The organism is Patulibacter sp. NPDC049589 (assembly GCF_040675535.1).
GTDB lineage: Bacteria > Actinomycetota > Thermoleophilia > Solirubrobacterales > Solirubrobacteraceae > Patulibacter.
This window is the reverse complement of record NZ_JBFAPC010000019.1, coordinates 1-51,019: the sequence shown is the minus strand read 5'-3', so window position 1 is coordinate 51,019 and position 51,019 is coordinate 1. Positions and strand designations below refer to the sequence as shown.

Below are 51,019 nucleotides of genomic sequence, written 5' to 3'. Positions count from 1 at the left end.
CGCTCCTTCAGCGTGTGCGTCTGGTGGTGCGGACGACGGAAGGTCTTGCGGACGCCATCTACCACGATCGCTGGAGACGACACGCGGGTCATGGTTGCAGGATGCGAGGAAGGCTGCGGAACCGCGGACTTGGCCCGCGACGCTTCACCGAGTCTCACGTTTCGCGAGCCACCCCCACCGCGTTAGCCCGTCGGAGCTCGCCAGTCATCATCTGCTCCAGCACTGCGACGGTAGGCCTGCGACCGATGTGGCGGATCACCGGTGCCACAGCGGCGGAGGCGTTCTCGGTGCTGTTCCACTCGAGGCCGATGAGTTTGACGCGGTCCATCCACGCCGTCGGCACCCCTGGAATGGGCGGTGTTCCATCGTCAGGGATCTGGTATCCGAAGAGATCGAGCATCGCCGTGTTCTCCCACCAAGGGTGGTCGATGAACTCTTCTCGATGCCAGATCGCCTCGATGAGGGACGTCGTCCAATCCGACCGCCTGAAAAGCACAACCCCGCTGTTGACTGCGCGCCGCCCGCTCGGTTCGTCCCAACGATGCTCGACGATGTAGAGGTCCTTATCCACGTCGATCAAAGATGCGATATCAGGAGCTGTGTCGACGATCACTGCATCGGCGTCGACCCACCAAACCTCCTCGTACTGCTCGAGGAGACGCGAGACGAACAGCAACTTGCTCCACGCGATGGGCCGCGCCAGATCGAGCGAACCGACATGGATCGCGACGTCCCAACCATGACGTGTCGCGTATTGCTCAAGACCCACCGAACAGATCGAGAGCGGGCCAAGGTAGTTCTCGTCGGCGAGGGAGCAGATCACCCGTCGAACCGAAGAATCCTTTGCGTGCCTGTGGAGGGAGACGGGCAGCCCAGACGAGAGCCGGTCCGTCTGCGAGCGCAAACGCTCTGCGCGAGACGCGAGTGCGTCCCTCGAAAGCGGATCCCGTTCGACCGTCATTTCTCGTTGCGGGAGGCCACGTCGCACGAAGGAGACGACGGCGAACAGGCGCATCAGACGCAGCCGCAACCGCCACCACCCACCAGACACGATGCGATCGAGCGTCTCGGATCGCTCGGCAAGGAGCACGAGGTCATCCTCCATACGAGCAACCCGAGCTTCCCGAACTCGAAGTGCCTCGAGCAGCCGCTCATTTTCGAGCTTGTACCACTCGACGGTCCTGTGCTCGCAGGGCACGTCTGCTCTTTGCGTACGATCCACCGACGCGTCATCCATCGTTCGCACCCTACGCGGACAGGGACCCAAGACCACGGTCCGCCTCTACGCTGTGTCTCGTGCGTTCCGTCTCCGTGGCGATCCCGGTGCTGGACGGCGGAAGCCGCTTCCGCGCGGTCCTCGAGGCCCTCGCGGCGCAGGGCGGCCCCGGGTACGAGCTGGTCATCTGCGACTCGGGCTCGAGCGACGGTTCCGACCGCGCGGCCGCGGCCGCCGGAGCCCGCGTGATCCGCATCGACCGCTCGCAGTTCGGGCACGGCCGGACCCGGAACCTCCTGATGGAGGAGTGCACCGGCGACGTCGTGGTGTTCCTGACGCAGGACGCGGTCCCTGCGGGGCGGACCTGGTTGCGGTCGATGCTCGCCGCGTTCGACCTGGCTCCCGATGTCGCGCTCGCCTGCGGTCCGTACCTCCCCATCCCAGGCGCGAGCGTCGCCACGTCGCGCGAGCTGCTCGAGATGTTCGCCGGCATGTCCGGACCCGCCGGCACCCCGGTGGTCTACCGCGCGGACGACGTGCCCAGGCCCCTCCAGCCGTCCGCCGCGACGTTCCACACCGACGCCAACGGCGCGCTGCTGCGGAGCGCGTGGACCACGACCCCGTTCCGGGACGTCGCGTACGCCGAGGACCAGCTCCTCGCGATCGACCTGCTGCGTGCCGGGCACGCGCGGGCCTTCGTGCCGGCCGCGGCCGTCGTGCACTCCCACGACTATCCGTTCGGGGAGCGCTTCCGGCGCCTGTTCGACGAGTTCCGCGCCCTCCACGAGGTGTACGGGCTCCGGACCAGCGCCGCGCCGCGAGCGGTGCTCGGGACGATCCGGCGCCAGACCGCCGACGACCGTGCGTGGTCCCGGGCGCACGGCGCGTCGCGCGGCGCCACCGACCGGGCGACGCTAGCGTCCTTCGTCCACCACACCGAGCGCGCCGCGGCCTCCGTGGCGGGCACCCGCGCCGACCGGCTCCCGCCGAGCGTCCGGCGGCGGTGCTCGCGTGACGGCATCGCCGGCGTCGCCCCGCTGAACCTGGACGCCTGACCCGATGGATCCCTCGCTGTACCTCCGCCACCTCCGACGGCTCCTCTCCGGTCTCCCGCGCCGTGCGGTGATGACCGTCCGCTACCTCGGCTGGCGCGAGCTCCTGCGGCGCTTGACGGCCGCCCCCATGCGGCTGCTGCCGGGCAGCGCCGTCGGCGTCGGCCCCGACCATGGACCCGCGCAGACGTGGTACCGCAAGCACGGTCGCCCGGTCGTGATCGTCATCCCCTCGTACGGCTCACCGGACCTCGTCGCGGCGGCGGTCCGCAGCATCCGGAAGACGACCGATGCCGCGAGAGTGCGGATCGTCGTGCCAGACGACGGGTCCGCGCCCGAGCACGTCGCCGCCCTGCAGGCGCTCGGTGCACGGGAGGGGCTGGAGGTCTTGACCGGCAACGAGCAGCGCGGGTTCGCCGCAAACTGCAATCGCGGCCTCGCCCTGGTCGGTCCTGACGAGGACGCGGTCCTCCTGAACTCCGACGTCGTCACCCAGCGTGGATGGCTCGCCGCGCTCCAGTTCGCATCGCACCAGCGCGACTGGGACGTCGTCGGCGCGCGGCTGCTCTACCCCGACACGTCGATCCAGTACGGCGGGATCGTCCGCAACCGCGACCAGCCGCAGTGGTTCGACCACCGGTTCCGCTTCAAGGCCGCGGACTTCGCACCGGCCAACGTCGAGGGTCCGACGATCGCCGCCACCGGTGCTTGCCTCTACATCACGCGCGAGACCCTCGACGACATCGGCGAGCTCGACGAGGGCTTCGGGATGGCGTACGAGGACGTCGACTACGCCCTCCGGGCCTGGGCGCACGGCCGGCGGGTCGGATACGTCCCCCAGTCCGTCGTGATCCATCACGAGAGCAAGACCCGCGGCACCGTTCAAGGTGACCGCGAGCTCGCGTCGCAGCGCCGCTTCTGGGGCCGCTGGGGCGACCAGCTCGACCGGCGGGACGTGCGCGCCGAGGACGGCGGGTTGCGCGTGATCTACGTGACCCAGGACACCGGCATCGGCGGCGGGCACCGCGTCATCTTCACGCATCTCAACGGGCTGCTCGAGAAGGGCCATCACCCCGAGCTCTGGACGCTGGACGAGGACGGGGCACCGGACTGGTTCGACCTCGAGGTCCCGGTCCGGCGGTTCGACTCGTACGCCGAGCTCGCCCATGAGCTCGGACCGATCGACGCGATCAAGGTCGCCACGTGGTGGGAGACCTCGTCCTGGGTGTGGGAGGCGTCCGTGCTGCACGGCGTCCCCGTGTACCTCGTCCAGGACGTCGAGAGCTCGTACTACGCGTCCCCGAAGGACCACGCCGCGGTGCACGCGAGCTACCGGCCGGAGTTCGCGTACCTCGCCGGCTCGGTCTGGGTCGCGGACGAGCTGAAGAAGCTCGGCGTGGTGGACCCGACCGTCTTCACACCTGGGCTCGACACCGACACCTACCGGCGGCTCGACGGCGTCGACCGGCGCGACGGGACGATCCTGTCGACCGCCCGGTCGAACCCGTTGAAGGACTTCCCGCTCACCCGGGCCGCCTACGGCCGCCTCGCGGCCCCGAAGCCCGAGCTCACCCTGTTCGGGTCCGAGCCCGAGCTCGCCGAGGGCCTCGGCGAGCGCGTCACGTTCCGGCGGTTCCCCTCCGACGAGGAGGTCAACGTCCTGCTGAACGAGACGTCGGTGCTCGTCCAGACGTCGAAGCACGAGGGCTTCTGCCTGCCGCCCCTCGAGGCGATGGCCGCCGGTGCCGCCGTCGTCTGCACGGACTCCAACGGCAACCGCGACTTCTGCGTCGACGGCGTGAACTGCCTGATGCCCGGCCGCGACCCCCAGCAGGTCGCGGACGCGCTGCGCCGCCTGCTCGACGACCCGGCGCTGCGGGAGCGGCTGGTCGCCGCCGGGCGCGAGACGGCGGCGAGCTACGCGTGGCCGCGGAAGATCGACGCCCTCGAGCGGTTCTACCTCGATCTCGCCGACGAGCGCGCGGACACCTCCGCGGCGCGGACGCCCGCGCCCGCTCAGACGTAGTAGCGGCCCACCGTCGCGAGGATCGACGCGACGGTGTGGAGCGCGGCGACGCCGACCAGCGTCACCGCGACGTACGGCCGCGCCCGGACCGGCGTGCCGCGGATCGCCACGACGACGAGCGCGATCGCAGCGGGGACGGCGAGCATCAGGTACCGCGCCTGCTGGAACCGGGCGTTGCCGGTGATGTAGGCGGTGTAGTCGGCGCGGGCGACGGTCACGAGGACGCCCGCCAGCAGCAGCACGAATGCGACGCCGACCACCGTCCGCTTGACCTGGCGGAGGCGCGGCAGCTCGCGCTGGCGCCGTCGGATCAGGATCCACAGCCCGCGGATCCCGAGGACGACGAGGCCCAGCCAGAAGAGCGGGAGCACGTCTCCGACCCAGCCCGGAAGACCGTAGTCGAGCCACCCGTACCGGCCGACGAAGCCGTCGATCCAGATGTCGCGGAGCCCGAACCCCTGCACCAGGTCGTCCATCCAGGGCATGCGAGGCAGGTACAGCTGCCAGGTGAGGCTCAGGAACTCCATCGGGCCGCTCGTCGTGGTTCCCGGCGCCGTCTCGGCACGGGCGATCGACACGAGGCTTCCCGGGATCATCGAGCGATCGCTGACGGCGCACCAGACGGCGTAGACGACCAGCGGCCCGACGAACCCGGCCGCCAGCCCGAGCATGCCGCCGGTCGACCCCGCGGGCCAGCCCCGGCTGATGGCGATCCCGATGGCGAGCAAGACCAGGAGCACCAACCCGGGCGCGAGTGCAAGCGCTGTCAGCTTGACGAGCACCAGCGCAACACCGAGGAGCCCGAGCACGAGCCCCCGTCGCCAGACCGGCGATTCGACGAACCCCAAGGCGGCGCTCGTCGTCCATGTTGCGAGGGCCAACATCGGGATGTCAGGTGTGACTCCTCCCGCCATGAATGCGACGAGTGGCACGAGGCCTGCGAGCAGGCCTGCGGTCACGGCCCATTCCGGCCGGCCGGGAACGAGTCTGCGCGCCAGCGCCATCGCGCCGAGCGCCAGGGCCGCTAGCGCCAGGACGCCGACGAGTCGCACCTGGGCGATCCGGTCTAGGACGTTGCCGGGCGCGATTGCGTCCACGGCCCCCGCAACGGCGAAGTACAGCGGGGGCTGGCCGGTGGAGCTCGTCGATCCGTCGGGCACTGGGGACCGGGGTGCGTCCGCGAGCGCAGAGCGGATGGCGGTCGAGGATCTGCCGCTCCACGGAGGACGGAACGAAGGATGACCCGGGATACCGTTCGCCCCGAGGGCCTGCATCGCCAGAGCCTGGTCCGGCGCGACGAGCGCGGTGCGGTCGCGACCATTCGGCAACTCGCCGTGGTCGGCGACGTAGTCGGCGTATTGGAAGTGGGTCCACTCGTCAGGAACCTCGAACGGGGGTGTCAGCACGGACCAGGCCGCGCCGTGCATCGCCGCCACCGCCGCGACCGCAACCCAGGTCCCTCGGGACGGTCGCCACCCGTCCTTCCCCCAGGCGCGCGTCGTCAGGACGAGCGCCAAGCCGATGGAACCCGTGAGGAGCACTACGACCCCCGGCAGTCCGATCCATCGGGCCGGCGCACCGTTGGCGCGCATCGTGCGCTGCACGATCGCTCCGAGAACGCTCCAGCCGGATTCCTGGTGCGCTCCGGTGATCCGCAGAGCGGGCACGCCGCCGCTGCCCAGCACCTCGACCGGACCGTCTCCGACGTTCAGGAGGCAGAGCTGGTGTGCCTGCGACGACGCGCGGACCGGAGCGAGCGGCACGCGTGCGACGCCGTTCCGCACGTCCCGAAGGATCGGCCCATCGACCGACGTTCCCAAAGCCGTGATGCGCGTTCGCAGCGCCGCGTTACCCGTCGCCGCGCCAGCCAGACGGACACGGAACGATGCGCGCCCAGAACCGCTCGGGAACGCCTCCAGCTGGACGCACGCCCCAGGCGCGCCGTGGGCCGGCAACGTCGCGACCGGCCCGTCGGGCAGGACGTTCATCACCAGCCGGTCGCGCCAGGAACTCTGCGAGGCGACGACGAGCACCAGCAGCACAGCGGCGACACCGAAGGCCGCCGCGAGCTTCGCCACTGGGTGGCGAGGACGGAGCGCTGAGACCTTGAGGAGGACCCGACCTGCGGCCGGGGACGACGGCCGCCAGAAGCGGCCGAGCCGCGTCAGCCCGCGCTCCGGCGGAGTCCGATGATCGAGAGCAGGAAGCTCGAGAAGAAGATCTGCACGCCGATGACGATGGCCGTCACGGCGGTGATCGCGAGGTTCACCTGGCTCAGGGCACCGAAATCGTCGGCCGCCCAGCGGATGACGATGATCGCGGCGGCGATGAAGCCGACGAGGATCACGACGCCGCCGATGGCCAGGCCGTGCTCCAGGCGGAACCGGGACCGCATGCGGTCGAACCAGGGGTCCACGTCGCCCATGAAGTACATCCCGTAGGCGTGCGCGCACAGCCCGAGCGACACGATCTGCGTCCCGATGATGGTGAGCAGCGACCCGGCCATCAGCGAGTGGATGCTCCAGTCACGGCCGAGGAAGTCGATGCCGGAGATCACCGTGCCCATGACGAGGAGACCGACGATCGCCAGGAAGATGCCCGGGAAGAGGAAGAGGTGCGTCGGGCTGTGGGCCAGCAGGAACCGCAGGTGGCGCCAGCCGTCGCGCCAGGTCGAGAGCTTCGACTCGCCACCGCGCGGGTGGTACTGGATGTCGAACTCGCGGATGTCGAGGTTCGCCTTGCTCGCCCGGATGACCATCTCCGACGCGAACTCCATGCCCGGGGTGCGCAGGTCCATCGCCGGCAGGGCGCTGCGACGCACGGCGCGCATGCCGCAGTGCGCGTCGCGCACGCCGGTCTTGAAGAGCATGTTCAGGAACCCGGAGAGCAGCGGGTTGCCGACGTACTGGTGCAGCCAGGGCATCGCGCCGGGCTGGATGTTCTTCATCCGGTTGCCCATGACGAGGTCCGCGCCGTCGTCGAGCTCGCGGACGAAGTTCGGGATCTCGTGGAAGTCGTACGTCAGGTCCGCGTCGCCCATGACGATGTACTTGCCCTGGGCGGCGGAGAAGCCACCCATGTAGGCGGCGCCGTAGCCGCGCGTCGGAACGTGCACGACGCGGGCGCCGGCCTGCTCGGCCAGCTCGGCTGAGCGGTCCGTCGAGTTGTTGTTCGCGACGACGACCTCGCCCGTGATGCCGGAGTCCGCGATCGCCTCGCGGGCCTGCGTCACGACCGCGACGATGTTCTCCTCCTCGTTGAGGCAGGGGATCACGACGGACACGAGGTACGCGTGGTCTGGGTCCGTCGAGGGAGAGTGCGGAGTCTGAGGGGAGATCGTGGCGCTCATCGTGGGGCCTACGAAGAGGGGAACGGGACGGGCCGCACGAGCGATCGACTTGACCGCGGGGCCTCGTACAGGCTAACCGACCGTCCCGCAACCACGCGCCGGGCCTGCACCGACCCCGGCTGCGCCCCACGGCGCGACGCGGCGTACGATCGGCCGCATGCCCCTCGCGTCCACGGGATCCGATCTCGTCACCACCGTCTGCATGGCGCTCGTGATCGGGATGGCCGGGCTGCTCGTCTACCGCGCGACCCGCTCGCGCTCCGAGGACCGCGAACCGGACGAGAAGTAGGCGGCGGGCCCGGCCCGCAGTGCGAGCGTCAGCGGGGCTCCGGAGCCCGCGGCGATCTCGACGACGCCGCCTCGGGCCCGAAGACACGTCCGGAGGCGCCCGGGCAGGACGTGCTCGTCGACCCGGACCACGCGACCGTCGCCCCCGAGCCAGACGAGGTCGAGCGCGAACCGCATCCCGATCGTGTGGATCGAGCGGACGGGCAGCCACAGACCCTCGCGTGCCGACAACGCACGGCGGCCTAGCAGGCCGCGCCCACGAGCTCGTCGCGACGTCGCCTCGTGGATCGCCCATCCGACGGGCCACGAGGCGGCGCGGGTCGCCGTCATGCGACCGGGATGACGACGACCTGCACGGACCCGATCGACCGGACGGTCCTGCCGAATCGCGCGTCGGTGGTCACGAGCGTCGCCGGCCGGCCGTCCCGCCCGGGACGCTCCGCCGTGGCGAGGTAGGCGGCGTCGTAGGACGTCAGCCGGCCCCGGAGGTCCCATATGCGCGCCGCGAGCGCCCGATGCGCGACTCGCTGGATGGGCACCCGCCGCATCGTCCGGACCGCGCGGCTCGCGTCGTCCTGCGAGATCACGTCGTGGCCGCTCAGGCGCCGGAAGACGCTCAGCACCTCGACATCGAGGAGCTCGGGGCTGCGGACCTCGTGGGACGCGCGCTCGATCTCGCGCCGAACGGGCCCGTCGAACCCGCGCCGGAGCAGCAGCTCGACGACGGCTCCCGCATCGAGGACGGCGCTCATCTCCCGTCACGCTCCTCGCGGATCATCTCGGTCGGCGACGGCGCCCCGGACGGCCACGCGATCGGCTCCAGCGCATCGAGGTCGGACAGCCAGGTCGCCATCGACGGCGTCGCAGCGATCCGCGGCAACTCACGCCGGATCAGTTCCGAAAGGCTGACCCCTTCGCTCTTGGCCCGTGCCTTGAGCGCGTGGTGCAGGTCGTCGGGGACGTCGCGCACCTGGATCATGACCATCCTCCGATCATCGCATGTGAATCGCATGCGATTGCGAGACTCGGGCGACGCGACGGCATGCCGCCTACCCTGCCGAGGACGGGACAGGACTCCGAGAACCCGCGGCTTGGGTGCATTTCCGCTTCAAAAAGGTCGCACTCCGCCTCCATTCGTCCGCAATCCTGCCCGATTTCGGGCACAACGGTTGATTCCTGGGCCCTCGTACGTCACCATGCCCTCCCGTGACCGCCGCTCGGCCGTCGGGGTCGTTCGTCGAGCTCCGCACGCACCTCTCGCACACCACGTCGCTCAGCCCGTCCGAGGCCGAGCGCGTGATCGCCGAGGTGCTGGCGTACTTCGACGAGGACGTCCCCTCGTTCGTGCGGCGGCGTCATTCCGAGCTGCAGGCCCGGGGCATCCGCAACGACGAGGCGTTCCAGCGCATCGCCGCGGAGCTCGGGACCCGGCGGTTCAGTCCCCCGGGACTGTCCGTCCGGCAGTTGCGCAGGATCGTCTACACGTAGGAGGAACTCCCAGTCATGTGCGGCATCGTTGGCTACGTCGGCTCCCGCAACGGGGTCCCCATCGTCCTCGAGGGACTCCAGCGCCTGGAGTACCGCGGCTACGACTCCGGCGGCATCGCCGTGGCCGGGGCCAGTGGCCTCAAGGTCCACAAGGCGAAGGGCCGGATCGCGGACCTCAAGGCGAGCCTGCCCAAGCGGATCAAGGGCTCCCCCACGATCGGCCACACCCGCTGGGCGACCCACGGCGCCCCGACGGACCAGAACGCGCACCCGCACGTCGACTTCAGCGAGCGCTTCGCCGTCGTCCACAACGGCATCATCGAGAACGCGCCCCAGATCAAGGCCCGCCTGCAGGCCGACGGGATCGAGCCGGTCTCGGAGACCGACACCGAGCTCGTCGCCCACCTGATCGGCCAGGCCGCACGGGACCACGACGACCCCGTCGAGGCCCTGCGCGCCGCGCTGCGACACGTCGAGGGCGCCTACGGCCTCGCCGTGCTCGACGCCAAGCACCCCGACCGCGTGATCGTCGCCCGCCTGGGCAGCCCGATCGTCCTCGGCCTCGGCGACCGCGAGATGTACGTCGCCTCCGACGTCGGCGCCATCGTCCGCCACACCAAGCAGGTCGTCCACCTCGAGGACGGCGAGATCGCGCTGCTGGAGGCCGACGGCTTCACGACCTCGACGCTCGACGCGCGCCCCGTCCAGAAGATCTCCGAGAGCGTCGACTTCGACGCCGAGGACTTCGACATGGGCGAGCACCAGCACTTCCTCCGCAAGGAGATCGGCGAGCAGCCCGAGGCCGTCCAGCGCGCGATCTCCGGCCGCCTCGACGAGCGGTTCTCGACGATCAAGCTCGGCGGCCTGAACCTGCACCCCAACGAGCTGCGCTCGTTCAAGCGGGTCTACATCCTCGGCTGCGGCTCGGCGTACTACTCGGGCGAGGTCGGCGCCCAGCTGATCGAGGAGCTCGCCCGCATCCCCGCCACGGCCGAGGCCGCGTCCGAGTTCCGCTACCGCAACCCCGTGATCGATCCCGACGGGCTCTACATCGCGGTCAGCCAGTCCGGCGAGACGGCGGACACGCTGGCCGCCGTCGAGGAGCTGACCCGCAAGGGCGCCCGCGTACTCGGCGTCGTCAACCAGGTCGGCTCGGCCATCGCCCGCGCGACCAACGGCGGCATCTACATCCACGCCGGCCCCGAGGTCTCCGTCGCCTCGAGCAAGAGCTTCACGTCGACCTGCGTCGCGTTCGCGATGCTCGCCGTGCACCTGGGGCGCATCCGCGACCTCTCGCCCGCCGACGGCGACCGCCTGATCACCGCGCTGCGCGAGCTCCCCGCCAAGATCTCGGCGGTCCTCGAGCAGGAGGAGAAGATCATCGAGGCCGCCGGCTGGCTCTCGCAGTTCGACAACGCCATGTTCATCGGCCGCGTGCGCGGCTGGCCGATCGCCCGCGAGGCCGCGCAGAAGATCAAGGAGGTCGCGTACATGCACGCCGAGGCGTACCAGGCGGCCGAGCTCAAGCACGGCCCGCTGGCCCTGATCGACGAGCAGATGCCCGTCGTCGCCGTCGTGCCGGACGACGAGCTCTTCGAGAAGCAGCGCTCGACGCTCCACGAGATCAAGGCCCGCAGCGGCCCGATCCTCGCGATCTCGCACCAGGAGTTGCCGACCGAGCTGGCCGAGCGCACGATCCTCGTCCCGCGCACGGAGCCCGAGCTCGAGCCGATCCTGCTCAACATCCCGCTGCAGCTGCTCGCCTACCACGCCGCCAAGGCGCTGGACCGCGACATCGACAAGCCGCGCAACCTCGCCAAGAGCGTCACGGTCGAGTAGCACCCCGATCGCATCGATACGGGACGGACACCGTCCCGCCACAGCGCCGATCCCGTGCCGGTGCATGCTCCGTCGGTGAGCACCGCGATCCCTCCCGTCCGCGCCCCGCGCGTGCCGGCGCCGGCCCGGCCCGACGTCGCAGCGGCCCGCGAGCCCGCCACCGGCCGGCGCCCCGGCCCGGCACCGCGGACCGGGCCGGCGGCGCCCTCCTCGCGACGCCCCGCCGCGCCGATCCGCTCCCACACCGCCGAGCGCCACGGACGGGCCTCGGCGCAGCACCGGATCCTCCTCACCGACCTGGCCGCCGGCATCGCCGGTGCCGCCGCGGTCTTCGCCGTCCTGTCGCTCGCCGCCCTGCCGGGAGCGCCCGTCGGCGTCGCGCTGGCCGTCGCGGCCGCCGTGTCCTTGGCGCTCGGCGCGGCGTCGCTCGCCGCGTGGGCCCGGTCGGCCGTCCGGGCCGGAACCGGCGCGTCCGTCGCCCGGCGGCAGGCGTCCGTCGCGCTGCTCGCGGCGCACGCGATCGCGGCCGTGCCCGTCGGCCTCGCGGTGCTGCTCGCGGGCTGAGCCCGCCGCCGAAGTGCCGCCGGCGCCTCAGGCCGGGACGGCGTCCAGGTGCTCGCGGTACCAGTCCAGCGTGCGGGCGATGCCGTCGTCGAGGCCGACGAGCGGCTCCCAACCCGTGCGCTCGCGGAGCTTGGTCGAGTCGACGTACTGGCGGTCGATCTCCCCCGACGGGGTGCCCGAGCCGCGGACGTCCGGGACGAGGTCGTGCCCGGACACGCGCACGACCGCGTCGATGACCGATCGCACGCTGTGCGGCCGGCCGCCGCCGGCGTTGAAGGCCTCGCCGCGCGCGCGGGTGGTTCCCGGCGCCGCATCCTCGTCGGCGTCGAGCGCGTCACAGATGGCGAGGTACGCCTCGGCCGCGTCCTCGACGTAGAGGAAGTCCCGCTCGGGCGAACCGTCGGAGCGGATCACCGGGGCGCGTCCGCGGAGGACCGCCGCGGCCGCCTCGGGCAGCAGGCGGGAGCGGTTGAGGTCGCCGCCGCCGTAGATGTTCGCCAGGCGCGTGGTCGCGACCGGGACGCCGTAGGTGTGCCAGTAGGAGCGGGCGATCAGGTCGGTCGCAGCCTTCGAGACGTCGTACGGGAAGCGCGGCTGCAGCGCGAACTCCTCGCGGTAGGGCAGCTCCTCGTGCGCGCCGTAGGCCTTGTCGGAGGCCGCGACGACGACCCGCCGGACGTCCTGCGTGCGGCAGGCGTCCATCAAGAGCCACGTGCCCCGGATGTTCGCCTCGAACGTCGGGACCGGCGAGCGGTTGGCGGTGCCGACGATCGTCTGCGCCGCGAGGTGGAACACGGTGTCGCACTCGTGCTCGCCGATCGCGCGCTCCAGCAGGCCCGGAGTGAGGAGATCGCCCCGCACGACGGTGCAGCGGGGCTCGAGTCCGTCCAGCGCCAGCATCGACGCCGGGACCTCGTCGCGGCGCAGCACCGTGACCGATGCTCCGCGGTCCAGGAGCGCCCGCACCAGCCACGCGCCGAGCATGCCGTAGGCGCCGGTGACGAACACGGACCGGCCGCGCATGGACTTCCCGAAGCTGCTCATCGCGGGCCATCCTTCCAGACCGGCCGGGCGCGGCTCCGCGCGGTCCCGGGCGCCACGCGTGGTCGTCGGGGCGCAGCAGGACGGGGCCGCGGCCGCCTCAGCGTGCGGCCTGCGGGGCCACGGCCCAGGGGGCCGTGCCGGCCTCCCACAGCTCGTTCAGCGCGCGGGCGTCCTTGTACGTGTCCATGCACGCCCAGAATCCCTCGTGCCGGTGGCTGTGGAGTCGCCCCTCGGCCGCGAGCCGCTGGAGCGGCTCGCGCTCCAACGTGCAGTCGGCGTCGAGGACCTCGAAGACGTCGGGCTCCATCCGCATGAACCCCCCGTTGATCCAGTGCGTGCTCCGGGGCTTCTCGCGGAAACCGGTGATGGCGTCGTCCTCCGCCAGCTCGACGATGCCGAACTGCAGCTCGGGACGGACGACCGTGAGCGTGACCGTGCGCCCGCCGGCCCGGTGCGTGGCCTCGAGGTCCGCCAGCCGGACGTCGGCGACACCGTCCCCGTAGGTGAGGTGGAACGGCGAGCGTCCGAGGTGCTCGCGGAGGCGGTGCAGCCGGCCACCCGTCTCGGTGTCGACGCCCGTGTCGACGCACTCGACGGTGACGCCCTCGGGCCACGCGATCGCGTTCACGGCGGACCCGAGGAGGTCGGCCCGCCATCCGGCCGCGAGCAGGAACCGCCGGGCGCCCTGCGCGGCGTAGAGCTCGACGATGTGTTGCACGATCGGCCGCCCGCCGATCTCGACCAGCGGCTTGGGCACCGTCTGACCGGCACCGAGCCGCGTGCCGCGTCCGCCGCAGAGGACGACGACGGGAAGGTTCTCGGGGAGCGCCTCGACCACAGCGCCCAGTGTAGGGCGCACCCCGTCGACGGCCGCTCCCGGCGTCGACGGCCCAGGGCGGAGCGTCGTACCGGGCGTCGTGCGCGGCCGAATGTCTCGCAACGGGCGAGTCCGGGCCTGCCGCGCCGCCCGCAGGTCAGTCCGCGGGGACCGCCGACGCGGCCGTCTTGACCGGCAGGTGCCGCTTGACGGGCCCGGCGATCAACCACGACCACACGACCGCGGTCCAGGTGAGGGTCGCGAGCGTCACGTGGATCCACACGAGCCCGCCCGGCAGTTCCAGCCCGTACTGGATCAGGCCGAGCATCCCCTGGACCGCGACGAGCATCCCGGCGACCGTCAGCGCGAGCGTCAGCCGCTCGCCGGCCTTGCGCCACTTCGCGACCCCCCACGCCACGATGATCGAGATCCCGAAGATCGCCGCGATCGCGCCGTGGCGCTGGACGATCCACTCGAGCGTGCCGGTGCCGTGGATGTCGAACCGCTTGACGACGTCGTTCGTCGCGGACCCGCCCGAGTTGGGCCCGGCCGCGGTCGCGAGCGTCCCGGCCCACAGGGCGATCGCGCCGATCGGCAGCAGCGCGAAGACGACCCTGGCCGTCAGGGCGTCCTTCGCGAGGTTCTTCCTCGGGGCCTTCGTGCCCTTGCCGGCGCGCCAGACGAGGATCGCGGACGGCACGACGAGGAGCAGCAGCGACACCATGTAGTGCGCGCTGATCCAGACCCAGTCGAGCTTGTAGGCGATGCTCCCGGCACCGATCGCGGCCTGGGCGGCGACGCCGCCGAGGATCCACACCGACAGCCGCAGGAGGTCGCCGCGGTAGTGGAAGAGGGTCAGCGCGCTGAAGATCGCGAAGATCGCGGTGGCGCTGACGGCGAACGTCAGGAGCCGGTTGCCGAACTCGATGAGCGCCGGCGCGTGAGCCTCGCTCGGGAGCGCCCGGGTGTCGCACTTCGGCCAGTTGTGGCAGCCGAGCCCGGAGCCGGTGACCCGGACCAGCGCGCCGGTGAGCATGATCAGGACGTTGGCGATCAGCGCCAGCCGGGCGGCGAGGAGCATCCTCTGCGGGCTGGTCGTGAAGCGGCGCCGGAGGAACTGCGCGCGACGCGGTCCGGGGTCGGGCGCGGGAGCGACGGTGGCCATCGCCCCACAGGATGGCGGATCGCGCGCGAGGACGGACCGCTCGGACGGGACGACGCCCGTCCGAGCGCCGCGCCCTCAGACCCTATGGGGGTCGGTCGTCGTAGAAGGTGGCCGGTGAGCCTGCGCATCGAAGTGCGTGGGCTTGACTGCGCCGCAGCAGCGGGCTGCGGCGTGACCACAACGATGGAGGTCACCGGCCATGAGCAACGGTACGCGCTGGGTGGGACTCGATGTGCACGCCAAGAGGACCGCGATCGCGGTCGTCGACGACGCCACGGGCGAGATCCAGAAGAACACGATCTACGGGCGGCCGCACGAGGTGCTGCCGTACCTCGCCGGTCTCGAGGGGCCGGTGCGGGCGGTCTACGAGGCCGGACCGACCGGCTACGGCCTCGTTCGTCGGGGCCGCGACAGCGGCATCGACGTGCGGGTCTGCGCACCGGGCCTGATCCCGACCTCCGGGCCGGGCTCGCGGATCAAGACCGACGCCAGGGACGCGATGAAGCTCGCCAGGTTGCTGGCCGCAGGTCAGCTGACCGAGGTCACGGTCCCGACCGTTCAGCAGGAGAACGTGCGCGACCTGATCCGCGCGAGGGAGGATGTCCGTGGTGATCTGATGCGCGCCCGCCACCGGATCGGGAAGCTGCTGTTGCGCAGGGAGATCTACTGGACCGGACCGGCGCAGGCGTGGACGATGGCGCATCGCGACTGGCTCAACACGCTGCGCTTCTCCGACCCCGCCAGCGAAGCGACGTTCCAGGACTACCTCCACGCCCACGACACACTGCTCGGTCGCCGCGACGAGCTGGACCGAACGATCGAGACGGTCGCCGCGAACTGCGTCTTCACCGACCAAGTGACCCGCCTGCGGTGCATGCGTGGCATCTCGACGCTGACCGCGCTGGGCTTGTGCGCCGAGGTTCGCGACTTCGAACGGTTCAAGAAGCCGACCCTGCTCTCCGCGTTTCTCGGGATCGTGCCGTCGGAGAACACCTCCGGCGAGAAGCGTCGCCAGGGCTCGATCACCAAGGCCGGATCCGTGCACGCCCGCCGACTGCTGGTCGAGGCGGCCTGGCACTACCGCAAGCCGCCGAGGATGAGCAGCACCCTGAAGCGCCGCCAACAGGACGCGCCCGCCGCGGCGATCGACTGTGCGTGGCGCGCGCAACGACGGCTCTACGGTCGCTGGCAGCGGCTCGAGGTCGAGCGTGGGAAGCGGCCCGCGATCGTCGCGATCGCGGTCGCGCGGGAGCTCTCGCACTTCTGCTGGGAGACCGCCACCACCGCCTGAACCTCGACCTGACATCCCGGCTGGGCTGTCTCGGTGCCAGCGCACCGTCGCGCACCCCAGGGACTCCGATTGCGCTGTGAGCACCCGCCCCCGGGTGGGCGCGCTCGATCTCAGACTGGAGCCCCGCGACGCACAACGGTCATGCGGTACCCAGCCCGCGAATATCAGCCCGATCCGGTCGTCGCGCACACCGCGCTGACACCGAGAGAACCCAGCCCACACCCACCCGACCACGACCGCCACGCGGACGCGACCACCCACGACCTGCTTGACAAACCGACCCCCATATCAGCGCACCCGGATGCTGCGGACGGGCGAGGAGCCCGTCGCGTACGGGTAGTCGCCGGTCTTCCGGGCCCGGGCGCGCATCTGGAACCGGGCGGGCCCGGGGTTGCGGAAGCGGTAGCTCGAGGCGAACTTGCCGCTCTTCTTCGCGCGGACCGTCCGGAACGTGATCCACTTGCCGCCGGGGTTGCGAGCCTGCAGCTCGACGACCTTCCCGCCGCTGGGGACGGGCCGCCCCGAGAGCAGCCCGGTGAGCCGCACCGACTGCCCACGGCGCGCGGTCTTCCGGCTCAGGCTGAGCCGCACCCCGGCGGTCACCCGCAGGCGGACGTCCTTGCTCACCACGGGCTGGGGATCGCGGACCCGGCGGCGATAGCTGAGGGTGATCTTCCGGGAGCTGCTGCCCTTGGGCATCTTCCAGCGGAACCGGCCCTCCGAGTTCGTCTGCAGCGACTCCCGCTCGAACGGCGGCGAGTTGCGCGCGTCCCGCGTGATGGTCACCCGGACGGCCGCGTCCTTGATCGGCTGCCCGGCCTTCGTCGTGAGCTGCCCGCGCAGCACCGGCTGCTGGTCGAACCGGATGCTCCGCGTCGAGGACTCGCGCCCCTCCCAGCTGACCTTCAGAGCCGCGTCGCTCACCGCAGGCGACCCGTTCTCGGGCCCGGGGTCCGCCGGCCCGGGAGGCGCCGTCCGGCTCAGCGTCTTCGACACGGGCCCGTACGCGGTCGTCTGGTTGCCGGCGGCGTCCTCGACGACGACCCGCACGGTGTGGCTGCCCTCGGGCAGGTCGGCGGTGGAGATCTGCTGCACCCCGCCCGTGGTGCTCGGGCACGGCTTGGGCGACACGAACGTCCGCTCCGTCCCCGGCCACGCCCGGCAGGGCGCGCCGGCGACGTTGATCCAGCTGCGGATCTGCCCGTCGACCTCGACCCCGAGTCGGTACACGCCGCCGCCCTGGTCGGTGGCCCCGACGGAGATCCCGGCCGATCCGGCCCACATGTCCCCGGTGACGGCGTCGCCGGAGACGGACGTCACGGCGGGGGCGTCGCGGTCCTCGAGGGTGAAGGTGGCGCGGTAGATGCTGAAGCGGGCCGGCGAACCGTCGGTGCCCGGGGAGCAGAGGGCGCCGGAGCCGGTGTTGTCGCCGCATGACGTCTGAGCAATCAACATTTTTGCCGACCCCGCGTCGTGGCTGACAGTGCGACGCGAGACGGCACCCTTCCCGTAGAAGCGCTCATGATAATCGGGATCAGTTTGGGCATCGGTCAACACGTGGAAGTCGCCATAGATATGGCTGACAGAGTCCGCTGCTCGACCGTAAGCCTCGAAATCCAGGGCGTAACTCCGAATCGTCGTCGCCTGCGGCGCATCGAACCTCCAAGACGCGAACGACGGAGTCGGCTGCGCCCGAGTGTCCGCGAGACGAACCTCGAGCGCCCCGCCGGCTGAACAGCCGTCCGTAACCCAGTTGCCGCCAGCGGCATCGGTGTTGGCGACAGACCATTGCCACCCCGTCGCGTCGTCATGGGTGGCGCTCGGGGTCCCGTCGGGTGCCCGGCAAGTCCAAGCGTCGTACGTGCCAGCAGAAGCGGAACCTGACGTCAATGACACCACAGCAACAAGGGCGAACGGAATGACGCGAGCCGCAACGGCCCACTGGGATCTGGATCGGGATCGGTTCTTAGCCATCGTGCTCAAGTGACCTCATGGGGGAGCGCGATTCACCCCCCAAGTTCGGACTGCCGCGTAGGCATCTAGTACACGAACGGCAACTTCGCCGCTACTTCCGACAGGCTTGGGCCGGCGGCGTCCCGCTCGGACACCCGAATGTCGCCTGCGGCGAGCGGCCAGACGACGGCGACCTCGGGATCGTCGTAGGCGATTCCACGCTCAACATCGCCGCTGTAATAACGCGTCTGCTTGTACAGGACGTCTGCCACGCCGCTCATGACCGCGAACCCGTGGGCGAACCCGACCGGAACGTAGAGCGCGTGCATGTTCTCGTCCGTGAGGTCGAACCCCTCCCACTTGCCGAAAGTCGGGGAGCCCTCGCGGAGATCAACGATGACGTCCCAGATATGGCCCCGCCCGCATCGGACGAGCTTGGCGCACCCATCCCCGATCTGAAAATGAAGCCCGCGGACGACTCCGAACGACGAACGTGAGTGGTTGTCCTGGATCCAGCGATCGTGGATGCCGGCTTCCGCTAGAGCGCTCTCGCGGAAGGTCTCGCAGAAAAACCCGCGGTCATCCGGGAATACCCGCGGTACGACGAGCTTGGCTCCGGGGAGGGTGGTGTCGCGGACGTCCATCGGCGGAACGGTAACCGCCAACGCTCGGGGCGCCGTGTGCGGTTCGGTGGATACCGTGGCCGGATGTCCGCCCCCGACGCGCCGTCCCCCGCCCTTCCCACCCACATCCGCCTGGTGGCGTCCGTTGTTCGTCGGCTGCCGTCTAGTTGGCGTCAGACCTACATCCGCGAACGCCGCGCCATCCGGCGCCGCCAGCGCACCAAGGCCGAAGCGGCGGGGAGCCGGCACCTCTCGCGGCCGGCCCTCTACGAGATGGACGTCCAGCTCGCAGCGCTCTTGCCCGACGGGGGGACGTTTTTCGAAGCAGGCGGCAACGACGGCTTCGAACAGAGCAACACGTACTTGCTCGAGCGATTCCACGGGTGGAAGGGCGTGTTGGTCGAGCCAATTCCCCACCTGGCCGCTGAGGCCCGCCGCAACCGTCCTCGCGCCCAGGTGGTCGAGGCCGCGCTGGTGCCGATCGATCACGACGGCAGTGCGATCGCCATGCGGTACGGAGGTCTCATGTCTGCGGTCGCAGGCACGCTCATCGCGAACGAGGACGATGAATCCTGGGCGAAGCAGGTCTCGGCACTCGGACTCGAAGAGCCGTACGACGTCGAGGTCCCGGCCCGGACTCTGTCGTCCATCCTGGACGAGGCGGGAATCGTCGATCTCGACCTGCTCTCGCTCGACATCGAGGGTTTCGAGGTCGCTGCGATCGCCGGTCTCGACCTTGAACGTCACGCGCCCCGCTGGGCGCTGGTGGAGGTCCGAGACGCGGATGCCGTGACAGCCGTGACAGCCGCGCTAGGCGACCGCTATGTCGTTGACCGCCACCTCAGCCCGTTCGACGTCCTCTACCGCCGTACCGACGTTCCGCCCCGTACTTCGTAGGTCAGGCTGCGGGGCGACCCAGCCGGGCACGGACCAACCCGATGATCTCGGGCGGGACGCCCCCCGTCGACAGGGCCACCAGGGTGAAGACGGCACAGGCGGCCAGAGACCAGGCGACGCTCCAGGCGATACCGCCCGCCAACGCCGACAAGAGGGCCGCCACGATCACCGCTGCGGCGACGGCCGTGAGCAGCGAGAGCAACGGACGCAGCCCAAAGCCGATGCCGCTGCTCTGGCGCCGGATGGCGACGAAAAAGGCGAAGGCGAGCGTGTATTCCGTCACGACCATCGCCGCCGCCGAGCCGGTCGCGCCCCAGGTCGAGGCCGCTACAGCCGTTAGCGCGATGCTCACCAACAGGATGCTCACATTGATCCACAAGAGCGTCTTGTGCTGGCGTGTTGCCAGAAGCAGGAACGAGCCCGCGGCGACGGCAAACGACCCAGGGATCGCGGCAGCGTGCAGCCGGGCAACGTCGACGGCGTCTCGGAACGCCGGGCCGCCGAGAACCTCGATGATGGCCGGAGACGCGACGCCGACGCCGACGCCAGCCAAAACGCCAATCAGAACGATGCCCTCGTAGAGCCGCGTTCCTGCGTAGCCGAAACGGGAAGCGTCATTGCCGGCCGCGCGAGTGAGAACCGGATAGGCACTGCCGACGGCGATGATCGCCACTGCAATGATCACCGAGAAGACGCGAAAGGAGAGCGCGAACAACCCGCTCTCGTACTCTGTTGTCGCCAGGTGCGTGACAATTTGGGCCACATAGGCGTAGATCGCGCCGATGCTGGTCCCGATTGCGTAACTCAGGGCCATGCGTAGCAGGCGGCCCATCTCGCGCCAATCCCAGCGCGGCCAGAGTGGTGCCAGGCTTCGAGCCACCGCCGCCGCGACGATCAGCGAGACGACCCCTGCCGGAACCAACGAGCCGAGCAGCGGAACCGTCCCCGCGCCGACGAGAACGAGCGCCATGAGCACGAGGGCCTGCACCGCCTGTCGGATGAAATCGATGGCGCCGACCCAGCCGAGGCGCAGCGTCGCCGCCAATGGGAGGCTGTACGTCGCCGGAACCGCTTGCACGATCAGCCCGACGCCTGCCACGACAGTGCCGACCAGCAGCGTGCTCGAAAACCCGCTGAGCAGGGCGAACACGACCATCGCGAGCGTAGCGACAACCATCAGGGACAGCCGGAGCGCAACGAGGACGCCCATCACATGATCGCGGTCCTCCCCCGACCGAGCGACGTACTCCCGTACCCCTAGGGCCGCAAGCCCGAAGTCGGTGACCAACAGGGCCACGGCGGTCAGCGAGAGGACCGTGACGAATCCGTCGAATGCCTGGATTCCAAGGTGCCGAGAGACGAAGGCCGTGGAGCCGACCGCGAACAGCGACCCCAGCGCGTAGAAGAGAATCCGCAACGTCCCGCCAGCGATGACGCGATCGCCCGCGCCGGTGGCATCAAGGACGTCGGTGACGTCGGGGGTCGGGGTGGCGTCGGACACGACGAGCGAGGGTACTGCGCGCCGAATGACGGAGAGACTGAGAGCGCATTGACGCCGCAAGTAGCGAGCCCACACACAACGCGGGACGGGCTCCGCGCCCGGCGCTCAGGCCTCGAGCGTGTACGAGCCCGGCCGCTCACCCGCGTACAGGTTCTTGAGTCGGTCTACGACAACCGCGGGATCCGCCTCGAGCAGTTCGTCGTACTCCGCGTTGTAGGCAAACCGCGACGTCCGGTCGGGTTGTTCGACGTAGCCCTCGCGGAAAGCGGTTTCGTCGTCCAGGGAACGGATCCCGTGCCCTCGTTCGACGAAGAACGCGTTGTTGTAGTGCACCGCGGCTAGGTCGTATCCGCTCCGCCGTAGGAGCTCAGACACCTGCGACAGGCTATGGCCGAAGAAATGGGGATTCTTCGGTTCGAACACATCGCTGTACTTCACGGCGAAGCGCACGGGCGGCGGGATGATCTCCTGGATCTCCGTGCAGATCAGCGTCGGCCGGTACGTCTCGAGCAACGCCTCGAGCACGAAGTAGTCGTAACTGTCGATGTCCAGATTGAGGAACCCGAACGTCGCCGAGATGCGGTGCGCGCTGAGCAGCGCGCAGACGTTCTGCGGGTCGACGAATGTCCGCACGAGGGCGACCTGCGGGGAGCGACGGTGCGTGGCCGCGAGGTGCGCGAACAGCGCAGAGTCGGCGTCGAACGCCAAGCCGGACCATCCGTCGCGATAGAGCCGCAGCGTGTTCGAGAGATTCACTCCGTCGCTCGCAGCGAGGTCGACGCAACTGCGCTCGATCTGTGGAAGCTGGGCGAGGAGTCGCGTGATGACCGCGTCCTCGCCGTGCGCCGAGAACTCTTCGCGCACGGACGCACGAGCCAGCGCCCGCATAGAGACCTGGCTCCCGACGCTGAGCGCGCGTCCGACTTGCCGTTGAAGAGTCTCTCGGCTCAGCATCGGAACCAAGATAGTCCACCGCCGACCGTTGGGGACGGAGCGACAGGCGCACGCATCCCGCCCCCATCCGGTCCGGCGATCCGGCAGTCCCTAGGCTTGGCGCAGTGTCTGCCCGTCCCCGTGTCGTCGTCCTCCGAGGCCACCAGGCCAACCCGTGGGAGCTGCGGCCTTGGGTTCTTCTGGAGGACCGCTTCGACATCGTCGTGCCCGAACCCGCGCGCGGCGACGGCTTCGACACCAGCGCCTTGCCACTCCGTCGAGTCCAGGCGCGGACGATGCGCGATGTCATGCCACGAGGTCGGCTCGGCGACGTCCTCACCCGCCTCCCAGGCGATCGATACATCGGCCTTGAGGACGTCCTCTGCGGCGCCGACATCGTCCATACGCAGGAGCTCGGCTACTGGTACAGCGCGCAAGCCGCTCGCCTGCGCGGGCGCCTCGGGTACAAGCTCGTGACGAACGTCTGGGAGACACTGCCGTTCGCTGCGGCCTACCGCAACGTGCGCACCCGTCCCTACCGCGAGGCTGTCCTGCGGCACACCGACCTCTTTCTGCCCGCCACGGAGCGCGCCCGCGACGCGCTGCTCGTGGAAGGCGCCCCTGCAAACCGAGTAGTGGTCTGCGCACCTGGCGTCGACACCGACCGCTTCCGACCCGACGGCCCGACTGGCGACGGCGATCCGGTCGTCCTCTCCGCTGGTCGACTGGTCTGGGAGAAGGGCCACCAAGACCTCCTGCGAGCGCTCGCCCTGCTGAAGCGCCGCGGCTCGTCCGTCCTACCGCGCGTCGTGATTGTCGGGAGCGGCCCGGAAGAGGACCGGCTACGCCGGTATTCGGGCGAGCTCGGGATCGCCGGGCGGGTTGAGTTCCGCTCGTTCGTGCCGTACGAGCAGATGCCGGACGTGTACTCCTCAGCAAGTGCGCTCTGGCTGGGCAGCATGCCCGTCTGGTCCTGGGAGGAACAGTTCGGGATGGTCCTCGCCGAGGCGCATGCCGCCGGGCTACCGATCATTACGACGACCTCCGGTGCGATTCCCGAGGTCGCTGGCCCGACTGCCGCCTACGTCGCGCCGGGTGACTGGGTCGGACTCGCTGATCGTCTGGCCTCCTCGGTGTTGGCCGGCCCGCCGGAACGTCACCGTGTCCGCGACGCGGAGCGGGTCGCCGCGTTCTCGGTGCGGGCCGCAGCCGACCGGCTCGCCGCTGCGTACGACCGCGCGCTGGGCGCCTGAGCCGCGCTACCCCGCGTCCAGGGCGTGCGCACGTCCGACATCTGCAGGGCGGGCCATGGCCCGCTCGTAGGCCTCTAGGTGCACAGTCGCGGACGCGTCCCAGGTGAACTGTGCGGCCCATGCATGCCCGGCCTCGCGACGGTCTTCACCATCCAAGGCATCCCGGATGGCCGTCGCGCACGCGGCCGGCTCGTCGATTGGAAAGAACCTCGGCACCGCCCCACCGATCTCCCGCAATACGGGGATGTCGGAACAGGCGACGGGAACCCGTCGGTCCATCGCCTCGATCACGGGGATGCCGAATCCCTCGTTCCGCGTCGGAAACGCCGCGCACGAGGCTGCCGCCCAGAGCCCCTCCAGCTCCTCGTCCGGCACGTATTCCAGGAAGGTCGTGCGCCCCGCGACACCTTCGGCCTCGGCCAGTTTTCGCAGCTCCAGGTCGTACGGCTCAGGATGCCCGACCAGTACGAGGCGCACGTCTTCGGGGAGATCCTGCAGGCTGCGAACGAGGAGCGCTTGGTTCTTGTGGGGACGTTTCGCAGCGACGCAGAGCAGCAGGCGGTCGTCACCCAAGCCGTACCGCAGACGAAGCTCCGCGGAGCCGATCGCCGCCCGGGCCGGTGCGCGGTTGAACCCGTGATGTGCGACGAGGAGCATCTCAGGGTCCAACCCGAGAACCTCCGATATGTCCTCTCCGGCGGTCGCAGTCCCCGTCAGCGCGGCGTCGGCGTCGCCCGCGGCGCCGCGCATCACGGTCCGCATGCCGGTCGTCGTCACCCGGCCGAAGGTCGCCTCGTGGAAGAACGTGACGTCGTGGAGCGTCACGACGTGGCGCAGGCGCGGGGTCCACATCGGTCCCAGCGACGCGAGGCTGTGCAGGATCTGAACGCGCCTACGCCGTGCCTCACGCGGAAGGAACACCTGCTCAGCGGTCTGTCGTCTCACGCGCTGGCCGTCGTCGCACGGGAACTCAACGATCTCGCACCAGTCGTCCCAGCCCTCCGAGCGCAGCGCGTCGGCCCCCAACCGGGTCGTGGCGACCGACAGCGAGATCTCCGGCGCAGCACGGAGAAGCGCCGGGGCCAGTCCCCGCAGGTAGGTGTCGACGCCACCCGAGGCACCGGGCTGGAGGAAGAGCGCGTTGAGCATCAGCGATCTCGGCAGAGTCACCGCGCCATCGTAGGCCGGGCGCCAGTACGGTCCCCCCGTGGGTTATTTCGACTGGCACGAGGAGCCCGGCTATTTCCGGGACGTCACCCGGCATTTCCGGTCGGACGCGCGTTTGCTTGACGTCGGCTGCGGCACCGGCTGGATCGCAAAGCACTTCCCGGACTACACGGGGATCGATGGGTCCCCCGATGCAGTCGCGCGGGCCGGCGATCTGGGGCGCAACATCATTCTCGGTGATGTCGATGAGCCGCTGCCTTTCGGGGACGGGGAGTTCGACGCCGTGGTCATGAAGGACCTGCTCGAGCACGTGCAGAGCCCGGGCGCGGTCGTGTCGGAGGCCCTGCGCGTCCTGCGCCCCGGCGGTCTCGTCTTTGCTTCCTCCCCCGACGCCCAGCGATGGGTCTGGGACGACTACACCCACGTCCGCCCGTTCACTATCCGCGGCTTCCGCCGACTCTTCATCGATCAGGGCCTCGAGATCGTCACCAGCGGTCACGAGTCCGTGATGCCCGGAACGTCGATCGTGAGCGCCCGGACAAAGGCCAAGCGCCGCCCCCTCCCGTACCGCGTCGCGGCCCGCACGCCTTTCATCCGGCGCAACGTGTGGATGCTGGCGAGGCGCCCGTCGACCTGAGCGCAGCGCCCCGGCACACGGACACGGGCGCCGAAGTCCTGGAACCCGCGGGTGCCGGTCGTCCTACGCCTCCCGGTGGCCCGACGCCGCGGCGACCAACAGGTCCAGCGTGTCGGCGGCGGTTCGCGCCCACGTGAACTCCGCGGCGCGCCGGCGACCCCGAGCGCCGAGGTCAGCGGCCCGGGCGTCGTCGGAGAGGATCTCGGCGAGGCCCGCGGCGATCGCGTCGACCGACAGCGGGTCGACGGTCACCGCCGCGTCGCCGGCGACTTCCGGCAGGCTCGAGACGTTCGAGGTCACCACCGGCGTTCCGACCGCCATCGCCTCGAGGACCGGCAGGCCGAAGCCTTCGTGGAACGACGCGTAGACGAAGGCGTCGGCGGCAGCGTAGACCGCTGGCAGATCGTCGTCGTCGACGAACCCCGCAAGGTGCACGAGATCGCCGGCGTCGGCCATCGCCCCGTCGATCTCCTCGTCCTGCCAACCCTTGTGGCCGACGACGACGAGCCGCCGGTCGCCGCGGACGGCCGCGGGCAGCGTCCCGAACGCCCGGATGGTGCGCACGAGGTTCTTGCGCGGCTCGCGGGTGCCGACGGAGAGCACGAAGCGCTCAGGCAATCCCAGTCGGGCCACCACATCGGGACGTGCCGACGCCCGGCGGTCGAGGTCTTGGTCCACCCCAAGGATCGTGACGGCCGCGCGTCGTTCCGCGGCCGGGAAGCGCGACAGCAGCTCGTGGCGGGTGGCCTCCGAGATGCACGCGAAGGTGGCCCCACGGTGGAGGGCAAGAGGCAACGTCGCGCGCTCTGCCAGTGCCCCTCGCGGCGGAGACGTAGCGGGATCGAACGCGACGAGATCGAAGACCGTAGCGACCGTCGGAACCGGGCTCGCCGCGGCCAGTAGATACGAAGCTGTCGAGAGCAGCGCGTCACCATGACGGGCAGAACGCGCTGCAGACAGCGCCCAGCCCGGATCCTTTCCCGTCACCGTCCGCCAGCCGAATCGCGGGTCTCGCGGAAGCCCAGCCCACGGCTGACGGGCCAGCAGCTCGTACTCGTGGTCATCGGCCCGACGCGCCAGCGCGAGCAGGACCTCACGGATGTAACGGCCACGTCCAGCTGGGACCTCCGAAGCCGCGCGTGCGTCGATCACGAATCTCACTTCAGGGAGGCTAGTCGGCAGGCATGCTTCCGCCTGACGGTCCCAGCGCAAGCGCAGGCGACTACGCCCTGTCGAGCGCTCGTCCCCTAGGCTCCCCGCCATGCCGAAGCGCGCCCTCATCACCGGGATCACCGGCCAGGACGGCTCCTACCTCGCCGAGCTGTTGCTCGAGCAGGGGTACGAGGTCCACGGCATGGTCCGACGTGCATCCACCGAGAAGTTCGACCGGATCGAGCACCTGCGGGACAAGGTGACGCTGCACCAGGGCGACCTGCTGGACCAGCGGTCGCTCGTCGACACCATGCGGGCGGCGAACCCGGACGAGATCTACAACCTGGCGGCGATGAGCTTCGTCGGGCTGTCGTGGGTCCAGCCGACGCTGACGGCCGACTTCACCGGCGTGGGCGTCACCCGGGTGCTCGAGGCGATGCGCGAGGCCGCACCGGAGGCCCGCTTCTACCAGGCGTCGTCGTCGGAGATGTTCGGCAAGGTCCGCGAGGTCCCGCAGAACGAGGACACGCCGCTGTACCCGCGCTCGCCGTACGGCGTGGCGAAGGTCTACGGGCACTTCATCACCGTCAACTACCGCGAGTCCTACGGGCTGCACGCGACGTCGGGGATCCTCTTCAACCACGAGTCCCCGCGCCGCGGCCTGGAGTTCGTGACGCGCAAGATCACCTGGCACGCGGCCGCGATCAAGCACGGCCTGCGCAAGGAGCTGGCGCTCGGCAACCTGGACGCCAAGCGCGACTGGGGCTACGCGAAGGACTACGTCAAGGCGATGTGGCTGATGCTGCAGCAGGACGCCGCCGAGGACTACGTCATCGCGACGGGCCAGACGAACACGGTCCGCGAGTGTGTCGAGGTGGCCTTCGACGAGGCCGGCCTGGGCGACTTCGAGCAGTACGTGCGGATCGATCCGCAGTTCGTGCGGCCCGCCGAGGTCGACCTGCTGATCGGTGACCCGGCGAAGGCGAAGAAGGACCTCGGCTGGGTCCCCGAGACCTCCTTCGAGGAGCTCATCCGCCTGATGACCCGCGCCGACCTCGAGCTGCTCTCCAAGTAGCTCCGCGGTGCGCATCTGCCTCGTCTACGACTGCCTGTACCCGTGGACGGTGGGCGGCGGCGAGCGCTGGTACCGCGGCCTCGCCGAGCGCCTCGTGGCCGACGGCCACGAGGTCACGTACCTGACGCTCACGCAGTGGGACGACGGCCAGGAGCCCGAGATCCCGGGCGTCCAGGTCATCGCCGTCGGGCCGCGGCTGGAGCTCTACAAGGACGGCAACCGGAAGATCGGTCCGCCCCTGCGGTTCGGTGTCGGCGTGCTGCGGCACCTGCTGCGGCACGGGCGGCGCTACGACGTCGTGCACGCGTCGTCGTTCCCGTACTTCTCGCTGCTCGCGGCCGAGGCCGCACGGCCGCTGGGGCGCTACGGCGTCACGGTCGACTGGTTCGAGGTGTGGAGCCGCGAGTACTGGCGCGGCTACCTCGGCGGCATCGGCGGGCGCATCGGGTGGACCATCCAGCGCGTCTGCGCGCTGATGCCCCAGACCGCCTACGCGTTCAGCAGGCGCTACGCCGAGCGGCTCGACGCGATCGGGTTGCGCGGCGGCGTGACGCTCCTGACCGGCATGCACGCCGGTGCGCTGGAAGCCGCTCCGCCCGCACCGGCGGCCGATCCGCCGACGGTCGTCTACGCCGGCCGGATGATCCCCGAGAAGCGCGCGTGGCTCGTCGTCGACGCCATCGCGAAGGCCCGGGAGACCGTGCCCGACCTCCGCGGCCGGATCTTCGGCGCCGGACCCGAGCACGACCGCGTCGTCGCCCGGATCGCCGAGCTCGGGCTGCAGGACGTCGTCGAGGTCCCCGGCTTCGTCGCCACCGAGGTCATCGACGAGGCGATGCGCACCGCGCTCTGCGTCGTCCAGCCGTCGTCCCGTGAGGGCTACGGGCTCGTCGTCGTCGAGGCCTCCGGTCACGGCGTGCCGGCGGTCGTCGTCGAGGGGGCCGACAACGCGGCGGTCGAGCTGATCGCCGAGGGCCAGAACGGGCACGTCGCCGCCGAGCCCACGGGCGCGTCGATCGCCGCGGCGGTCGTCGCCTGCCACACCGGTGGCGAGGCGCTCCGCGAGCGGACCCGCGCGTGGTACGCGGAGAACGCCGAGCGACTGTCGCTCGACGCATCCCTGAAGACCGTGTCGGCGGGCTACGGCTCCGCCCGCCGCACCTGAGGCGGCCTCAGCCGCCCAGCGCCCGCCGGTACGACGCCGCCGTCTGCTCCGCCGCCCGCTCCCACGAGAACGCCTCCGCACGCTGCAGGCCCCGCTCACGCAGGTCGTCGCGCAGCGCCTCGTCGGTCAGCAGGCGCTCGACCGCGGACCGGATCGCCTCGGGATCCGCCGGGTCGAACAGGAGCGCCGCGCCGCCGGTGACCTCGGGCAGCGACGCGCGGTCGGAGCACGCGCTCGGCACGCCGCGCGCCATCGCCTCGAGGACCGGCAGGCCGAAGCCCTCGTAGAACGACGGGAAGACATGGGCCGTCGCCAGGCGCCACAGGCCCTCGACGTCGGCGCGCGACAGCCAGCCCGGGAAGCGCACGTCGTCCCGGACGTTCCGCGCCGCGGCGTGGAGCAGCAGCGCGGGCTCGTGCTCGGTCGCATAGCCCGGGACGACGAGCAGCGGCCGGCGCTCGGCCGGGATCGCGGCGATCGCGTCGATCAGGCCCTCGACGTTCTTGTGCGGCCGCTTGGCCGCCATGCTCAGCAGCACCGGACGCTCCCCGAAGCCCAGGCGCCGGCGCAGCGTCGGCTCGTCCGTCGCGATCGACGGATCGGGCAGGGTCGTCGCCAGGTGGACGACGTCGATGCGCTCCGCGGGCGTGCCGATGTGCGCGACGACGTCGTCCTTCGTCGACTGCGAGTCGGCGATGATCCGCCGCGAAGCGCGCACGGCGGCGGGCACGAGCAGCCGCATCCCCAGGCCGCGGAGGCCGAAGTGGGCGTCGGGCGCGACCGCGTAGTGGAGGTCGTGGACGGTCGTGATCCGCGGCGGGCCGCCCGCCAGCCGCCCCGGGCCCGTCGAGGCCAGGCTGTGGACGAGGTCCGCCCCCAGCTCCGTGGCGAGCCGCGGGACGTGGCGCTGCTCGCCCCAGACCCACTGCTTGCGGTCGCGCGCGTCGACCGGCGCCGTGACCGACTCGACGACGGTGTTCCAGGGCGCATCGGCGTCGCCGGCCGCGACCTGGTTGACGATCGCGACGGGATCGAGGCCGTCGATCGCGGCCAGCCGCGGCAGGAGCTCGCGGGCGTAGACCTCCATCCCCCCGGTCTCCCCCGGGACGAGGTAGACGAGGTTCAGGGCGACGCGGATCGGGGACGGCACGGTCGGGGATGGTCGCACGCCCATTCCGATGCCGTCCCGGCTAGGGGGTGCGACCACGACGGCCCGGGCGACCGGGACGTCGTGCGTCGGCACTCCCGGCGCCTACCGCAACCTCGATGCCGCGGACAGCTTCGCCACGCGCTCGGATTCCTGGCCGTCCAGGCGCACGGCGTTCGTCCGGCCGGTCCTCCGGTCCACCACGACGTTCAGGACCGAGCCGCGAGGCGCCGCCGCCCCGGCGGGCACGGGGGCGTTCAGCAACTCGAACGTCCCCCGCAACGACACGACGGCAACGTCGCTCGCGAGCCACGCGTCCCGCTCCTGATCCGCGGGGTCCCGCGTCACCGGCGCCTCGGGAGAGATCGCCTCCGATGCCTCCTTCATCGAGGCCGTGCGCACGACCGCGGAGCTGACGCGTCCCCGAACCGACGGGTTCGCCTCGACGCCGTCGACCACCTTGCGCAGCTCATCCGCGGACAGGAAGGTGCGCGCCGACCTCTTGAACCCGGCGAACGGCGACGGCGTCAGTGCTCGCGACACCTCGAATGGCGGCGGGGTGGCCTGGGCGGCCCGGGAGCTCTGTCCGCTCGCACACGGAGGTCCGCCGGTGCCGAAGTTCAGCGAGTTCGTCGAATACCCGGGCACCGGCTGCTGGTAGCACCACTGGTTCCCCTGTGTCGCTCCGACGTACGACGACGGGATGTATCCGTACCCCGGAGGTCCGACGGACGTCTCGATGAACGTCGTCCCGGAGGTCGGGACGTGCGTCGGGTTGCCCGACGCGACCTCGAGTCCCGCCTCGACACGGTACGAGTACGCGGGGAATGGCGACGACGGGGCCGGGCAGTTGAGCACCGCGCCTCCGAAGTAGATGCACCAGCTGCCGGTGCCCGTCGACCGGTGCTCTGTGGTGTAGAAGACGTTGAGTCCCGGGCCGCCGGGGAAGTCGTACTCGGTGAACGTCGCCGACTCCGCCGGATTCGTCGGGTTCGACGCCCAGGCCAGGAAGTACACCGGCGTGCCGGTCCAACTCGCCCCACTCCCCGTGCCGTAGCCGATCGTGCCGGTGGTGGTGCCGGACTCGACCCAACGGCCATCCGGGAAGTTGGTCCACCCTTCGTGCTGCATGCGGGCACCGTCGTAGTAGCCCATCGGATCCATCTGGCTCGTACGCAGCGTGATCGCCGAGTTGCCGACCGCGTAGGTCGGCGACGTCCGGATCTCCGAATAGCAGTGGGACGGGTAGCACGGCGCTGCGTCGGAGCGCCCGGGCAGGATCATCAGCACTGACGTCGCGATCACGACCAGCGCCCCGACGATCCGCGACGCGGGTCTCGAGAATCGGTGCCCTCCGGAGGCGAACACGGTGGTTGGGACGGCATACACACGCATGCCGCGAGCGTACATCGACGGAAACCCGTGACAGCGCGGATCGCCCCGGGTGGCACCGAGGCCGGCGCAGCGCTCCCTACGCGCCCCCCGCCCGCTCCAGGTCCGCCGCCACCATCTCGCCGACGAGCTGCTCGAACGTGTGCCGCGGCGTCCAGCCCAGGACCGTCCGGGCCTTCGTCGGGTCGCCGACCGGAGGCCACTGCTCTGGGGGGCGAACGAAGCGGGGGTCGACGACGACGCGGTCGCGGATGCGGCCCTCGCGGGTCGGGACGAGACGCTCGACGCCGGCGGCGGAGAAGGCGGCGTCGACGAGGTCGCCCACGGTGTGCGGGACGCCGGAGGCCAGGACGTAGTCGTCCGGGGTGTCGTGGCGGAGGGCGAGGACCATGCCCTCGACGATGTCCTTGGCGTGCGACCAGTCGCGGACGGCGGCGAGGTCGCCGAGGGTCAGCTCGTCGGCGCGGCCGGCGGCGATCGCGGCGACGCCGGAGGTGACCTTGCGCGGCAGGAAGCGCTCGGGGCGCCGGGGCGACTCGTGGTTGAAGGTGACGGCGGAGACGAGGTGGCGGTCCTGGCCGTCGCGGAGGGTGCGGACCAGACCGTGGGCCGCGAGCTTCGCGACGCCGTAGGGGCTGCGGGGCCGGGTGGGCGCCGACTCGGCCTGGGGCGACACGCCGGCGTCGCCGAAGATCTCGCTCGAGCTGGCGACCAGGACCCGGACGCCGTCCATCGCGGCGGTCTCGGCCAGGATCGCGGCGGTGCCGGTGACGACGGCGCGCGTGACCTCGGTCGGGTCCTTCCACGAGTCCGGCACGAAGGTCGGCGCGGCGAGGTGGTAGATCTCGTCCGGCCGCGCGTCGGCGATCGTCCGGCGCAGGCCCTCGGGGTCGAGGAGGTCGGCTGTCACGAGCTGCACGTGCCCCGCCAGATGGCCCAGGCCGGCCGCCTCCAGCGCGCCCTCCGTCCGCCGGACGGTGCCGAGCACCTCGTCGCCGTCCGCCAGCAGGCGCTCGGCGAGGTACCCGCCGTCCTGGCCGGTCACCCCGGTGATCAGGACGCGACGGGTCATGGGGTCCTCAGGAGCGGCCGGGAACGCATCCCGCGGAGTGTATGAGGCCCGGTCCGCAGGTCCCGTGGCGAGCGTCCGACCGGTGGGGCACGGCCGTTGGCGCCGATGGGGGAGCCGACGCGGGCCCCGCCGCAGGGCACGCCGCGGCCCCTGGCGGGCGCCAGACTGGGCGTCGCCGGGGCCCCGGCGACGCCCGCCGACCCGCCCGCGGCCACCGGGGCCGACCGACTGGACGCATGGGCGATCCGTTGCAGGATCGGCCCCTTGGTATCGCGATCCCACCCCGTGGGTAGGTGATGTCGACGGACGTGCGGCACACGGGACGGATCCCCCGGACGGTAGGTTTCACGCTTCGCGCAACTTCTGTAGGCACCACGGGTTTAGGACTCGTAGCGACAGGAGGAGGACGATCCCCGTCTTCGCGTCGCATCCCCACACCATGCACAACGACGGGAACCCGGTCTCCAACGCGGACGTCCTCCGGTCTCTGGCCACCCCGCCTCCCCAGGTCGAGGTCGTCGGGATCCCGATGGCGCTCACCACCTACGAGCGCACGCTCTCGTGGATGGACGCCATGGTCGCCAGCCGCCGCCAGGGCTACGTCTGCGTCGCCGCGACGCACACCGTGATGGCCTGCCACGAGGACCCGGAGCTCCGCGCCGCCGTGCTCGGCAGCTCGCTGACCGTCCCCGACGGCCAGCCGCTCGTGTGGGCGATGAACCTCCTGGGCCACCAGCAGCCCAACCGCGTCTACGGCCCCACGCTGATGGAGCGCCACTGCGAGCACGCCGCCCGCAACGGGACGCGCGTCTACCTCTACGGCGGCCGCGACCGCGACGCGCTGGACACCCTGGCCCGCAACCTGCTGGACCGCTTCCCGGGCCTGACGATCGTCGGCGGCTGGTCGCCGCCGTTCCGTCCGCTGACGACCTCCGAGGAGGAGGACATCGTCGACGAGATCAACGGCTCCGGCGCCGACGTCGTCTGGGTCGGCATCGGCGTGCCGAAGCAGGAGAAGTGGATGGCCGCGATGCGCCCGCGGCTCGAGGCCCCGGTGCTCGTCGGCGTCGGCGCCGCGTTCGACTTCCACGCCGGCCTGGTCCCCCAGGCCCCGGCGCGCGTGCAGTCGCTCGGGCTCGAGTGGCTCTTCCGCCTGGCGCAGGAGCCTCGCCGCCTGTGGCGGCGCTACGCCCGCTACAACCCACTCTTCGTCCTGCGCTTCACGACGCAGCTCGTGCGCCAGCGCAGCTCGGGCCAGCACGTCGCCCCGGTCCTCCTCGAGGGCCCGCCGCCCCGCCGTCGCCCGCTGCGGCGCAGGTCGGTACCCGCCGGTCGATAGCCTCCCGCAGGTGGATCTGGACGTCGCAGTCGTCGGTATCGGTCGCGTAGGGCTCCCGCTGGCGCTCGCGTTCGCGGACAGTGGTCTGCGCACGATCGGGATCGACGCCAAGGAGGACATCGTCGCGGCCGTCCAGGACGGCCGGATGCCGTTCGAGGAGCCGGGCGCCGCCGAGATCCTCGAGCGCGTCCAGGCCAACGGGTCGCTCGAGATCTCCGGCAGCGTCGCCGAGGCCGCCCGCGCCCGGCACATCGTGCTGACGCTCGGCACCCCGTCGTTCTCGCACATCGAGATCGACGTCAGCCAGATCCGCAGCGTGCTGGACGACCTGCTCCCGCACCTGCGCGAGGGCCACTGCATCGTCCTGCGCTCGACGATCGCCCCCGGCACCACCGACTTCGTCGCCGGCTACCTCGAGATGCACCGCGGCTTCACGGTCGGCACCGACCTCTTCGTCGCGCACGTCCCGGAGCGGATCGCGGCGTCCCGCTTCTTCGCCGAGATCTCCACGCTGCCGTGCATCGTCGGCGGCGTCGGCGAGCGCTCGGGCGAGGTCGCCGCCGGGCCCTTCGCCGCCCTCGGGGCACGCGTCGTGCAGACGACGCCGATCGAGGCCGAGCTGGCGAAGATCTGGACCAACATCCTGCGGTACACGATGTTCGCGCTGCCCAACCGACTGATGATGGAGTGCGAGCAGTACGGCGCCAACGTCTTCGAGGTCATCGACCTCATCAACCGGGACTACCCGCGCGGCGGCATGAAGCTGCCGGGGATGACCGCCGGCACCTGCCTGCGCAAGGACTTCACGTTCAGCGAGGAGCGTTCGCCGGCGCCGGGCATGCTGCTCGCGGTCTCGCGGGTCAACGAGTCCGTCCCGCTGTTCCTGCTCGACGGGCTCAAGCGGCGTCTGCCCGGCGGCAAGCTGCGCGGTCGCAAGATCGCGGTGCTCGGCCTGGCGTTCAAGGGCGACACCGACGACGAGCGCGACTCGCTGAGCTTCAAGCTCATGCGGCTCCTGGAGCGCGAGCTGGCCCTCGTCGCCGCGCACGACCCGCACAGCCCGTCGTCGACGCTGACGCTGGCGGAGGCCGTCGCGGACGCCGACGCGATCGTCCTGGCGACGAACCACACCGCGTGGAAGGACCCGGCCGTGCTGCGGCGGATCGCCGACCTCGCGTCCGACGGCGCCGTGCTGGCGGACCCGTGGAACTGCTTCGGGCAGGACACGGTCTTCGGCGAGGCCGAGGCGCTCGCGTCGGCTGTCGAGACCGCCGTCCCGTCGGCCGCCTGAACGTCGACCGGCGGCCGGCGGCCACGGCGGTGGGCCACTCGCCGCATGCCAAACGGGTCACTGGGCCGGAGCCGCGCCCCGGCGGATGACGCCGGCGGAGTGCCGCGGCTCGGCACGGAATCGGCACGGCCTGCGGTTGCTCGATCGCGGGCCGTCAGGCACCATTGCCTCATGGCCGACCGGGAGTTCCAGGAGATCGGGCGGCGGATCTCCGACACGCTCGAGGAGATCCGGATCCTCCGCGTCGAGCACGCCCGCGTGTGGCAGGAAACGAGCGATCGATGGGCCGCCCAGCACGAGGCGACCGTCGCGCGGTGGGAGGCGGACCGCGAGCAGCGGCAAGCGCAGTGGGCGGCGTACCGCGAGCACCAGGACGAGATGACGGAGGAGATGCGCGCGCTGCGCGGGACGAGCGATCTCCAGACCGCCGAGCTGCGCGAGGTGAGCCGCACGAACGCCATCCAGACAGACGCGTTGCGCCTGTTGATCGACCGTGCGAGTGGCGACTGACGCCGGGGTATCGACACGGGAGCGGTCCCGTCACCGGCGCCCGGTACCGGTATGCCCGGAAGCACTCGAGCTCCGCAGACGACGGGTCCGGCGCACCCCCGACCCGGGGTCCCCGCGCGCGTCGCCGCCGAAGCGCGCCGGCGATGGCCTCCCGGATACCCTGACCCGCAATGTCTCGCGTTCTCGTCACCGGCGGTGCCGGCACCATCGGCGCCGCCGTCGTCCGTCGTCTCCTCCGCGACCCGCGCTTCGAGGTGCGGGTCTCCGATCAGCGCGACGCGCCCGACTGGATGCGCGAGGGCTGCGAGATCCATCGCGGCGACCTGCGGGATCGCGCCGAGGCCAAGCGGGCGCTCGTCGGCTGCTCGCACGTCATCCACCTCGCCGCGATCGTCGGCGGGATCGGCAACTTCCACAAGCTGCCGTACACCCTGACCGACGTGAACTCGTCGCTCTACAACAGCGTCATGGGCGCCGCGATCGAGATCGGCGTCGAGCGCTTCACGTACGTCTCGAGCTCGATGGTCTTCGAGAACTCGACGAGCTTCCCGACGAAGGAGTCCGACGTCGAGAAGGTCCCCACGCCGACGTCGGCGTACGGCTTCTCGAAGCTCACTGGCGAGATCCAGATCAAGGCCGCGCACGCCGAGCACGGCCTGCCGTACACGATCGTCCGCCCGTTCAACGCCTACGGCCCGGGCGAGATGCCCGAGGACGAGCCCGGCATCGCGCACATGGTCCCGGACGTCATCAAGAAGGTCCTGGCGCTGCCCGAGGGCGCGCCGCTGCCGATCTTCGGCAAGGGCGATCAGACCCGCACGCTGACCCACGTGCAGGACATCGCCGACGGCATCGTCACGGCCACCGGCCACGACGCCGCGCTGAACGAGGACTTCAACATCTCCGCCGGGGACGAGCGCACGATCGCGAACGTCTGCGAGGTCATCTGGGAGCAGTGCGGCCGCAAGGACGAGCTCGTCTTCGAGCACCTGCCGACGTTCCAGGTCGACGTGCAGCGCCGCTGGCCCGACGTGTCGAAGGCCAAGGCGCTGCTCGACTGGGAGTCGCAGATCTCGCTGGACCAGGGGATCGCCGACACGGTCGCCTGGCTGCGGACGGTCTGAGGAGCCGCCGTCAGGCCACGCCGCCCGCTCTCGGCTCGTCGCGGACGGGTCGAGCAGGGGCAGCCTGCGGCGCAGCCGTGGCTTCGGCGCACGTTCGATCCAGCCCCGCCCCGATTTGATGTACATCTGCCACCACGCGAGTTGTACATTTCGTTCATGGACGTTGCCATCAGCACCCTGCGCGCCGAGCTGTCGAGCTGGATCGATCGGGCGCGGGCCGGCGAGGAGGTCGTCGTCACCGACAGGGGGACCCCGGTGGTCCGGCTCCTCGCCGTCGAGGCCGCGCCGCTGATCGATCGCCTGACGCGCGAGGGCGTGCTCGGCCCACCGACCAGCACGGAGCGTCCGGTGGCGACCGCTACGGAACGGGTTCCGGCCGTCGGTTCGGTCTCGGACCTGATCTCCGAACACCGCCGTTGACCCCGTGCCCCTCGGGTACTTCGACAGCAGCGCCCTCGTCAAGCTCCTGATCGCCGAGGCCGGGAGCGAGCTCGCGGGAGACCTCTGGAACTCCTGCGACGTAGCGGTCTCCAGCCGCCTCGCGTACCCCGAGGTCCGCGCGGCACTCGCCGCAGCCGGCCGCGCGAACCGCTTGTCCTCAGCGGATCAGCACCGTGCCGAGGCGCTCTGGGAACGGTTCTGGGCCGCGACCAGACCGGTCGAGCTGACCCCGGCAGTGATGTCCCACGCCGGCGATCTCGCGGCGCGGCACGCACTCCGTGGAGCAGACGCCGTCCACCTGGCCAGCCTGCTCGCGCTCGAGAGCGACCAGACGGTGTTCGTCGTGTGGGACGAGCGACTTCGAGCGGGAGCGCAGGCCGTCGGAGCGCGACTCGCCCCGGCGGGGTGAGGGACGTGCCCGGCAGCGCGGACCGTCAGCCGTGCGCCCGGCGCGTGTCCTGTGCGGCCTCGCGCTCCGCGGTGCCCGGGGCGTTCCACGCCTCCCACGCGCCCTCGACCATCGTGCGCAAGTCGCGGGCGGGCTTCCAGCCGAAGTCCCGCTCGATCAGGCGGGCGGAGCCGACGATCTTCGCCGGGTCGCCGCCGCGGCGAGGGGCGACGTCGTAGCCGAGGGCCTCCTCGCCGACGACCGCGAGGATCGTCTCGACGATCTGGCGGACGGACACGCCCTCGCCGCGGCCGACGTTGTAGGCCGGGGCCAGCTGCTTGCCCTCCTCGAGCAGGAGTGCGGCGCGGACGTGGGCCTCGGCGAGGTCGACGACGTCGATGTAGTCGCGGACGCACGAGCCGTCGGGCGTCGGGTAGTCGTCGCCGAAGACCTTCGGCCGGTCGCCGCGCGACAGCGCGCGGAAGACGAGCGGGAAGAGGTTGTACGGGCTGTGGTCGACGATCGAGACGACGCCGTTGGGGCTCGCCGGCTCGTCGCGGGGCGGACCGGAGCCGACGACGTTGAAGTAGCGCAGCGACGTGTGCTTCAGCGCGGGATGCGCGGTCGCCTGGTCGCGGATCAGCCACTCACCGATCAGCTTCGACTCGCCGTACGGGCTCTCCGGTCGCTGCGGCGCGTCCTCGGTGACGATCTCGCCCTCCATCGTCCCGTACGTCGCGGAGCTCGACGAGAACACGAGGCGGTCGACGCCGCGCAGGCCCATCTGGCGCAGGAGGACGCGGGTGCCCTCGACGTTGGCGCGGTAGAAGTCCAGCGGCACGTTGACCGACTCGCCGGCGTACTTCAGGCCGCCGAGGTGGACGACGCCGTCGACGGGCTGGGCGTCCAGCGCCGCCGCCACGGCCGCGGCGTCCTCGAGCTTGCCCTCGTGGAGCGTCACCCCGGTGGGGACGAACTCCCGGAAGCCCGACGAGAGGTCGTCGAGCACGACGACCTCGCGGTCCGCCGCCTGGAACGCCTGGACGATGTGGGAGCCGATGTAGCCGGCCCCGCCGGTGAGAAGCCACGCCATGGGCCGCAGTCTAGGCCGCCCGGCTGAGCGTTCCCCGGGTGGTCGTCGCCGACCACGCCGGCCGACGGCTCGCCGTCGGCGTCCGCGGCGGGCTCCTGACCGTGGGCCGACCGACCGACGTCCCGCCCCGGGCCTGCTCAGCCCCCCGCCGCCGCGTAGACGGCCCGCAGGCGGTCGGCGACCACCGCGGGGTCCGTCAGGGCGCGCGCCCGGTCCCGCTGGCGTGCCCCCGCGGCCGCGTCGCCCGCCAGGCGTTGCCAGGCGGCGGCCAGCGCGGCAGCGTCACCGGGCGGCACGCGCGCGTCGTCGGGGACCAGCTCACGCAGCGCACCGACGTCGGAGACCACGACCGGCAGGCCGCGGAGCATCGCCTCGGCGGCGGCCAGCCCGAACGTCTCGTGGGCCAGCGACGGGACGAGCTCCAGCGCCGCGCCCGCCCGCAGCGCGTCGAGGCCCGCGCGGTCCAGCCGCCCGGCGAAGGTCACGTGCGGCAGGTCCGACGCCGCCGCGCGCAGCTCGTCCTCCAGCGGGCCGGAGTTCGCGACCACGAGCGGCCGGCCGGTGATCCGCGCGGCCGCGATCGCCGTCGCAGTGCCCTTCTCCGGCGCCAGACGGCCGACGACGATCGCCGGGCCCTCCGGGTCGGGGACGATCGGCGGGCCGGCGGCCACGGGGTGGGGCAGGACGTGGGTGCGGTCCTCCGGCAGTCCCGCGCCGAGGTCGAGCAGGCGCCGCAGCGCCGCGCCGCTGGGGACGGCGATCGCGTCGGCGCCGGCGATCAGCGGGCGGCGCTGGAGCGCGAGCCCGGCGGCGTAGGCGACGCCCTCCGCGCGGCCGCCGCGGCAGCCGTGCCGCAGGCCGGGGCGGGTGTCGCCGCCGTGGCACTCGCGGCAGTCCTCGCCGTCGCGGACGCACGTGCCGACCGCGCAGACCAGGCGGTAGTTGTGCAGCTGCAGGACGACCCGCGCCCCTTCGGCCCGCGCTGCCCGCAGGGCCCGCGCGCCGAAGGTCGGGTGCACGTTGTGGGCGTGGACGATCCGAGCGCCGGTCCGGCGCACCTCGCGGGCGACCTCGTCCGGATCCAGTCCGCCGCGCAGCAGCCCGACCGCGGCGCGCGCGCCGCCGACCGCGGCCGAGTCGCGCTCCAGGAGCGCCGTCTCCTCCCCCAGCACGTCCTCGGTCAGCGCCCGCAGAGCCGTGATCGCGGCCTCCTCGCCGCCGAGCGTCCGGTAGCGGTGGTGGAGGTGGAGGATCACTGGGGCGCCCCGGCCGTCCGGATCGATGGCCTCGCGGCCTGGCCGGCCGTCCACGACGGTGGCCGCCCGGCGAGCGCGCGCGGCCCGGCCGTCCCCGCCGCCGGGCGCCCGCTCACCGCGTGTACCGGGTGAGGATCGTGTGGTCCTTCGCCGGACCGGTCACGCGCCAGGAGACGACCATCAGGTCCTCGTGCTCGACGCGGACCCAGCCCGAGTAGTGGTCCTCGCCGCAGGGGTGGTCGACCGGGCACGCGCCGCCTCGGAGGTCCAGCGGGTGGAACGGCCGGCCGTCGTCGAAGCGGACCTCCCACGGCGCCGCCGCGCCCGGCCGCGACGGCACGACGGCCATCGTGCGGGTCGCGCTGCCCTCGAAGCTGCCGAGCCGCAGGGTGCCGCGCTCGGTCCACGAGAGGCCGTCGCCGTCCAGGAGGAACGTCGCCGTCCCGATGTACCGCCCGTCCTCGCGGGACCGGGCGTCGTGGACCTGTCGATCGATCTGCCAGACCCCGGGGAGGAACGTCCGGGGGTCGGCCACCGAGACGGTGGGGGCGGGCGCGGGCATCCTCCTGAGCGTACGCTGGCGGGGCGTGGAACGGCTCAGCGTCAGCGTCGCGATCCCCACCACGGGGCGCCCGGACTACCTCGACGTCGCCCTCCGCTCGGTGCTCCCGCAGGCCCGCGCGCTCGGCGCCGAGGTCCTCGTCGTCGACGACGGCCCGTCGGAGGAGACCCGCGCGGTCGCCACCCGGCACGGCATCCGCTGCCTGACGCACCCCCGCCGCCGCGGCCTCAACGCGTCGCGCAACGCCGCGATCGACGCCACCGACGCCGACCTCGTCTGCCTGCTGGACGACGACGTCGCCGTGGACGACGGGTGGCTGCGCGCGCTGGTCGACGCGGCCGCCGCGGACCCGCAGCTCGGCGCGCTCGGCGGCCCGGTCCGCCCCGCACTCGACGGCCGCCCCGACAGCGACGCCGAGCACCGGATGCCCGCGATCTCGCGCCTGGTGCTCGCGCCGGACGAGGACCAGGACACCGACCAGCTTTGGGGCGCGAACCTCGCCGTGCGGCGCACCTGGGTCGACCGGATCGGGCCGTTCGACCCGACCCACACGATGAGCAGCGGCGACGAGGAGGAGTGGCTGCGGCGCCTGATCGCCGCCGGGGGTCGCGTCCGCTACGTCGCCGCCGCGGGCGTCGCGCACCGCCGGATCGCCCCGGACGCGACCACCACCGCGCTCTCCCGCGCCCAGTTCCACCGCGGCGCCGCCACCCGGCAGGCCGACCAGCGCGCCGGCCGCGCGCCCGGGATCGGCGGCGAGTTGCGCACGCTGGCCGCCAACCTCGCCGGCCTGGCCCGCCACCGCGACGCCCCGCACCGCTGGACGACCGCCCACGCCGCCGGCCGCGCGCGCGAGGCGCTGCTCGGTTACGCCCCGCCCCCGCCCCCGGACGGCCCGTGGACCCCGTCGGTCGACGACGCGTTCTCCGGCACGAGCGGCCTCGTCGCCGGCCGGCGCGCGCACCTGCTGCGGGCGCACGACCGCTGGCTGGACCTGCGGAACGCGGCGTCCGGCACCGGCCGCGCGCTCGCCCGCCTGGCGGACGCGGCGCCGCGGCGCCGCGTCCTCGTCGTGATCCCGGCGCGGCCGAGGAACGCGGCGCTGGTCGACGCGCTGCGCTCCCACCTGCGCTCCGACCGCCACGACGTCGACCTGCGCGCGGAGGACCCGGCGGGCCGCCCGCGCTTCGCCGTGATCGAGGAGACCGCCGCGAGCGCGCCCGGCTTCGACTGGCTGCTGATCGTCGACGACGACGTCGCGCTCGGCGGCGGCCGCGTGTCCTGGCTCGACCGGTTCGTCGGGCTCTGCGAGGCGGCGGAGCTCGACCTCGCCCAGCCGGCGCACCGGCGCCACGGCCACGCCGCGTGGCCCGTCACCCGGCGGGTCCCCGGCGCGGTCTGGCGCGAGACGACCTTCGTCGAGATCGGCCCGGTGACCGCGATCGCGCGCCGCGCCGCCGACGTGCTGCTGCCGTTCCCGTCGGGCACGGGGATGGGCTGGGGCCTCGACGCGCACTGGGCCGCCGTCGCCGCGGAGCACGGCTGGCGCCTGGGGATCGTCGACGCGCTGCCCGTCGACCACTCGCACGCCCCCGCGGGCTCGGGGTACGACACGGGCGACGCGCGCGCCGCGGCCGAGGCGCTCCTGGCCGACCGCCCGTGGCTGCCCCGCTGGGAGTTGCGGACGGTCGCCCGGCACGACGACGTGCCGCCGGCTCGCTGAGCCCCGGCCACCAGGCCGTCACCGGTCCGTCGCCCGCGGTCTCGTAGGCTCCCCGGGCACGTGCCCGCTCCCCCGCCCACCCAGACGCCGCGCGATCCCGAGCGCCCGCTGCGGGTCTGCGTCGTCGCGGAGTTCTACCCGCGGGCCGACGATCCGGTCCTCGGCGTGTGGGCGCACCGCCAGGCCGTGGCGGCCCGCGACGCCGGGGCCGACGTCCGCGTCCTGGTCCTGCACCGCCCCGTCCCGCCGCGCGCGACGCGGCCCCGCGACCTGCTGCGGACGCTGCGCCGCATGCGCGCGCAGCCGCGCGAGACGACACTCGACGGCGTCCCGATCACGTACGTCCGCTTCCACAGCCCGCCGCGCGACCGCTCGTACGGCAGCTGGGGCCGCTGGGCCGCCCGGCCGCTGCGCCGCGCGCTGCGGCGCCTGCACCGCGAATGGCCGTTCGACGTCGTCCACGCGCACAACGCCGTCCCGGCGGGCGACGCCGTCCGCCGCGCCTGCGGGACCGGCCGCCTGGCGGCGGTCCCGCTGATCGTCTCCGTCCACGGCGGCGACGTGTACTTCACCGCGCGCCGGTCGTCCGAGGGCGAGCGCGCCGTCCGCGACGCGTTCGGGGCCTCGGCCGTCGTGCTGGCCAACAGCGCCGGCACCGCCGACCGCTGCCACGACCTTGGCGCCGAGCGTACCCGCGTCGTGCGGCTGGGCACCGACCTGCCCGGCCCCGACGAGGTCGACCGCTGGCGTCGCGGGCGCAGCTGGGCCGCGCCGTCCGGCGGCGAGCTGCCCGTCGGCCAGGACCCGGCGCCGCGCCGCGCCCGCGGCCGCTGGGGCCACGGCCCCGTCCTGCGCCCCGTCGCCCTCGAGGTCCCCGAGCCGCTGCTCGTGACCGTCGCGCACGTCGTGCCCCGCAAGCGCCACGAGGACGTCCTGCGCGCGCTCTGGGTGCTCCGCGACCGCCACCCGGGCGTCCGCTACCGCGTGATCGGCGACGGGCCCGAGCGCCCGGCGCTGGCGCGGCTGGCCGCGGAGCTCGGCGTCGACGACCGCATCGAGTGGCGCGGCCAGCTGCCGCACGAGGAGGCGATGGCCTCGGCCCGCGAGGCCGACGTCTTCGTCATGCCCTCGGTGGACGAGGCGTTCGGCGTGGCGTACGTCGAGGCGATGGCGGGCGCGATGCCCGCCGTCGCGGCGATGGGCGAGCCCGGGCCGCAGGAGATCGCGGCCGTCGGCGAGGGGATCGTGCTCGTGCCGCCCGGCGACATCGCCGCGCTCGCCCGCGCGCTGGACGCGCTGCTCAGCGACCCCGCCCGCCGCCGGGCGCTCGGCGTCTCCGCGCGCCGCACCGTCGCCGAGTCGTTCACCTGGGAGCGCTGCGGCCGGCAGACCCTGCGGGCCTACCGCGGCGTCGTCGACGGCGGCCAGTCGGACCTCGCGATCGGGCGTCCCGGGGGCCGCCCGGCGGCGATCTCGCGCGGCGGCTCCGCCCCGGCCCAGCCCCGGTCCGGTTCCAAGGGGGGATGATCGCCCCCGTGGCCTCGCGCTCCGACCGCCCGATCCTGATCGTCACGTCCCGCGTGCCGCCCGAGCGCGTCGGCGCGCTGCGGGCCCTCGCGAAGCTCGCGCCGGTCGAGGTCGCCGTCTTCGAGGGTCGCGACCACCACTTCACGAGGTCGGTCGACGACGCGGGCGTGCCGACCCACCGCGTGGGCCAGAAGGAGATCCTCCGGCTCGCCGGCGCGCGCGACCGCTGGCGGACGGTCATCGCCGGCACGGCGGGCCGGATCGCCCTGCCGTCGGCGTGGCGCGGCGCCCGGATGGCCGGCACGCCGTTCGTGCTCTGGAGCGCGATGTGGCACGAGCCGTCGACGCCCGCGTTCGTCGTCGCCCGGCCGCTGCTGCGCCGGATCGTCCGCGACGCCGACGCGATCGCCACGTACGGCGCGCACGTCTCGGCTCACGTCCGGGCCCTGGGCGGTCGCCGCGTCCACGTCGCGCCGCAGGCCGTCGACCCCGCCGTCTGGGTCGAGCCCGTCGCCACGCCGCGGCCGCCCGACAGCCCGTTCCGCATCACCTACGTCGGCCGCGACGCGCCGGGCAAGGGCCTCGAGATCCTGCTCGTGGCCTGGCGGCAGACGAACCTCTTCGAGGCCGTCGGCGCCGAGCTGACGCTGCTGGGCCCCGAGTCGGCGTCCGACGCCGGGCTGCCGGGCGTCCGCGCCCACGGGGCCGTCGCACCGCACGAGGTCCGCGAGTGGCTGGACCGCAGCGACGTCCTCTGCGTCCCCTCGGAGCGCACCGCGTCGTTCGTCGAGCCGTGGGGCCTCGTCTGCAACGAGGCCCTGCACCGCGGGGTCCCGGTCGTCGCCACCGACGCCGTCGGGGCGGCCGCGGGCGGGCTCGTCCGCGACGGCCGCAACGGCCGCGTCGTCCCCGCGTCGCACCCGCTGGAGCTCGCCCGCGCGCTCACCGGCCTGGCCGTCGACCCCGGCACCGCGCGGGCCCTGGGCGACGCCGGTCGCCGCGACGTGCGACCGTTCACCTTCGACGCATGGGCCGCCGGCATGCTCGCCGCGGTGCAGGACGCCGAGCGGCACGCCCCGTAGGCCGTCCCCCCGGCCGGTGGGCGTTTCCGCCCACCGACGGTCCGACCGCATCCTTTCGGCAACGGGAGGGTTGGTAGCGTTGAAGCCGCTGACCGTGCACGCTCCCGTGTACGGCGTGCCGCCCACCCCGCGCCCCCCATCGGAGCCCTCGTGCGCAACCGCCTCAGCCTGATCCCCCTCCTCCTGACCTTCTTCGCCGTCGCCCTCGGCGCCCCCGCCACGGCGGGCGCGGTCGACCGCGCGATCCTCACGGACTGCAACGACGGCACCCTCGACGGCAGCTACAGCGTCAAGCAGCTCCAGTCCGCCGTGCAGGAGCTGCAGGCCAACACCTCCGAGTACTCCGAGTGCTCCGACGCGATCCAGCAGGCGCTCCAGGACAAGCTCACCAAGAGCACCAGCGGGGGCGGCGGCTCGACGGGCTCGACCGGTGGCTCCGGCGGCGGCGGGTCCTCCACGGGCGGCGGCGCCGCGACGCCCACCGGCCAGGGCGCGGCCACGACGACGCCCTCCGGCGCCGGCACGACCACGCAGACCACGACGACGCCGGACCCCCAGACCGACGCTCGCGGGGCCGACCCGGCCGAGCGCGCCGCCGCGCTGGCCCAGGCCACCGCCGCCGCCGACAAGAAGGCCGGCGACACCGCCGCCAAGCTCCAGGACACCGGCGTCCCCGCCGCCGCCGTCGAGCTCGGCGCCTCCACCGACACCACGCTCCCGACCCCGCTGCTGCTGACGCTCGTCGCCTGCGTGGTCGCCGCCTGCATCGCCGGTGGCGCCACCGGGCTGCAGGCGCTCCGCCGACGCCGTGGCCGCTGAGCCCGCGACCGCGCCGGTCGCCCCGCGCCCCGTCGTCGCCGGCGGTCCGCGCGCGCGCCTGACCGCCGTCGCCCGTGGTGACACGCCGTGGGTGATCCTCGTGGCGGCCCTCCTGGTGTGGGTCGCCACGAAGGCGGAGACGGGCGACAGCCTCTCGGTCACCACGCCGCCGTTGCTGGCGACCGTCGTGCTCTCCGGCCTCGTCGCCGTGGTCAGCGCGCTGCGGGCGCCGCGCGGGTCCCGCTTCTGGGGCGCCGGCACGCTGCTGGCCGCGCTCGCGGTCGTCGTCGTCACCGGGCTCTCGATCACCTGGTCGGTGTCGCCCGACACCTCGTGGTTCGAGACCAACCGGACGTTCTCGTACGTCGCCGTGATGGTCGGCGGCGCCGCCGCCGCCCGGCTGGCGCCCGGCCGCTGGCAGGCCCCGCTGGGCGGCGTGCTGCTCGGCTGCACCGTCGTCTGCGTCCTCGGGCTCGGCTACAAGGTCTTCCCGCAGGACCTGCCGGCGGAGCTCGTGTTCGCCCGCCTGCAGGACCCGATCGGCTACTGGAACGCCGTCGGCGCCCTCGCGGCGTTCGCGCTCGTCCTCTCCCTCTGGCTCGGCACGCGCCGCGACGGCTACCGGCCCCTGAACGCGCTGGCCTACCCGGTCGCCGGGCTGGCCGTCATCACGCTGCTCCTGTCGTACTCGCGCGGTGGCCTGGCCGCCGCGGCCGTCGGGATCGCGTTCTGGCTCGTCCTCTCGCCCCGGCGGCTGCACAGCCTGCTCGTGCTCGCCGTCGGTGTCCTCGGCGGCGGCATCGTCGCGATCTGGGCGTTCGCGAAGGCCGACCTGTCCACCGACAAGGTGGTCCTCGCCGCCCGCGACGCCGCCGGCGTCGAGTTCGGCGTCCTGCTCGCCGTCGCGATCGTCTTCCTGCTCGTCGTCGGGCTGGTCATCGAGTTCGCGACCGTCTTCGCCGGCGTCGGCACCCCCGAGCGCCGCCGCCTCGGCACGACGATCCTCGTGTCCGTCGCGATGATCCCGCTCGCCGGGATCGGCCTCCTGGCCGCCAGCGAGCGCGGGCTCACCGGCAGCATCTCCCACGCCTACTCGCAGATCACCGACCCGCCGGTCGCGCTGCCCGCCGGCGATCCGTCGCGCCTGACCGCCGTCCAGTCGACCCGCTCGAACTACTGGCGCCAGGCCTTCCGCCTCTACGACGCCCAGAAGCTCCGCGGCGTCGGCGCCGGCGGGTTCGCGGCCGTGCAGTCCCGCGCTCGCCGCGACGACGGCGCCGTCGCCCGCCACGCGCACGGCTGGGTCCCCCAGACGATGGCCGACATGGGGTGGCTGGGCATGCTCGTCCAGCTCGGCCTCGCCGTCGCCTGGCTGGCGGCCGCCGCCCGCGCCGTCGGGCTGCGCGGACCGCTGCGCTCCGGCGCCCGGACCCCGGAGCGCGACGGGATCGCCGCCGCGATCGGCGTCGTCGCGGCGTTCGCGGTGACGTCCGTCGCGGACTGGAACTGGTTCGTCCCCTCCGTCACGCTGCCGATGATGCTGCTGGCCGGCTGGGTCGTCGGCCGCGGCGCCGAGGCCGCGTTCGCCGGCGGCGGCCTCGGCCACCGCGGGCGCCTGCGGCTCGCGTCGCCCCGGGTCGGCGCCGCCGTCGCGATCGCCGCCGTCACGATCGTCGGCGCGTTCTCGCTCCTGCAGCCGTGGCGCGCGGACCGCGTCGACGACGACGCGCAGGCGACGCTCGCCGACGCCGCGGGCCAGACGGGCGCACGCCGCACGGAGCTGCTCGCCGAGGCCCGCCGTCAGGCCGCGCACGCCGCGGACCTCGACCCGCTGTCGACGGAGATCCTGCGCACCCAGGCCAGCGAGCGCGTCGCCTCCGGCGACATCGACGGCGCCCGCGCGAAGTTCGAGGACATCGTCGACCGCGAGCCGGCCGCCCCGGGCTCCTACGAGCTGCTGGCGACCTTCGAGCTGCGTACCGCCAAGCGCCCCCGCGCCGCCCTGCGCGCCGCCGGCACCGCCCTGAAGCTCGCGCCGACGCTGCGCACCGCCGGCGAGGTCGCGATCCTCGCCACCCGCCAGCTCGCGGCCAAGGAGCTCGTCCGGCAGCAGGAGAAGGCGGCGAAGAAGGCCGCCGCCGACGCCGAGAAGGCCGCCAAGAGCGGCAAGGCGACGACCACCGACGCGTCGACCACGACGCCCGCACCCGCGACGCCGCCGGCCACCACGCCGGCGCCGCCCACCACCCCCGCGCCGTGACCCCACGACCGCGACTCCCCCGTCCCCGAAGGGTTAGGACTGCACACATGCGCATGCGCCGCCTGCTCCCCCTCACCGCCCTGCTCCTGCTCGGGCTCCCCGCGGTCGCCTCAGCCGACAGCCGCCTCGAGTCGATGTTCCAGGACGACCCGCGGATCCTCAGCAGCGACGCGAAGACCCGCGACAGCACGCTGAACGAGATCAAGGCCCTCGGCGGCCAGCGGATCCGCGTGACCGCGTTCTGGAACCGCATCGCGCCGGACGCCCAGAGCACCACGAAGCCCGCGGGCTTCGACCCCAGCAACCCGAACGCCTACCCGGCGGCGGGGTGGAAGGTCCTCGACGCCGTGGTCCAGGGCGCCGCCAAGCGGGGCCTGAAGATCAACCTCAACCCGAGCGCCCCGGGCCCGAAGTGGGCGATGTCGGGCTTCATCGAGGACCGCCTGGACCCGGTCTCCAACCCGAGCCCCGGCGAGTACGCGTCGTTCGTCGCCGCGCTCGGCCAGCGCTACAGCGGCACGTTCGTCCCGGACGGCGCCACCGCCCCGCTGCCCCGCATCGACTACTGGTCGATCTGGAACGAGCCCAACCAGGGTGCGTGGCTCGCGCCGCAGTGGGTCGGCACCGGCAGCTCCGCGGTCCCCGCGTCGCCGCAGCAGTACCGGTCGCTCGTCGCCGGCGCCTGGGCCGCACTGACGGTCTCGGGTCACGGCGTGGACAAGGACACGATCTTGGTCGGCGACACCGCGCCGAAGGGCCGGCCGACGGTCTCGAGCGTCGCCAGCGCGATGTCCCCGATCACGTTCATCGAGCGCCTCTACTGCCTCGACGACAACCTCCAGATCCTCAAGGGCGCGGACGCCAAGGCGCAGGGCTGCGCCGAGACCCCGGACCCGGCCGCGTTCGTCGCCGCCAACCCGGCGCTGTTCCAGATGACGGGCTACGCCCACCACCCGTACGAGCTGACCTTCCGCCCCGACGTCGTCTCCCCCGACCAGCCGAAGAAGAGCGTCACGACGGCGAACCTCGGCCTGCTGACCGACCAGCTGGACCGCATCATGGCCCGCTACCAGGTCACGCGGAAGCCCATCCCGCTCTACCTGACCGAGTACGGGTACCAGACCAACCCGCCCGACCGGGAGGCGGTCTCGCTCAACGAGCAGGCGGCCTACCTCAACCAGGGCGAGTACATCGCCTGGCGCAACTCCCGCGTGCGGACGCTGTCGCAGTTCCTGCTCGTCGACGACGGCCCGATCCCCGGCACCGCGAAGGCCGACAAGTGGGCCTCGTCGTTCCAGTCCGGCCTGCGCTACGGCCCGGAGTCCGGCAAGGAGGGGAAGGCCAAGCCGTCCCTGGACGCCTACCGCGTCGCGTTCTTCCTGCCGGACCGCACCGTCCCGAAGAGCAAGGCGCTGAAGGTCTGGGCCCACGTCCGCCCCGGCACCGGCGCGAAGACCGTCACGCTGCAGCTGCGCGGCAAGACCGGCGCCTACAAGAACTTCCGCACGCTGAAGACCAACACCTACGGCTTCCTCAACAAGACCGTCCGGGTGCGGGTCAGCAGCCGGGCCGCCCGCCTGGTCTGGAAGGACGGCGGCAAGTCGAACTCCAGCCGCGGCGTGTCCTTCAAGGTCGCGACGAAGTAGCGCGGCCGCGGGTCGTCCGGCCGCACGCCGGGCGACACCGCGCGCGGGCGACGACGAACCGGTGGCGACGGCCGTCGTCGGCGGCCCGTGCCGCCGACGCTACGGCGCCAGGCGCGTGAGCTCGGGCGCCGGCGCACCGCTGACGACCAGCGACTCGTCCAGCGCGCCGAAGCTGCGGCCCGCGACGACGCGCTGCAGGAGCGCCTCGTACTGCGACGTGACGTTGTCCCACGAGTAGGCCTTCGCCCGCTCGCGGGACGCGTCGCGCAGCACCGCGACCCGCGCGGGGTCCAGCAGCAGCGCCTCGAGCTCGCGCGCCAGGGCCGGCGCGCCCTCGGCCCCGGAGAACGTGTGCCCCGCGGTGCCGATCGTCTCGACGTTCGGCGCGTGGTCGTTGACCAGCACCGCGGCGCCGGCGGCCATCGCCTCGAGGATCACCGGGTGCGTGCCGCCGACCTCGGTCGGGACGGCGGTCAGGTACGAGTGCTTCTGGAGCTCCCAGTAGCCGCGCCCGAAGACGTAGCCGGGGAAGATCACCCGCGGGTCCGCGCCCCGGTGGACCGACTGGATGAACTCGTCGGCGTACGGCGCGCCGCCGACGATCACGAGCTTCTTGCCCTTCGTCACCGAGTAGGGGATCCGCGAGAACGCGTCCACGAGCATGTGGGGGTTGTTCTCGGGCTCCAGGCGGCCGACGAAGAGGACGTACTCGCCGGGCGTGAGACCCAGGCGGTCCAGCGTGTCCGTGGTCGTGTACCCGGGGTCCTCGACGCCGTAGGGGATGACTTCGATCCGCTGGCCGTAGCGCTCGTCGAAGATGTCCGCGACGGCGTCGGAGTCCGTCAGCGCGACGTCGGCCCAGCGGGGGGCGTTGCGCTCCGCGAAGCGCAGGTAGGACTTCGCGGCCGCCGGCCACTTCGAGCGGTCGGAGTCCAGGCCGTCGACGTTGATCACCGTCGGCACGCCGGCCCCGCGCGTGATCCGCGTCAGGGGGCTGTTGCCGGCGATGAAGAACAGCGCGACGTCGGGCTTCAGGCGCCGGACCGCGTGCTCCGCCGACAGGTACGTGTGGACGAAGGTGTCGAGGTACTTGTTGCGGATCGTCGGCAGGTGGACGAGCCGGGCGCCGACGTGCTCGTGCAGGTCGCGGTCGACGACGTGTGGCCGGCAGTAGACGACGACCTCGTGGCCGCGCTCCACGAACCGCGCGGCGAGCTGCTCCGCGGCGGTCTCGAAGCCGCTGTAGGCGGCCGGGATGCCGCGGGTGCCGAGGATCGCGATCTTCATGGACGGACGGACGGCGCGGGTTCTGCGGGCTGCTCCGGCGGGGCCGGTGCCCCGTCGGGCCCTCCGGCGGGCCGCCCCTGCTGCGGGGTCCCCTGGCCGGCGGGCGGACCGTTCCTGCGCGCGCGTTCGACGGCGAGGGTATAGGCCTCGACGTGACGGCGGGCCGCGATCGTCCAGCTCCGGTCCCCCGCGACCCGCCGCCCCGCCACCGCGAGCGCGTCCCGGCGACGCGGATCCGCCGTCAGCTCCGCGAGGACGCCGGCCAGCGCCTCGGCGTCGCGCGGCGGGAAGTACGCGGCGGCGTCCTGGCACGTCTCCGTCAGCCCGGGCGAGCGCGCGACGACGACCGGCAGCCCGCGGGCCATCGCCTCCAGGGGTGTCAGGCCGACGCCCTCGTGCAGCGCGGGGTGGACGAGCGCGAGCGCGCCGTCCATCAGCGACAGCAGCGCGTCGCGGTCCGGGGCCTCGAGCCCAATCATCGAACGCGTCATCGCGGCCGAGGCTCTACGCCGCGCCTTCCTCGCACTCGATCCCCCGCTCGCCGAGCAAGCAATTAGCGCCAGCA

47 protein-coding genes are annotated in these 51,019 nt (G+C 72.4%); 24 read left to right on the top strand and 23 right to left on the bottom strand.

The features are described 5' to 3' along the window. Positions 1–154 precede the first annotated feature (154 nt). Positions 155–1,237, bottom strand: coding sequence for a hypothetical protein (locus tag AB0L40_RS05810; protein WP_364350572.1), 1,083 nt, complete (start codon positions 1,235–1,237; stop codon positions 155–157). A 59-nt stretch (positions 1,238–1,296) separates the two neighbouring features. Here AB0L40_RS05810 and AB0L40_RS05805 point away from each other — a divergent pair, with 59 nt between their 5' ends. Beyond that, positions 1,297–2,271, top strand: coding sequence for a glycosyltransferase family A protein (locus AB0L40_RS05805; RefSeq protein ID WP_364350569.1), 975 nt, complete (start codon positions 1,297–1,299; stop codon positions 2,269–2,271). Positions 2,272–2,275: 4 nt separating this feature from the next. After that, the gene (locus AB0L40_RS05800) at positions 2,276–4,294 is read left to right on the top strand and encodes a glycosyltransferase (protein WP_364350566.1); all 2,019 of its coding nucleotides are present in this window, start codon (positions 2,276–2,278) and stop codon (positions 4,292–4,294) included. On the opposite strand, the gene AB0L40_RS05795 is transcribed toward AB0L40_RS05800, so the two are convergent. Beyond that, positions 4,285–6,078, bottom strand: coding sequence for a DUF2142 domain-containing protein (locus tag AB0L40_RS05795; protein WP_364350563.1), 1,794 nt, complete (start codon positions 6,076–6,078; stop codon positions 4,285–4,287). The two genes, AB0L40_RS05800 and AB0L40_RS05795, sit on opposite strands and share 10 nt — an antisense overlap. A 380-nt stretch (positions 6,079–6,458) precedes the next feature. Then, a complete protein-coding gene (locus AB0L40_RS05790) occupies positions 6,459–7,577 on the bottom strand; it encodes a glycosyltransferase family 2 protein (protein ID WP_364350560.1) in 1,119 nt (372 codons plus the stop codon). Positions 7,578–7,800: 223 nt separating this feature from the next. Here AB0L40_RS05790 and AB0L40_RS05785 point away from each other — a divergent pair, with 223 nt between their 5' ends. After that, the gene (locus tag AB0L40_RS05785) at positions 7,801–7,932 is read left to right on the top strand and encodes a hypothetical protein (RefSeq protein WP_364350557.1); all 132 of its coding nucleotides are present in this window, start codon (positions 7,801–7,803) and stop codon (positions 7,930–7,932) included. Here the strand turns inward: AB0L40_RS05785 and AB0L40_RS05780 are convergent. The 3 genes from AB0L40_RS05780 to AB0L40_RS05770 are packed head-to-tail and all read right to left on the bottom strand — an operon-like array spanning position 7,881 to position 8,916. After that, complete coding sequence (locus AB0L40_RS05780; RefSeq protein ID WP_364350554.1) at positions 7,881–8,261, bottom strand: DUF192 domain-containing protein; 381 nt, start codon at positions 8,259–8,261, stop codon at positions 7,881–7,883. The two genes, AB0L40_RS05785 and AB0L40_RS05780, sit on opposite strands and share 52 nt — an antisense overlap. Continuing rightward, on the bottom strand, positions 8,258–8,683 hold the full coding sequence (locus AB0L40_RS05775) for a type II toxin-antitoxin system VapC family toxin (protein WP_364350551.1): 426 nt from the start codon (positions 8,681–8,683) through the stop codon (positions 8,258–8,260). The genes AB0L40_RS05780 and AB0L40_RS05775 overlap by 4 nt, the downstream gene beginning before the upstream one ends. Further along, the gene (locus tag AB0L40_RS05770; RefSeq protein WP_364350548.1) at positions 8,680–8,916 is read right to left on the bottom strand and encodes a hypothetical protein; all 237 of its coding nucleotides are present in this window, start codon (positions 8,914–8,916) and stop codon (positions 8,680–8,682) included. The genes AB0L40_RS05775 and AB0L40_RS05770 overlap by 4 nt, the downstream gene beginning before the upstream one ends. 221 nt (positions 8,917–9,137) lie before the next feature. Between AB0L40_RS05770 and AB0L40_RS05765 the strand changes: the two genes are divergently transcribed. The 3 genes from AB0L40_RS05765 (at position 9,138) to AB0L40_RS05755 (ending at position 11,822) form a co-directional block, all read left to right on the top strand. Continuing rightward, positions 9,138–9,419, top strand: coding sequence for a hypothetical protein (locus AB0L40_RS05765; RefSeq protein WP_364350545.1), 282 nt, complete (start codon positions 9,138–9,140; stop codon positions 9,417–9,419). 15 nt (positions 9,420–9,434) lie between these two features. Continuing rightward, positions 9,435–11,258, top strand: coding sequence for a glutamine--fructose-6-phosphate transaminase (isomerizing) (glmS, locus tag AB0L40_RS05760; RefSeq protein WP_364350542.1), 1,824 nt, complete (start codon positions 9,435–9,437; stop codon positions 11,256–11,258). A gap of 75 nt (positions 11,259–11,333) precedes the next feature. Then, a complete protein-coding gene (locus AB0L40_RS05755) occupies positions 11,334–11,822 on the top strand; it encodes a hypothetical protein (protein WP_364350539.1) in 489 nt (162 codons plus the stop codon). A 27-nt stretch (positions 11,823–11,849) separates the two neighbouring features. On the opposite strand, the gene AB0L40_RS05750 is transcribed toward AB0L40_RS05755, so the two are convergent. The 3 genes from AB0L40_RS05750 to AB0L40_RS05740 form a co-directional block, all read right to left on the bottom strand. Beyond that, a complete protein-coding gene (locus AB0L40_RS05750) occupies positions 11,850–12,866 on the bottom strand; it encodes an NAD-dependent epimerase/dehydratase family protein (RefSeq protein WP_364350536.1) in 1,017 nt (338 codons plus the stop codon). 97 nt (positions 12,867–12,963) lie between these two features. Then, positions 12,964–13,704, bottom strand: coding sequence for a sugar phosphate nucleotidyltransferase (locus AB0L40_RS05745; protein WP_364350533.1), 741 nt, complete (start codon positions 13,702–13,704; stop codon positions 12,964–12,966). Positions 13,705–13,840: 136 nt separating this feature from the next. Beyond that, complete coding sequence (locus AB0L40_RS05740; protein WP_364350530.1) at positions 13,841–14,848, bottom strand: COX15/CtaA family protein; 1,008 nt, start codon at positions 14,846–14,848, stop codon at positions 13,841–13,843. A gap of 199 nt (positions 14,849–15,047) precedes the next feature. Here AB0L40_RS05740 and AB0L40_RS05735 point away from each other — a divergent pair, with 199 nt between their 5' ends. Beyond that, a complete protein-coding gene (locus AB0L40_RS05735; RefSeq protein ID WP_364350527.1) occupies positions 15,048–16,139 on the top strand; it encodes an IS110 family transposase in 1,092 nt (363 codons plus the stop codon). Between the two features lie 288 nt (positions 16,140–16,427). Here the strand turns inward: AB0L40_RS05735 and AB0L40_RS05730 are convergent, their stop codons facing one another. Beyond that, positions 16,428–17,594, bottom strand: coding sequence for a hypothetical protein (locus AB0L40_RS05730; RefSeq protein WP_364350524.1), 1,167 nt, complete (start codon positions 17,592–17,594; stop codon positions 16,428–16,430). 584 nt (positions 17,595–18,178) lie between these two features. Beyond that, positions 18,179–18,736, bottom strand: coding sequence for a dTDP-4-dehydrorhamnose 3,5-epimerase (gene rfbC, locus AB0L40_RS05725; protein WP_364350521.1), 558 nt, complete (start codon positions 18,734–18,736; stop codon positions 18,179–18,181). 63 nt (positions 18,737–18,799) lie between these two features. Between rfbC and AB0L40_RS05720 the strand changes: the two genes are divergently transcribed. Continuing rightward, on the top strand, positions 18,800–19,612 hold the full coding sequence (locus AB0L40_RS05720; RefSeq protein WP_364350518.1) for an FkbM family methyltransferase: 813 nt from the start codon (positions 18,800–18,802) through the stop codon (positions 19,610–19,612). 1 nt (position 19,613) lies between these two features. On the opposite strand, the gene AB0L40_RS05715 is transcribed toward AB0L40_RS05720, so the two are convergent. Beyond that, complete coding sequence (locus tag AB0L40_RS05715) at positions 19,614–21,113, bottom strand: hypothetical protein (protein WP_364350515.1); 1,500 nt, start codon at positions 21,111–21,113, stop codon at positions 19,614–19,616. A 105-nt stretch (positions 21,114–21,218) separates the two neighbouring features. Continuing rightward, positions 21,219–21,977, bottom strand: a complete 759-nt coding sequence (locus tag AB0L40_RS05710) for a hypothetical protein (protein ID WP_364350512.1) — start codon at positions 21,975–21,977, stop codon at positions 21,219–21,221. A 194-nt stretch (positions 21,978–22,171) separates the two neighbouring features. Between AB0L40_RS05710 and AB0L40_RS05705 the strand changes: the two genes are divergently transcribed. Then, positions 22,172–23,299, top strand: coding sequence for a glycosyltransferase family 4 protein (locus tag AB0L40_RS05705; RefSeq protein ID WP_364350509.1), 1,128 nt, complete (start codon positions 22,172–22,174; stop codon positions 23,297–23,299). A gap of 6 nt (positions 23,300–23,305) precedes the next feature. Here AB0L40_RS05705 and AB0L40_RS05700 read toward each other — a convergent pair whose 3' ends face one another. Further along, the gene (locus AB0L40_RS05700) at positions 23,306–24,469 is read right to left on the bottom strand and encodes a glycosyltransferase family 1 protein (protein ID WP_364350506.1); all 1,164 of its coding nucleotides are present in this window, start codon (positions 24,467–24,469) and stop codon (positions 23,306–23,308) included. Between the two features lie 37 nt (positions 24,470–24,506). Here AB0L40_RS05700 and AB0L40_RS05695 point away from each other — a divergent pair, with 37 nt between their 5' ends. Next, positions 24,507–25,103, top strand: a complete 597-nt coding sequence (locus tag AB0L40_RS05695) for a class I SAM-dependent methyltransferase (RefSeq protein WP_364350503.1) — start codon at positions 24,507–24,509, stop codon at positions 25,101–25,103. A 63-nt stretch (positions 25,104–25,166) separates the two neighbouring features. Here the strand turns inward: AB0L40_RS05695 and AB0L40_RS05690 are convergent, their stop codons facing one another. Then, positions 25,167–26,396, bottom strand: coding sequence for a glycosyltransferase family 1 protein (locus tag AB0L40_RS05690; protein ID WP_364350500.1), 1,230 nt, complete (start codon positions 26,394–26,396; stop codon positions 25,167–25,169). Between AB0L40_RS05690 and gmd the strand changes: the two genes are divergently transcribed. Together gmd and AB0L40_RS05680 are read left to right on the top strand one after the other, a co-directional pair. Continuing rightward, positions 26,365–27,330, top strand: a complete 966-nt coding sequence (gmd, locus tag AB0L40_RS05685; protein WP_364350497.1) for a GDP-mannose 4,6-dehydratase — start codon at positions 26,365–26,367, stop codon at positions 27,328–27,330. The two genes, AB0L40_RS05690 and gmd, sit on opposite strands and share 32 nt — an antisense overlap. A 7-nt stretch (positions 27,331–27,337) precedes the next feature. Then, on the top strand, positions 27,338–28,495 hold the full coding sequence (locus AB0L40_RS05680) for a glycosyltransferase (protein WP_364350494.1): 1,158 nt from the start codon (positions 27,338–27,340) through the stop codon (positions 28,493–28,495). A 7-nt stretch (positions 28,496–28,502) separates the two neighbouring features. Here the strand turns inward: AB0L40_RS05680 and AB0L40_RS05675 are convergent, their stop codons facing one another. From AB0L40_RS05675 to AB0L40_RS05665, 3 genes are all read right to left on the bottom strand, one after another. After that, positions 28,503–29,645, bottom strand: a complete 1,143-nt coding sequence (locus AB0L40_RS05675) for a glycosyltransferase family 1 protein (RefSeq protein WP_364350491.1) — start codon at positions 29,643–29,645, stop codon at positions 28,503–28,505. Between the two features lie 102 nt (positions 29,646–29,747). Then, entirely contained in the window at positions 29,748–30,947 is a 1,200-nt protein-coding gene (locus AB0L40_RS05670; RefSeq protein WP_364350488.1) for a hypothetical protein, read from the bottom strand. Between the two features lie 166 nt (positions 30,948–31,113). After that, on the bottom strand, positions 31,114–32,106 hold the full coding sequence (locus AB0L40_RS05665; protein WP_364350485.1) for a GDP-mannose 4,6-dehydratase: 993 nt from the start codon (positions 32,104–32,106) through the stop codon (positions 31,114–31,116). 439 nt (positions 32,107–32,545) lie between these two features. Here AB0L40_RS05665 and AB0L40_RS05660 point away from each other — a divergent pair, with 439 nt between their 5' ends. The 6 genes from AB0L40_RS05660 (at position 32,546) to AB0L40_RS05635 (ending at position 37,220) form a co-directional block, all read left to right on the top strand. Next, positions 32,546–33,445: a WecB/TagA/CpsF family glycosyltransferase gene (locus AB0L40_RS05660; protein WP_364350482.1), complete on the top strand. Its 900-nt coding sequence runs from the start codon at positions 32,546–32,548 to the stop codon at positions 33,443–33,445. A gap of 10 nt (positions 33,446–33,455) precedes the next feature. After that, positions 33,456–34,736: a nucleotide sugar dehydrogenase gene (locus tag AB0L40_RS05655; protein WP_364350479.1), complete on the top strand. Its 1,281-nt coding sequence runs from the start codon at positions 33,456–33,458 to the stop codon at positions 34,734–34,736. A 171-nt stretch (positions 34,737–34,907) separates the two neighbouring features. Continuing rightward, entirely contained in the window at positions 34,908–35,246 is a 339-nt protein-coding gene (locus AB0L40_RS05650; RefSeq protein ID WP_364350476.1) for a hypothetical protein, read from the top strand. A gap of 170 nt (positions 35,247–35,416) precedes the next feature. After that, the gene (locus AB0L40_RS05645) at positions 35,417–36,370 is read left to right on the top strand and encodes an NAD(P)-dependent oxidoreductase (protein WP_364350473.1); all 954 of its coding nucleotides are present in this window, start codon (positions 35,417–35,419) and stop codon (positions 36,368–36,370) included. Between the two features lie 156 nt (positions 36,371–36,526). Continuing rightward, complete coding sequence (locus tag AB0L40_RS05640) at positions 36,527–36,790, top strand: type II toxin-antitoxin system prevent-host-death family antitoxin (protein ID WP_364350470.1); 264 nt, start codon at positions 36,527–36,529, stop codon at positions 36,788–36,790. 4 nt (positions 36,791–36,794) lie between these two features. Then, entirely contained in the window at positions 36,795–37,220 is a 426-nt protein-coding gene (locus tag AB0L40_RS05635; protein ID WP_364350467.1) for a type II toxin-antitoxin system VapC family toxin, read from the top strand. A 25-nt stretch (positions 37,221–37,245) separates the two neighbouring features. Here AB0L40_RS05635 and galE read toward each other — a convergent pair whose 3' ends face one another. The 3 genes from galE to AB0L40_RS05620 form a co-directional block, all read right to left on the bottom strand. Continuing rightward, complete coding sequence (gene galE / locus AB0L40_RS05630; RefSeq protein WP_364350464.1) at positions 37,246–38,292, bottom strand: UDP-glucose 4-epimerase GalE; 1,047 nt, start codon at positions 38,290–38,292, stop codon at positions 37,246–37,248. A gap of 137 nt (positions 38,293–38,429) precedes the next feature. Then, positions 38,430–39,548, bottom strand: coding sequence for a glycosyltransferase family 4 protein (locus tag AB0L40_RS05625; RefSeq protein ID WP_364350461.1), 1,119 nt, complete (start codon positions 39,546–39,548; stop codon positions 38,430–38,432). A gap of 112 nt (positions 39,549–39,660) precedes the next feature. After that, positions 39,661–40,110 (bottom strand): DUF6314 family protein, encoded by a 450-nt coding sequence (locus AB0L40_RS05620; protein ID WP_364350458.1) that lies wholly within the window; start codon positions 40,108–40,110, stop codon positions 39,661–39,663. A gap of 25 nt (positions 40,111–40,135) precedes the next feature. On the opposite strand from AB0L40_RS05620, the gene AB0L40_RS05615 reads away from it, so the two are divergent. The 6 genes from AB0L40_RS05615 (at position 40,136) to AB0L40_RS05590 (ending at position 49,167) form a co-directional block, all read left to right on the top strand. Further along, a complete protein-coding gene (locus AB0L40_RS05615) occupies positions 40,136–41,833 on the top strand; it encodes a glycosyltransferase (protein WP_364350455.1) in 1,698 nt (565 codons plus the stop codon). 60 nt (positions 41,834–41,893) lie between these two features. Next, on the top strand, positions 41,894–43,360 hold the full coding sequence (locus AB0L40_RS05610; RefSeq protein ID WP_364350452.1) for a glycosyltransferase: 1,467 nt from the start codon (positions 41,894–41,896) through the stop codon (positions 43,358–43,360). Between the two features lie 8 nt (positions 43,361–43,368). Then, positions 43,369–44,442 carry a glycosyltransferase family 4 protein gene (locus tag AB0L40_RS05605; protein ID WP_364350449.1) on the top strand — a complete coding sequence of 358 codons (1,074 nt, stop codon included), beginning with the start codon at positions 43,369–43,371 and terminating at the stop codon, positions 44,440–44,442. Positions 44,443–44,592: 150 nt separating this feature from the next. Next, positions 44,593–45,261 carry a hypothetical protein gene (locus tag AB0L40_RS05600; RefSeq protein ID WP_364350446.1) on the top strand — a complete coding sequence of 223 codons (669 nt, stop codon included), beginning with the start codon at positions 44,593–44,595 and terminating at the stop codon, positions 45,259–45,261. Then, the gene (locus AB0L40_RS05595) at positions 45,251–47,521 is read left to right on the top strand and encodes an O-antigen ligase family protein (protein WP_364350443.1); all 2,271 of its coding nucleotides are present in this window, start codon (positions 45,251–45,253) and stop codon (positions 47,519–47,521) included. The genes AB0L40_RS05600 and AB0L40_RS05595 overlap by 11 nt, the downstream gene beginning before the upstream one ends. A gap of 47 nt (positions 47,522–47,568) precedes the next feature. Further along, on the top strand, positions 47,569–49,167 hold the full coding sequence (locus AB0L40_RS05590; RefSeq protein ID WP_364350440.1) for a hypothetical protein: 1,599 nt from the start codon (positions 47,569–47,571) through the stop codon (positions 49,165–49,167). A 99-nt stretch (positions 49,168–49,266) separates the two neighbouring features. Here AB0L40_RS05590 and AB0L40_RS05585 read toward each other — a convergent pair whose 3' ends face one another. Together AB0L40_RS05585 and AB0L40_RS05580 are read right to left on the bottom strand one after the other, a co-directional pair. Further along, positions 49,267–50,454 carry a glycosyltransferase gene (locus tag AB0L40_RS05585; RefSeq protein ID WP_364350437.1) on the bottom strand — a complete coding sequence of 396 codons (1,188 nt, stop codon included), beginning with the start codon at positions 50,452–50,454 and terminating at the stop codon, positions 49,267–49,269. Continuing rightward, positions 50,451–50,945 carry a glycosyltransferase gene (locus AB0L40_RS05580; protein ID WP_364350434.1) on the bottom strand — a complete coding sequence of 165 codons (495 nt, stop codon included), beginning with the start codon at positions 50,943–50,945 and terminating at the stop codon, positions 50,451–50,453. Before AB0L40_RS05580 ends, AB0L40_RS05585 begins: the two co-directional genes overlap by 4 nt. Positions 50,946–51,019 lie beyond the last annotated feature (74 nt).

Coding starts and splice junctions, on each gene's coding strand:
- AB0L40_RS05810 (WP_364350572.1), bottom strand. CDS start 1,237: ATGGATGACGCGTCGGTGGATCGTACGCAAAGAGCAGACGTGCCCTGC.
- AB0L40_RS05800 (WP_364350566.1), top strand. CDS start 2,276: ATGGATCCCTCGCTGTACCTCCGCCACCTCCGACGGCTCCTCTCCGGT.
- AB0L40_RS05785 (WP_364350557.1), top strand. CDS start 7,801: ATGCCCCTCGCGTCCACGGGATCCGATCTCGTCACCACCGTCTGCATG.
- AB0L40_RS05780 (WP_364350554.1), bottom strand. CDS start 8,261: ATGACGGCGACCCGCGCCGCCTCGTGGCCCGTCGGATGGGCGATCCAC.
- AB0L40_RS05775 (WP_364350551.1), bottom strand. CDS start 8,683: ATGAGCGCCGTCCTCGATGCGGGAGCCGTCGTCGAGCTGCTGCTCCGG.
- AB0L40_RS05770 (WP_364350548.1), bottom strand. CDS start 8,916: ATGGTCATGATCCAGGTGCGCGACGTCCCCGACGACCTGCACCACGCG.
- glmS (WP_364350542.1), top strand. CDS start 9,435: ATGTGCGGCATCGTTGGCTACGTCGGCTCCCGCAACGGGGTCCCCATC.
- AB0L40_RS05750 (WP_364350536.1), bottom strand. CDS start 12,866: ATGAGCAGCTTCGGGAAGTCCATGCGCGGCCGGTCCGTGTTCGTCACC.
- AB0L40_RS05740 (WP_364350530.1), bottom strand. CDS start 14,848: ATGGCCACCGTCGCTCCCGCGCCCGACCCCGGACCGCGTCGCGCGCAG.
- AB0L40_RS05735 (WP_364350527.1), top strand. CDS start 15,048: ATGAGCAACGGTACGCGCTGGGTGGGACTCGATGTGCACGCCAAGAGG.
- AB0L40_RS05730 (WP_364350524.1), bottom strand. CDS start 17,594: ATGTTGATTGCTCAGACGTCATGCGGCGACAACACCGGCTCCGGCGCC.
- rfbC (WP_364350521.1), bottom strand. CDS start 18,736: ATGGACGTCCGCGACACCACCCTCCCCGGAGCCAAGCTCGTCGTACCG.
- AB0L40_RS05720 (WP_364350518.1), top strand. CDS start 18,800: ATGTCCGCCCCCGACGCGCCGTCCCCCGCCCTTCCCACCCACATCCGC.
- gmd (WP_364350497.1), top strand. CDS start 26,365: ATGCCGAAGCGCGCCCTCATCACCGGGATCACCGGCCAGGACGGCTCC.
- AB0L40_RS05665 (WP_364350485.1), bottom strand. CDS start 32,106: ATGACCCGTCGCGTCCTGATCACCGGGGTGACCGGCCAGGACGGCGGG.
- AB0L40_RS05660 (WP_364350482.1), top strand. CDS start 32,546: ATGCACAACGACGGGAACCCGGTCTCCAACGCGGACGTCCTCCGGTCT.
- AB0L40_RS05650 (WP_364350476.1), top strand. CDS start 34,908: ATGGCCGACCGGGAGTTCCAGGAGATCGGGCGGCGGATCTCCGACACG.
- AB0L40_RS05645 (WP_364350473.1), top strand. CDS start 35,417: ATGTCTCGCGTTCTCGTCACCGGCGGTGCCGGCACCATCGGCGCCGCC.
- AB0L40_RS05640 (WP_364350470.1), top strand. CDS start 36,527: ATGGACGTTGCCATCAGCACCCTGCGCGCCGAGCTGTCGAGCTGGATC.
- galE (WP_364350464.1), bottom strand. CDS start 38,292: ATGGCGTGGCTTCTCACCGGCGGGGCCGGCTACATCGGCTCCCACATC.
- AB0L40_RS05620 (WP_364350458.1), bottom strand. CDS start 40,110: ATGCCCGCGCCCGCCCCCACCGTCTCGGTGGCCGACCCCCGGACGTTC.
- AB0L40_RS05590 (WP_364350440.1), top strand. CDS start 47,569: ATGCGCATGCGCCGCCTGCTCCCCCTCACCGCCCTGCTCCTGCTCGGG.
- AB0L40_RS05585 (WP_364350437.1), bottom strand. CDS start 50,454: ATGAAGATCGCGATCCTCGGCACCCGCGGCATCCCGGCCGCCTACAGC.
- AB0L40_RS05580 (WP_364350434.1), bottom strand. CDS start 50,945: ATGACGCGTTCGATGATTGGGCTCGAGGCCCCGGACCGCGACGCGCTG.